Here is a 54,927-nt window from a genome sequence, read left to right on the forward strand (position 1 = left end):
CCTACGAAGAAGAAGAGTACGGCATCTCGATCTCCGGCCCGATCATCGAAGACAAGCTGTTCTTCCTGGTCTCCTACGACGAGTATACCGCAGCGACCCCGACCGACCGCTCTGCCACGTACGAAAACGCCGGCATCGACCCGGCCTTCTGGACGACGCTCGCCAGCATGGTGCAGAACGAGTACGGTTTTGACATCGGCTCGCGTCCGCTCCAGGAATCCTATCCGTCGACCTCCGAGCGTCTGCTCGCCAAGTTCGACTGGAACATCAACGAGAACCACCGCGCCTCGTTCACCTACCAGTCGACCGAAGAACTCGACACCTCGACCTCGGCCTACTCCTACGACACCGCTTTCTACGGCGTGCCGCTGGAAATCGAGGCGATGACCCTGCAGGTTTACTCTGATTGGTCTGATCGCCTGTCCACCACCCTGCGGATTTCGAACACGGAATTCGTGAAGGGCCAGAATTGTGGCGCCGGTTCCGACCAGCCGCAGCTCTCCTTCGATGGCTGGACCGTTGCTGAACTCGCCGGCACCCCGCTGGAAGGCCTGGCCACCCAGAACCTGTCCAACATCGTCGCAGGCTGCGACATCTACCGTCACGGCAACGAGTATAACGACACCCGCTTCGTCGTGTTCGGTTCTGCCGACTACACCTGGAACGACCACATCTTCACGGTTGGCGGCGAGTACGAGCAGTTCGACCTGTTCAACCTCTTCGGTCAGCAGTCGAACGGCGAATTCACCTTCTCCAGCCCGCAGGATCTGATCGACGGCATCGGTCGCATCGAATACCGCAACGTGACGTCCAACAATGCTGTTGACGGTGCTTCCAGCTGGGGCTTCGACCGCTTCGTGGCTTTCGCCGAAGACACTTGGCAGCTGCGTGACGACCTGACGGTCAACTACGGTGTCCGCTACGAGCGTTACAGCCAGGACGACGAGCCGTATGCCGATCCGGTCATCGCCGCCCAGTACGGCCGTGACACCTCGGCCAACCTGGACGGCAAGGACATCCTGATGCCGCGCGCAGGCTTCCGCTGGGAAGCCCTGGACCGCACGACGGTGTCGGGTGGCTTCGGCCTGTTCTCGGGCGGCGCCCCGCAGGTCTGGATCTCCAACGCCTTCCAGACGCCGACGGTCTATGCCCGTCTGAACAACGCCTCTGTCACCGACCTCACCGTCCCGCAAACCCTGCGTGACCAGGTGGCGGCCCAGAACCCGGTCTCGATCGACATGATCGATCCGAACTTCGAGATCCCGGCCGACTGGCGTGCGTCCCTGCGTCTGGACCAGAGCTTCGACCTGCGCTTCGGTGGTCTGGACTTCGGCAGCGACTACGTCTTCACGGCGCAGTACCTGTACTCCAAGTCCGAAAACAGCTTCGCCTGGGACAACCTGGCTCAGCTGGAACTCGGCTACGCCCAGGGTGTGGCTCCGGACGGTCGTACCATCTATGCCGACCTCGACGATCTGGGTGAAGCCAACCTGACCATGCTGACGAATGTCGACAGCGGCGAAAGCCACGTCTTCACCGTCGGCCTGTCCAAGGAGTACGAGAACGGTCTCGGCTTCAACGTCAGCTATGCCTACCAGGACGTCCAGTCGGCCCTGTACGACACGTCTTCGCGCGGCATTTCCTCCTGGCGTTCGCAGACCACGTCGGACCGGAACAACGTTTCCGCCTCGACCTCGCTCTACCAGGTTGAAGACCGTTTTGTGACGGCCTTCTGGTACGAGCGTGAGTTCTTCGGCGATCTGACGACCCGCTTCGACCTGATCGGCGAGTTCACCTCGGGCTCTCCGTACAGCTACACCTTCGACGTGGGTTCCTCGAACCCGCTCTTCGGCCGCGCCGGTCAGGGTGAAAGCCCGTACGATGCGGACCTGCTGTACATCCCGGAAGCCACCGACGCTCGCGTCGTCTACGCCAGCGGCTTCGATCTGGCAGGCTTCAACGACCTGATCGACGGTGAAGGTGTGCCCCGCGGTCAGATCTTCGAAGGCAACTCGCTGACCTCGCCGTGGAACCAGCAATGGGACCTGCGTATCCAGCAGGAACTGCCCTTCTTCTCGGGTGCTGTTGAGCAGTGGGTCGGTGAGAACCGCCTGAACATGGTCATCGACATCTTCAACGTGGCCAACCTGCTGAACGACGAGTGGGGCACGCAAGTGAACGGCCCGTCTTACGGCCAGGCCAACATCGTGTCCGCCGATCTGGTGTCCGCTGCCGACGTCGCCATCAATGGCGTCGACGGTGCGACGGCCCTGACGGGTGATGCGCCGCGCACGGCCTGCCTCTCGGCCGGTGACTGCGTGTACCGCTTCAACTCCTTCAACGGCAGCCGTGCCAATTCCACGGCCAGCCGCGGCAGCTCGCTGTACTCCATCCGCGTCGGTCTGCGCTACGAGTTCTAAGCCAGACTTTCCGGATGACCGGACTTGTGGAAGGGCGGCCCTTGTGGCCGCCCTTCTTCGTTTTGTGTCTCGCGCGCGAGGCCGCGTCATGATAGAGCCGCGGCCCATGACGACCCTGCCTTTCACCCCCGCACTCACCCTGCCGCACGAGACCGCTCCGGTCCGGCGGATCTTCACCTGCTGGCCGTCTGCGGCCGATCTTTGGGAAGAGGACCTCGAACCGGCCCAGGCCGAGTTCGGCGCCTTTCTCAACGCGCTCGCCGAACCGTCCGTCCGCGGCGAAACGCTGGATCTGGTCGTGCTCGCGGCGACGGCCCAGGCCGAGGCTTCGGCCCGCCAGGCGATGGGACGCCGCGCGCGCGTGGTGCGCGAGGCGTTCGGGGATGTCTGGGCACGCGACACCGGTCCCGTCTTCGTCAGGGATCACGGCAAGGACGTTGCCATCCGCTTCCGCTTCAATGGCTGGGGCGGCAAGTACGAACTGCCCGGCGACGACACGGTCGGCGGTGCGATCGCCCGCCTCGCGGATGCGCCCGAGCGTCATGTCGATCTGGTCGCCGAGGGCGGTGCGCTGGAGTTCGACGGCGACGGCACGCTGATCACGACGCGGCAATGCCTGCTCAATCCGAACCGCAATCCCGGCCTGACCGAGGCGCAGGTCGAGGATGTGCTCAAGCAGACTTTCGGCGTGCGCAAGGTGTTGTGGATCGATGAGGGCCTGGTGGCCGATCACACCGACGGACATATCGACAATATCGTCCGATTTGCCCGGCCGGGCGTCGTGATCTGCCAGGCGCCATCGGGCGAGGACGATCCGCAGACGGCGGTGCTGTCGTCGATCGCGCGGCAGCTCTCGCGCATGACCGACGCCAAGGGCCGGCGGCTGAAAGTCTACACCATCCCCTCGCCGGGACGGGTGGATCTGGGCGATGGCGAGATCGTGCCCGCCAGCCACATGAACTGGGTGATCGGACCGCGCAATGTCGTCGTGCCGACCTATGGCACGGCCAGTGCCGCTGCAGCCGTTGCAGCACTGCGTCCGCTGTTTCCGCATCACACCGTTGTCGGATCGTCAGCGCGTGCCATACTTTCGGGCGGAGGGGCTTTCCATTGTGTCACATGCCATCAGCCCGGAGTGTGAGGATTGATGCGAAGCGTACTGACTGCCCTGGGTCTTGTGCTCGCCTCGACGGTGCCGGCCGCCGGCCATGACAGCGCCAGCCCGACCGAGCGGGAAGACTATCCTTATCTTGGCGCCCTGCGCGAAAGGCTGGACGAGGCCGCGGGCGACCAGCGCGTGGTCGGCCTTGTGGCAGCCGTGATCGAGCGCGGCGAGCCGGTCTTCATCTATACCCATGGCGAAACGGCTGCCGGCTCCGGCGAGACGGTGACCGCGGAGACGATGTTCCGCGCGGCTTCGGTCTCGAAGACCTTCACCGGTACCTTGCTGGGTGTGCTCGAGGCGCAGGGCCTGGTCGACATGAGCGCGCCGGTCCCTGTCGATGTCCTGCAGCTGCGCGGTGACCGCCAGCCGACTCTGGAGGAAATCGCCAGCCATCGCACCGGCCTGCCGCCCAATGCCTATGATCTGGACCTGGAAGCCGGGCAGGCGCCGGACCGCATTCGCATGCGCCTTGCCGGGGTCGATCTCCTGTGCCCGGTCGGCGATTGCTACACCTACCAGAACGTCGCCTTCTCCGCGCTGGAAAGCGTCGTGGAGGATGCGACCGGGACCGATTTCAACACGGCTCTGCGCGAATACCTGATCGAGCCACTGGGGCTGCCGGCCGCTTCGGTCGGAACGGCGGCGCTCGAGGCGTCGCCCTCCTGGGCCCGGCCGCACAGCGGGTGGCGGCGTACCGCGAATACGCCGGGAAATCCGAGCACCCCCTATGACACCATCCCGTCGGCTTCCGGTCTCAACCTGTCGCTGAACGATCTGATCGCCTGGGCGCAGGTGCAGCTGGGCACGGCGCCCGGGCTGGACGAGGCCGTGCGTGCGCGTATCCACAGCCCGCTGACCGACACGCTGCGCGAAACGCGCCGGCTGGGCCGGTTGCGCGACCGGGTCGATGCGACGGCTTATGGTCTGGGCTGGCGCATCTATGAATGGGGTGATCGCACGCTGGTGCTGCATTCCGGGTACCTGTCCGGCTATGGCGCCCAGATCGTGCTCGAGCCGGAGACGGGTTTTGCCTTTGTGGCGCTGTGGAATTCGGACAACCGGCCGGCCTGGTGGCTGTGGCCGACCGTGATGGATCTGCGCACCGGCGACGGGCCGGGCGACTGGATCGAAGAGGTTATGGAGGACTGACGGGATGGCCCGTACGATTTCGGTGGCTGCCCTGCAGGCGGCATTCGGCGAGGACATGGACGCCAATATCGCGACCGTGAAAGCGCTCGTGCGCGAGGCTGCCGGCCGTGGCGCCCAGGTCGTGCTGCCTCCGGAACTCTTCCAGGGCCCCTATTTCTGCAAGGTGCAGGACGAGCGCTTCTTTGCGACGGCCTGGCCGGCGATGGAGCATCCCTGCGTGACGGCCCTGGCGCCGCTGGCCGCGGAACTGGGCGTGGTCATTCCGGTCTCGATCTATGAGCGCGACGGGCCGCATTATTATAATTCGCTCGTCATGCTGGATGCTGATGGCAAGGCGCTGGGCATCTATCGCAAGAGCCATATTCCCGACGGCCCCGGCTATATGGAGAAGTTCTACTTCCGCCCGGGCGATACCGGCTTCAAGGTCTGGGACACGAAGGCTGGCAAGATCGGTGTCGGTATCTGCTGGGACCAGTGGTTCCCGGAAGCGGCCCGCTGCATGACCATGCTGGGCGCTGAAGTGCTGCTCTATCCGACCGCGATCGGGTCGGAGCCGCACGACGACAGCCTCGACACCGCTATCCGCTGGCAGCGCGCGATGCAGGGGCATGCGGTCTCGAACGTCATTCCCGTGATCGCCGCCAATCGTATCGGCAATGAGGACGGCCAGGTCTTCTATGGCTCGTCCTTTGTCACCGATCACACCGGCGAGAAGCTGGAAGAGCTGGGCCGGAACGAGAGCGGCGTGGTTGCTGCGACCTATGATCTGGACTTCCTGCAGCGTCACCGCGCGGCCTGGGGCTTCTTCCGGGACCGGCGGCCGGACCTCTACGCGCCGTTCTTTTCGCCGAAGATCTAGCTTTTTTATGGACGCATTTTCGGACCGCAAAACCGGTCCCCACTTTTGCTGAAAGTGCTTTAGCCGGCCGAACCGGGGCGCTTGCCCATGGGAACGAGGATGGCGACGGTGATGGCGACCGCAATCGCCGGCCAGCCGAACGCGATCGCCTGGTCGGTCTGACCGCGGGTGAGGCTCCAGGCGGCAGCGGTAAAGCCGGCCGATGACAGGGTGGCTGCCGTGAGCAGCACGATCAGGCGGAATGCCATCTACTCCTCCAGTCCCCCGCTAAAGACCGGGTAGCGGTCCTTCAGGGCCTTATCATGGCAGGTTTTGGCTAACGATCGGTTTCCGCCGCCGGCGCCGCGAGGGTGCCGGCGGCAGTCGGTTACCGGTTGTCGGGTTGAGACCGGACGCGCTTCAGGCCCAGCCGGGTGATCCGGTAGGGGCCGCTGCCGTGCGACGCGATATAGCGCCGGCGCCGCAGCTTGGCGAAGAGGGCGAGGGAACAACCGTTCCAGGCCCATCCGTCGCGCGTGACGGTGGTGATGTCGATGATGCGGCCGCGTTCGTCCTTCTCGAAATCGATACGGCCGCCCTGGGCGAGCAGGTGCAGGACCCGCTGCTCGGGTTTGGATATGTCCATGGTGATGTCAGCTTGAAAAAGGCGCACGAGAACGCCGGCCGCAGCTCACGCATGCGGCAGCGTTGATCGATCAGGCCCGGTCGGTCTTGACCGGGCCCTACCGGGCCTCTTGGCTGATGGACATAAAGTCTCCGAAAGTCAGGCTTCCGGAGATAGTCGCTTCGGCCTTGCGGTGCAAGCGGGGACGCGGGACGAGGGCGGTCAGCCGCCCATCAGGGCGCCCTTGATACCGTCGAAGATGAATTGCGCGGCCAGTGCGGCGAGGATGACGCCGAGGATCCGGGTGATCATGGCGGCCATCGAGTCGCCGATCAGCTTCATCACCGGGCCGATCATCAGGAAGACGACGAGGCAGAAAACCAGGATGATCGCCACGGCCGCCAGCACGATGCCCTGCTCGGTCAGGCTGGTGGCGTCGGACATGAAGAGCATCATCGTGGCGATGGCGCCGGGGCCGGCCAGCATCGGGATGGCCATCGGGAAGACCGAGATGTCGTCCCATTTTTCCGGGTGGGTGTCGTGTTCGCCGATGATCTCCTCGGCGCGCTCCTCGCGGCGCTCGGTGCGCTTTTCGAAGATCATTTCCAGCGCCATCAGGAACAGCAGGACACCGCCGGCTGCGCGGAAAGCGTCCAGCGAGATGTGCATGGCGTTCAAGAGCCAGGCACCGCCCAGGGCAAAGCCCAGCAACACGCCCGACGCTATCACCACCGAGCGGATCGCCATCGAACGGCGGTGCGATTTCGGCGCGCCATCGGTCAGCGCCGCGAAGATCGGCGCCACGCCGGGCGGGTCGATGGCCACGAAGAAGGTGACCAGGGCGGAGGTGAAGAGTTCGAGCATGCCGGTTTCCTGTCTGTGGCCGCCCGCATAACCGGAGCGCGCGGAAAGGTCACGGAATTTCTCGTGCATGGCTTTGCAGGATAGTCATGCAAATTGGCTGTAGGCTGCTGAGGAAAGGAGTGTCCAGCATGCAGCGGGCGGATATTCTGCAGGTCGCAGACGGGGGAGGGATCATGCCGGACTGGTTGCCACCGATACTCGGGACGCTGGACATCGCAGCATTTGCCGCGCTGATCATCGGTGTGATGTGGAATGCGCGGGAAACCCGGCGTTCCACCTATATCAATCTGGAGACCGAGGCGCTCAACATCTTCCGCTTCGAAGCGGAGCATCGCGCCGTTCTGGCCCGGATCTTCAACGAGCCCGAGGACAGGCCGGTCGATCTGGACGACGAGGAGACCGTTGTCGCCAACAATTATTTCCTCCAGATCCTGAACCTGTTCGAGATTGCCGTGCGGCTGCGCAGCCGGGGCAATCTCGATCCCATGATTTTCGGGACCTGGGTGTCCTGGTTTCTCGAAGTGTCCGAGATGGGCTGGTTCCGGCGCAACTGGCCTGACTACCGGCTGCACTATTCACCGGACATGCGGGGTATATTCGACACCTATTTCCGCACCGTACCGGACCTCTCCATTCCCTTTGAAGAGCGCCGGAAACACTTCTTCGAGGCTGCGGCGAAGCAGATGAGATGCCGAACGGTCAGAAAGTGGCTCGACAATGCCTGATGTCGATATCCGCCCGCTCGAGCCCGCCGGAATTGCCAAGGCTGCCGCGTGGGCGGCCGCACAGCTGCGGCCGATGCCGGCCTATATCTCGCACGGGGAAATCCTGTCCGGCCGCAGTCCGGACGGAAAGCGCTGGGCGGATGATCTGGACGTCAGGCTGGCCAGGGACTTCTCGGCGTGCCTGGAGGGCGGTGGCTTCGTGCTCGTCGCAAGCCGCAACGGTGCGATCGCGGGATTGTGCGCGGTTGCGTTCGAAAGCGCTGCCGGCACCTGCATCGCGACGATCGAGGATCTGCTGGTCGGCGAAGACGGGCGGGGCCATGGGCTGGGATCCCGGCTGCTCGAGGCTGCCGAGACGCTCTGCCGCGAAAAAAATGCCGACCAGATCATGCTGGAAAGCGGCATTGCCAATGATAGCGCCCACAGCTTCTTCGAGGGGCGGGGCTATCGTGCCGTCTCGAAAGTCTTCCTGCGCGAGCAGTAGCGGGATCTGACCTAGGCTGCCCGGATGCTTTCCAGGAACTGGGTGACCTGGACGTGCAGCTCGCCGGAGGCCGAGGTGAGGTCGCTCGAAGCGCGCTGCATCCCGGCGGTCGCATTCCGGCTCGATGTCATGGCCGTGTCCAGCCGCGCGACATTCTCCGCGACGCGCTCCGAACTGGTATTGGCGATCCGGGCACTGTCATCGATCTGATGGGTGGCGCTGGACTGGTCCTCGACCGCCTGGCGGATCGTTCCTGACAGGGCACTGATGCGGTCGATCGTTGCGGCGATATTGCGGATCGCGGTTTCCGACTGACGGGCGACGTCCTGCACCGAGGCCACCTGGGCCGTGATGTCTTCCGTGGCCTTCGTGGTCTGTTCGGCCAGGGCCTTCACTTCGCTGGCCACGACGGCGAAGCCCTTGCCGGCCTCGCCGGCACGGGCGGCCTCGATGGTGGCATTGAGAGCGAGAAGGTTGGTCTGGCTCGCGATCTGGCTGATCAGTTCGACAATCTCGCCGATCGTGCGGCCCGTCTCGGACAGGCGGCCGACGATCTCGTCGGTCTTGCGGGCCTCGGCGACGGCTGTCGCGGCGATCTCGGCGGCCTGGCCGGCATTGGTGTTGATGTCGGCCACCGACATGGACAGCGCATCCGCCGAGCGGGAGACCGTTTCCACCTGGGTGCGCGACTCGCCGGACGCCGTGCGCACTTCCTGCAGGGAGGCCAGGGACTGTTCCACCGCCGCCTGCAGGTCGCCGGAATGGCGCCCGACCGTGCCGGCGGCATCGGTCAGCGTGTTGACGACGGTGAGGACCGAGCGTTCGAAATCCTCGGCGACCTGGCGCATCAGGGCTTCGCGTTCACGCGCGATCTCCGTCTGCTGGGCGTATTGCCGTTCGGCCTCTTCACGGGCACGGTCGGCCAGATTGGTGCGGAATTCGATCACCGAACGGGCAATGGCGCCGATCTCGTCACCGCGGTCGGCCCCGTCGATCTCGATGTCGAGATCGCCGCTGCGCAGCCGGTCCAGCCCGGTCTGTAAGCGCCCCAGCGGGTGCGCAACGCCCAGGGCCAGCCACACGGCCAGGCCGAGGAAGGCCAGGCCGACAGGCGCACAGGTCAGGCCGATCACCAGCATCTGGTCGGCAATCAGCCCGTCGATATGGGCGGCGATATCACTGGAGACGAAGGCCTGGGCAGCTTCGGGCGAGCCGAGCTGGCCGAGCATGGCCTGGCGGAAGGCGTAGAAGGCGAAGGCGGTCCCGCCCATCATGATGGCACCGGCGGTGACCACCATCACGACGAAACGGCCTTTGATCGAAAGGGTCACGGTTAAGACGCCCCTGGCTGCTGTGCGGACTTCCGGATATCCCGGTCTGGGTCCGATCTTGTGCGCCGTGAGCGTAAAAATGAGGTAACCGCGATCAGCCCTGCGTCAAAGAGTCCGGCCGGCCCCAGGCGACAAATGCGCCATTGAGATAATCGGTGTCCGACTTGCCGTAGAGGAAGGGGTCGCCTTCCGGCGTCAGGACATCGCCGCCGGCCGCTTTCAGCACGGCATGGCCCGCGCCGGTATCCCATTCGCAGGTGGGGCCGAAGCGCGGATAGACATCGGCCAAACCTTCCGCCACGAGGCAGAATTTCAGCGAGCTTCCTGCCGAAACCTTTTCGGTGACGCCGACACTGTCGGCAAAGGCGACGGTCTTCTCGTCGGCGTGCGAACGGCTCATCACGGCCGTCCGGCCGCCTTCGGGTGCCTGGCGCGTGGTGATCGGCTCGAGCGCGTCGCGGCTGACCGGCTGACCGGGCTTCAGCGCGCCGGCCCAGGCGGTCTCGCCGCCGACAAAGATGCGCTCGCGCGCCGGCGCATAGACGCAGCCTGCAGTCGGGGTGCGGTCCTCGATCAGCGCGATATTGATGGTGAACTCACCGTTCTTGTTGATGAATTCCTTGGTGCCGTCGACCGGGTCGACCAGGATGAAAGCGCGGCCCGTATCCGGACGCAGGCCGGCGCTGAAGCTTTCCTCGGCGAGCACCGGCACGTCCGGTACGCACTTTGCCAGCTCTTCCAGGATAATGGCTTCGGCCAGCTCGTCCGCATCGGTGACCGGCGAGCGGTCTGCCTTGCCGCGCGTATCGAAATCGCTGTTATAGACCTCCATCACCTTCACCGCCGCAAGGCTGCAGATACGGGCGAATTCGAAGGCAAGCGCATTGCGGTCGGCGGGCAGGGACATCGTCGGCATAACCTGATGAGAAACGGCGTAAAGAAGTGATCCCCCGGGGCATAGGGGAATTGCCCTGCCGCGCCAAGCCTGTATGCAGGGGTGCCGGCGCGGGCCGGATCAGGACTGGAGCAGGATGTGGCGCAGGCGCCGGACATTTCCGTACACATTGTCGCCTATCGCAGCCGTGACACGATCGGGCGCTGCCTTGCCGCGCTCGAGGCCCAGACCGTACGGCCGGGTGAAGTCCTGGTGCTGGAAAACGGGTCTCCGGAAGGCGAGCGTGTGACGGCCTCAGACCTGCCAGACTGGGTGACCTTTATCGAGTCCGGCGCCAATCTGGGCTTTGCTGCCGGCAATAACCGGCTGGTCGAGAAAAGCTCGGGGCGCTGGGTGGTCTTTCTCAATCCCGATGCCTTTGCGCGGTCCGACTGGATCGAGCAGCTGACAGCCGCGATCGAACGCTATCCGGATATCGCCCTGTTCGGCTCGACCCAGTACAGCGCCGAACGGCCGGACCTGCTCGACGGGGCAGGCGATGTCTATCACGCGGCCGGGCTGGCTTATCGGGCGGCCTATATGCGCCCCGTTTCTTTCCTGCCCGAGGAGGGCGAAGTGTTCGGGCCCTGCGGTGCCGCGGCCATGGTCCGGCGCGACGTTTTCGAGACACTGAACGGCTTCGACGAGAGCTTCTTCTGCTACAATGAGGACGTCGATCTGGCGTTCCGCGCCCGCCTGCTGGGACACCGGGCGATCCAGCTGCGTGACGCGGCCGTCGATCATATGGGCTATGCCTCGTCCGGGCGGCGGTCGGAGTTTGCCACCTATCACGGCGTGCGCAACCGGGTCTGGGTGTTTGCCCGCGATATGCCGGGCTGGCTGTTTCCGGTGCTGGCACCATTCCACATCGTCGCCAACCTCGCCCTTTGGGGGGCGTCGGCGCGGCAGGGCCAGTTCGGGCTCTACGGCCGGGCTATCCGGGATGCCCTGGCCGACTGGCCACGGATCATGCGGGAGCGTCGCGACCTTCAGGCTGCGCGTGCGGTAAAGCCGTCAGTCTTTGCGCGGATGATGTGCTGGAATTCCCGGGCGCTTCTGACCCGCGAGCCGGATATCCGGCCGGTTCAGCGCTGAACCGGGCTTCAGCATTCTATTTCCTCGAGCGCGATCAGCTCCGCGCGCTGCAGATCGATCGTGTTGCGCTCGAAATCCCAATCCGGCCAGATGCCGATATAGCCGTGATCCCAGACGCAGGTGGGAGGGGATACGTCAAAGGTGATGTCCTGATAGTCGTCACCGACAGCGTAGCGTTCCCATCCGTCCTGGCCGATCCCCGGCAGGAAGACGTTGAAGCGCACGCCTTCCGCCGGCTGGTCGCTGGCGGCGCGGACCCGGAAGGTCAGGCGGAGGCGCCGGCCCTGCAAGGCCTCCAGCTCATTGGGCGCCAGTGCGAAAAAGGCCCCCGCCGACTGCATGCCATCCAGCGGTCCGCGCGATGCCGCGACGCGCACGAAGGCGGTCTGCCCCTCGGTCAGGAAGGTCGCTTCCAGCCCGTTGCCCGTGCCGATCGCGTTCAGCGTATCGCCTTCATAGACCAGGCCCTCCGCCTGGATCTGTTCCGGTGTCCGCTTGGCGGAATCGCCGAAAGCGAGGGCGCCGGCGACCATGCCGCCCGTGACGAGGGCGGCGATCGGGTAGAAGGCCCAGTCAGGCAAGGAAAACATCGCGCATCCCGTGATCGCGTTACCGGAGCGACTGTTTGGCCCTTGATGCGCAGAAGGTCAATCGCGCCGTCTCGCCCGTGCATGGTCTGCAACGGACTCAAATTGGCCGCGTTTTGCTGATGACATCTGCCACGAACGCCAGTGTGTCCGGCGGAAAACTTGAGAGGTCACTTGAACTTTTCACCGACGCAGCCGATTCTGGACGTATGAACGTGCGTCCGGAATTGCCCGCAGATCCGCTCAAGGAGGCCGTAGCCCGGCTCGACGGCGCGATGACGCGTGTCGAACGCGTGGCCGGCCGTATGCGGTCCCGCGTCGAACGGGCCGAGACGGCGGCCGACCAGGCCCGCAACGCCGATGACGACCGGGCGCGGCTGGCCGAAGCCCTGGACGAGGCGCGCGGCCGTGAGGCAGCGCTGCATCAGGCTGCCCAGGAAGCCTCCGATGCGCTCGACCGGGCGATCGAGGATTTGCGTGGTCTGGCGGGTGAGGAGTAGGCGGCATGTCCAAGGTCACCGTGACGCTCAATGGCCGCGAATTCACCATCGGCTGCGAAGACGGCCAGGAAGCCTATCTGCGCGAGCTGGCCGGACAGCTTGATGCGCGCGTCGGCGGGATTGTCGAGCAGGTCGGCCAGATCGGCGACGTCCGGCTCCTGCTGATGGCGGCCCTGATGCTTATTGACGAGCACAAGGAAACCGAGCGGCGGATCGAGGCGCTGGAAAACCATATCGAGCGGCTGCGCCACGAACGTCATGGGGCGGCGAGCCTGCAGGCCGAAGAACGCCAGCGCATGGTGAGCTGCCTGATCGATGTGGCCGAACGTCTGGAGGCCTTTGCCGCCGATCTGGAGGGCGAGCCGCCGGCCGGGCCGGGTGAGGAAGACGGGACCCCCGCTGCGCACCTCGCGGATGCCCGCGCTTGAGACTGGCGCCGGAAAACGCCACATAGACACCGTGACGGTTATCTGCTGCGTGCGACAGGAGCGTTTATCCCGCTGACCGTACATCTCCACGAGGGAGCTGCCTCTGTTCGGGACCGTGGTCCCTTGCAAGCGGCGCCCACCTGAATTGTCGGGTCCGTGGGGATACACACGCACCACCGGCGCAAGTGGAGCCGTCACACCCGCTGTCCGCCAGGATCATGACTGAAACGACTGACGCAAAATCCGTCCTGAGGCGCCGTCTGATCGCCGACCGCATTGCCGCATCGGCCGCCCGGCCGGAGGCCGGCGAACGGCTGGTTGATCATTTTGCGCCCAACTGGCGGCCGCGCGCCGGCATGGTCGTGGCGGGCTATCATCCGCTGCCGCACGAGATCGATCCCGGGCCGCTGATGGCGTCATTCGCCGCGGCGGGCGCCCAGCTCTGCCTGCCTGTCGTCCAGGGGCGGGACCGGCCACTGGTCTTCCGGTGCTGGCGCGCCGGCGACACGCTGGAAGCCCGGGCCTTCGGGGTGAAGGAACCGACCGACCGGGCACCCGAAACCGTGCCCGATCTGGTTCTTGTGCCGCTGGTCGGCGTGGATCGCCAGGGTGTGCGCCTGGGCTTCGGGGCGGGGTATTACGACCGCACGCTGGCCAGGCTGCGCAAAGCCGGCGAGGTGCGGGTCGTCGGGCTGGCCTATCCTGAACAATGCGTCGACCGCCTGCCTTGCGAGGATCATGACCAGCGTCTCGATGCGCTGGTCACCGACGAAGGCTGGCAGGCTTTCGCCTGAGCACAAAAGGAAACGCCCCGCCGGATGGCAGGGCGCTCCGCATTCTTCAAAGCCCGGACGTGGCCTAGTAGCGATAGTGTTCCGCCTTGAAGGGGCCGGCCTGCGGCACGCCGATATAATCGGCCTGGTCGCTGGACAGTTCGGTCAGCTTGGCGCCCAGCTTGTCGAGGTGCAGGCGGGCGACCTTCTCGTCCAGGTGCTTGGGCAGGATGTAGACCTCGTTCTTGTATTCGTCGCCCTTCGTCCAGAGCTCGATCTGGGCGAGCGTCTGGTTGGTGAAGGAGGACGACATCACGAAGGAGGGGTGGCCGGTTGCATTGCCCAGATTCACCAGACGGCCTTCCGACAGCAGGATGATGCGGTTGCCATCCGGGAACTGCACGAGATCGACCTGCGGCTTCACATTGGTCCACTGGAAGTTCTTCAGGCTCTCGACCTGAATCTCGTTGTCGAAGTGGCCGATATTGCAGACGATCGCCATATCCTTCATGGCGCGCATGTGATCGACAGTGATGATGTCCTTGTTGCCGGTCGCGGTGACGAAGATGTCCATCTCGGCGGTGACATCGTCCAGGCGCACGACCTCGAAACCGTCCATGCAGGCCTGCAGGGCGCAGATCGGGTCGATCTCGGTGACATAGACGCGGGCGCCGGCGCCGCGCAGCGACTCAGCCGAGCCCTTGCCGACATCGCCATAGCCGCAGACGACGGCCTTCTTGCCGGCCATCATCACGTCCGTGCCGCGGCGGATGGCGTCCACGAGGCTTTCGCGGCAGCCATAACGGTTGTCGAATTTCGACTTGGTCACGCTGTCATTGACGTTGATGGCCGGGAAGGGCAGCTCGCCGCGCTTGGCCATCTGGTAGAGGCGCATCACGCCGGTCGTGGTCTCTTCGGAGACGCCCTGGATGGCGCTCTTGGCCTTGGTGAACCAGCCCGGCGTGGCTTCGAAGCGCTTGCGGATCTGGGCGAAGAGTGCGGTCTCTTCCTCGGACTTCGGGTGATCCAGCAGGGAATGATCGGCTTCGGCCTTCTCGCCCAGGATCAGGTACATGGTGGCATCGCCGCCATCGTCCAGGATCATGTTGGCGGTTTCGCCGTTCGGCCAGTGGAAGATGGCGTCGGCATAGTCCCAGTACTCTTCCAGCGTCTCGCCCTTGTAGGCGAAGACCGGGATTTTCTGCTCGGCGATGGCCGCCGCCGCATGGTCCTGGGTAGAGAAGATATTGCACGAGGCCCAGCGGACCTCGGCGCCCAGCGCGACCAAGGTCTCGATGAGAACCGCGGTCTGGATCGTCATGTGCAGGGAGCCGGCGATACGCGCGCCCTTCAGGGGCTGGGCCTTGCCGAATTCCTCACGCAGGGCCATCAGGCCCGGCATCTCGATCTCGGCCATCTCGATCTCGGTCCGGCCCCATTTGGCCAGCGAGATGTCCTTGATGACGTGGGGGTGGTCGGCGGCGAACTGGGTTTTATCCGCAACAGCAGTCATGACCTTCAGGTCCTCTTCGTGTTTCGGGTTTCTGACGGGGCGCTGGATGAGCGCCGGAAATACCGGGGCCGGCGCATGGGTGCGGCCGGCCCCGTCTTATCGGTTTGGCGTGGTCTAGGCGAGCCCGCGCAGTGCATCCACCAGGTCGGTCTTCTCCCAGGAGAAGCCGCCATCCTCGGCCGGCTTGCGGCCGAAATGGCCGTAGGCCGCGGTGCGGGCATAGATCGGCCGGTTGAGCTTCAGATGGGTGCGGATGCCGCGGGGCGACAGGTCGACCAGCTGGCGCAGCGTGTCTTCCAGCTTCACCTCATCGACCTGGCCGGTGCCATGGCAGTCGACATAGAGCGAGAGCGGCTTGGACACGCCGATCGCATAGGACACCTGGATCGTGCAGCGCTTGGCCAGGCCGGCGGCCACGACATTCTTGGCCAGATAGCGGCAGGCATAGGCGGCCGAGCGGTCGACCTTCGTCGGGTCCTTGCCCGAGAAGGCGCCGCCGCCGTGCGGTGCGGCGCCGCCATAGGTGTCGACGATGATCTTGCGGCCGGTGAGGCCGGCATCGCCGTCCGGGCCGCCGATCACGAAAGTGCCGGTCGGGTTGACGTAGAACTCGTCCTCCGGCGGCAGCCAGCCATCGGGCAGCACCTCCTCGACGACCGGACGGACCAGCTCGCGCACCTGGGCCTGGTCGAGATTGGCCTTGTGCTGGGTCGAGACGACGACGGACGTGATCCCGGCGGGAATGCCGTTCTCATAGCGCATTGTCACCTGGGACTTGGCGTCCGGCTCGAACTCCGGCCGTTCGCCGCTCTTGCGCAGCTCGGCCATCCGCTTGAGGATCTTGTGGGAATACAGGATCGGTGCGGGCATCAGCTCCGGCGTCTCGTCCGAGGCATAGCCGAACATGATGCCCTGGTCGCCAGCGCCTTCATCCTTGTCCTCGCCCGCATCCACGCCCTGTGCAATGTGCGCGGACTGTTCGTGCAGGAAATTCTGGAAGTTGGCGTGCTTCCAGTGGAAGCCTTCCTGCTCATAGCCGATATCGCGGACCGCCTCGCGGGCGGCCTGCTCGATCTCGTCATTGTCGATCTCTGCCGCACAGCGGATCTCGCCTGCCAGGATGATCTGGTTGGTCGTGGTCAGGGTCTCGCAGGCAACGCGCGCTTCGGGGTCCTTGGACAGGAAAAGGTCGACGATCGTGTCGGAGACACGGTCGCAAACCTTGTCCGGATGGCCTTCGGAAACGCTCTCGGAGGTAAAGATGTATGACGGTCTGCTCACTGCGCATATCCTCATATAAAGATCGCTTTATATCGCTTGGGGTAGAACAGATACGCGCACCGGATGCAAGCCTCTTGGTGCAAACACGCCCGGCGGTCCGGCTGCAGCCACCCCCTTCCAATCCGTCTCACATAAAGATATCTTTATGTCGTCATGTTATTGCGCTATATGTCGGTGCAAGCGAATTCGACATGCCCTGAAACACCGGCCGCGCGCCGGCAGGGCCAGCTGAAGGTGACCCATGAGTGCGGACGGCAGTACGATACAGGCCCGGAACGGACTGAACGTGTCCTTCGAATTCTTCCCGCCCAAGACCGAGGCGATGGAAGAGACGCTCTGGGAGTCGATTTCCCGGCTGGAGCCCCTGTCGCCGAACTTCGTGTCGGTGACCTATGGCGCCGGCGGCTCGACCCGCGACCGGACCCACCGGACCGTGCGGCGTATCGTGCGCGAGACCGGTATCCGGCCCGCCGCGCACCTGACCTGCGTGTCGGCCACGCGGGACGAGATCGATGATGTGATCCGCGACTACTGGTCTGCCGGTATCCGGCACATTGTCGCCCTGCGCGGCGATCCGCCGGACGGTATCGGCGAGGCCTACACGCCGCATCCGGGCGGCTATGCCAACGCCGCGGAACTCGCGGCCGGAATCCGCAAGATCGGCGATTTCGAGATTTCCGTCGGCTGCTATCCGGAGAAGCATCCGGAGAGCCGCGATTTCGACTATGATATCGACCTGCTCAAGCAGAAGATCGACAATGGCGCCACGCGCGCCATCACCCAGTTCTTCTTCGAGCCGGACGTGTATTTCCGCTTCCGCGAACGGGCGGAGCGCGCCGGCATCACCATCCCGATCGTGCCGGGCATCATGCTGCAGGCCAATTTCAACGGTCTCAAGCGGATGGCGGGGCTGTGCGGGGCCAGCCTGCCGGCCTGGCTGCACGAGGCCTATGACGGGCTCGACGAGGATGCAGGCACCCGCAAGCTGGTCACCGCCCACGTCGCCGCCAAGCTGTGCAGCAAGCTGCAGGCCGGCGGTGTCGACAATTTCCACTTCTACACGCTCAACCGGGCGGAGCTGGCGCTTTCCACCTGCCAGCTGCTCGGTGTGAAGGCCGAGCAGCGCGAAGCGGTGGGGGTGGCGTGATGACATCAGGCGAACGAGTTGAAGCGCTTGCAGCGCTTGGCCGCGAGCGTGTCCTGATCCTGGACGGTGCGATGGGCACCCAGATCCAGGACCTCAAACTGGATGAAGAGGGTTATCGCGGCGAGCGTTTCGCCGACTGGCCGTCGGCGATCAAGGGCAATAACGACATCCTCAATCTCACCACGCCCGACGCCGTGAAGGCGATCCACAAGGCCTATTTCGAGGCTGGTTCCGACATCGTCGAGACCAATACCTTCTCGGCCACCTCGATCGCCCAGGCCGATTACGGCATGCAGGAGCTCGCGCCCGAGATTGCGCGCGAAGGTGCGCGCCTGGCCCGCGAGGCCGCCGATGCGATCGAGGCGGAAACCGGCACGCCGCGCGGCGTGGCCGGGGCTATCGGGCCGACCAACAAGACGCTGTCCATTTCGCCGGATGTGAACGATCCCGGATTCCGTGACATCGACTTCGAAACCATCCGCAAGGCCTATCACGAACAGGCCGCGGCCATGGCCGAGCATGTCGACTTCTTCCTGATCGAGACCGTGTTCGACACGCTCAATGCCAAGGCTGCCATCAAGGCACTGCTCGATCTGAAGGCTGAAACCGGCATCGACCGGCCGATCATGATTTCCGGTACGATCACCGACCGCTCCGGCCGCACCCTGTCCGGCCAGACGGCCGAGGCTTTCTGGTATTCCGTGCGCCATGCGCGTCCCTGGGCCGTCGGGCTGAACTGTGCGCTGGGGGCCGAGGAGATGCGGCCCTATATCGCCGAGATCGCCCGGGTCGCGGATACCCGCATCATCACCTATCCCAATGCCGGCCTGCCCAATGACATGGGCGAGTATGACGAGACCCCGGAAGAGACGTCCGGCTTCGTCGGCGAATGGGCGCGGTCGGGCCTGGTCAATATCCTGGGCGGGTGCTGCGGCACCACGCCGGAGCATATCCGGGCCATCGCTGAGTCCGTGAAGGGCGCCAAGCCGCGCCGTCCGGCCAGACGCGAGCGGGCGATGCGCCTGTCCGGCCTCGAACCCTTCGAACTTTCCGCCTGAAGGCAATTATTCCATGGCTGTTGCTGTACCCACCTTCGTCAATGTCGGCGAGAGGACGAATGTCACTGGCTCCGCCCGCTTCCGCAAGCTGATCACGGAGGGCGACTATGCGGAGGCCGTCTCGGTCGCCCGTCAGCAGGTCGAGAACGGTGCGCAGGTGATCGACGTCAATATGGACGAGGGCCTGCTCGACAGCGTCGAGGCGATGACGGTCTTCCTGCGCATGATCGCCGGCGAGCCCGATGTGGCCCGCGTGCCGGTGATGATCGACAGTTCGAAATGGGAGGTGATCGAGGCCGGTCTGCAGAATGTGCAGGGCAAGGCGATCGTCAACTCGATCAGCCTGAAAGAGGGCGAGGAGCAGTTCCGCGAACATGCCGAAAAATGCCTGGCCTACGGCGCCGCCGTGGTGGTCATGGCTTTCGACGAGACCGGTCAGGCCGATACCGCCGACCGCAAGTTCGAGATCTGCGAACGGGCCTACAGGATCCTCGTCGACGAGATCGGCTTTCCGCCCGAGGACATTATCTTCGATCCCAACATCTTTGCGGTGGCGACGGGCATCGAGGAGCACAACAACTACGCGGTCGACTTCATCGAGGCGACGAAGCGGATCCGCGAGAACCTGCCTGGCTGTCACGTCTCCGGCGGCCTGTCGAACATCTCATTCTCTTTCCGCGGCAATGAACCGGTCCGCCGGGCCATGCACTCGGTCTTCCTCTATCATGCCATCAAGGCGGGGATGGATATGGGGATCGTCAATGCCGGCCAGCTCGATATCTACGACGATATCGACGAAGAACTGCGCGAACTGGTCGAGGATGTTATCCTCAACCGGCGGGATGATGCGACGGACCGGCTGCTGGAAACCGCCGAACGCTATCGCGGCCAGGGCGGCGGCACTGCAAAGGAGCGCGACCTTTCCTGGCGCGAGGCTGCGGTCGGCGACCGTATCCGGCACGCCCTCGTGCACGGGATCAACGAGTTCATTGTCGAGGACACCGAAGAGGCGCGCCAGCAGTTCGATCGTCCCCTGCATGTGATCGAAGGACCGCTGATGGACGGGATGAATGTCGTTGGCGACCTGTTCGGTGACGGCAAGATGTTCCTGCCCCAGGTGGTGAAGTCGGCGCGCGTGATGAAGCAGGCGGTGGCCCACCTCATTCCCTTCATGGAGGAGGAGAAGGAGGCCGCGGGCGAGGAGCAGTCGTCCAATGGCCGTATCGTGCTCGCGACCGTGAAGGGCGATGTCCACGATATCGGCAAGAATATCGTCGGCGTTGTGCTGCAGTGTAACGGCTATGACGTGATCGATCTGGGCGTCATGGTGCCCTGCGAGAAAATCCTGGAGACCGCCCGCAAGGAGAAGGCCGACGTGATCGGCCTGTCCGGACTGATCACACCCTCGCTCGACGAGATGGTGTTCGTGGCCTCCGAGATGGAGCGCAAGCAGATCGAGATCCCCCTGCTGATAGGTGGTGCGACGACCTCACCGGCGCACACGGCCGTGAAGATCGACCCGGCGATCTCGGTCGCGCCCGTCATCCACGTCCTCGATGCCAGCCGTGCGGTCGGCGTGGTGTCCAAACTCCTCTCCGACAGCCGCGACGATTACGCCCGCGATGTGCGCGCCGATCTCGCCAGGATCCGCGAGCGCCGCCTGGCCGCCCGCTCGTCAAAGAAGCGCGTGCCGCTCGCCGAGGCGCGCCGCAAGGGCTGGGATTGCGACTGGTCGCAATACACCCCGCCCCGTCCGAACTGGACCGGGGTGAAGACCTTCGAGCCGGACGTGGCGACACTGGTCGACTATATCGACTGGACGCCCTTCTTCTTCACCTGGGAGATGAAGGGCAGCTATCCGGCGATCTTCGACGACCCCAATCGCGGCGAAGCGGCCCGGTCTCTGTTCGACGACGCCCAGGCGATGCTGAAGCAGATCGTGGATGAGGGCCTGCTCAAGCCGCGCGCAGTCTGCGGCTTCTGGCCGGCCAATCGCAATGGCGATGATGTGGTGCTCTACACGGACGACAGCCGCACGACTGTGCTCGATCGCTTCTACGGGCTGCGTCAGCAGGCTGCGAAGTCGAATGACCGGCCGCATCTCAGCCAGTTCGATTTCCTCGCGCCCGAGGGCAATGAGGACTGGATCGGCGGCTTTGCCGTCACCGCCGGCGACAATCCCGACGTGCTTGCGGCCTTCGAGAAGGCCAAGGACGACTACAGCGCCATCATGTTCAAGGCGCTGTCGGATCGCCTGGCCGAAGCTGCGGCGGAATGGCTGCACGAGCAGGTGCGCAAGCACCATTGGGGCTATGCGCCGGACGAGGCCCACTCCAAAAGCGAACTGATCGAGGAAGCCTATGCCGGCATCCGCCCCGCGCCGGGCTATCCCTCACAGCCCGACCACACCGAAAAGGTCACGCTCTTCAAACTCCTCGACGCTCCGGAGAATGCAGGCATCAGCCTGACCAACTCCTTCGCAATGATGCCGGCCTCATCGGTGTCGGGCGTCTACCTCTCTCATCCGGACAGCCATTATTTTGCCGTCGGCCGGATCGAACGCGACCAGGTCGAGGACTATGCCGCGCGGAAGGGCTGGACGGTCGAGGAATGCGAGCGGATGCTGGCCCCCATCCTGGACTATGCGCCGGGCGATGTCCGGCAAAGCGCCTGAGTGCGGCGCCTGTCTTAGTGGTTGTTGCTACCTTGGGGAAACGATACACCATCGTTCATCCAGGGGAGTTCAATGAACGATATGTCTGCGCCCAAGATCCCGTTCAACAAGCCGGTTCTGGCCGGCCGGGAGCTGGACTATATCAAGGAAGCGATCGATTCCGGCCAGCTGGCCGGCGACGGGCCTTTCACCGAGCGGTGCGAGCAGGCCTTGTTGCAGCGCATCGGCGGTGCCTCGGCGCATCTGACGCACTCCTGTACGGCCGGGCTGGAAATGGCCGCGATCCTTTGCGGCCTCGGTCCGGGCGATGAAGTGATCCTGCCCTCATACACCTTCGTCTCGACAGCCAACGCAGTTGTGCTGCGCGGGGCGACGCCCGTGTTTGTCGATATCGAGCCGGAGACACTGAACATAGATCCTGTACAGGTGCGGGCTGCTGTTACTGACCGGACGCGCGCGATTTTCCCGGTCCACTATGCCGGCGTGGTCGCGGATATGGATCCGATCTGCGCGATCGCTGCCGGACACGGCCTGATGGTCGTGGAAGATGCTGCCCAAGCACTCGGTGCGACCCGCAATGGCCGTGCTGCGGGTTCGTTCGGCGACATGGCGGCATTCAGCTTCCACGAGACGAAGAACATCATAAGCGGTGAAGGCGGGGCGTTGATCGTGAACCGGTCCGGGCTTTCGCTGCGCGCCGAGATCATTCGCGAAAAAGGCACCAACCGCGCCCAGTTCTTCCGCGGCATGACCGACAAGTACAGCTGGGTGGATATGGGCTCCTCATTCCTGCCCGGCGAGCTCGTTGCAGCCTTCCTCTTCGGGCAGCTTGAGAAGCTGGACACGCTGAATAACGAACGTATCGCTGTCTGGAACCGCTATCACGCGGCGTTCGAACCGCTCGAGCGAACGGCAGGCGTCCGGCGGCCCGTCATCCCGGCTGAGTGCGAACACAACGCGCATATGTACTACCTGCTCATGCCGGACCTGGATGCGCGCACGGCCTTCATCTCGAGTATGAAGGCAGCCGGTATCACCACGCCTTTCCACTATGTCCCGCTTCACTCATCGCCTTTCGGCCGCACCTGTTCGCGGGTGCACGGCGACATGTCGGTGACGGACGAGCTTTCCGATCGGCTGGTGCGCCTTCCGCTCTATCCGGGGGTCGGCCAGAACCTGGACCGGATCATCGAAACCGCGCTGCGGTCCGCCGGACATGGCTGATGCCGGTCAAGATAACCGACCGGCAGGTTCGCCGGCGAAAAGTCATTTCAGTGCCGGGCCGGACGGGCTTGTGTACTTCACCTGCGCAGCGGTCTTTGCCCTGCTGTGGGTGGTCTATCTGTTCCGGTTCAAGAACGGCATTCCCCATGCCGATGACCTGAACTTCTTCATCCCGGCGATAATGGGCGCCGAAGGCATGCTGGACCCCGACTATCTGCTGCAGAGTCAGGGGCCTCATTTCCACTTTTCCTACAAGATCATGTCGTATCTGCTCCTGGAGCAGTTCGGCTACAACACGCTTGTCTTCTCGGCAACCGGCCCGCTCGCCCTGATCGGGCTGGTGATGCTCATCCGCTGGTATATCGCCGAGTTCGAACCTGACGCGGAGATCGGGAATCCGCAGTACCGGGCCGTGTGGATGGCCATCGGTGCGGTGATGGTCGCCTTTTTTGTTTTCACGCCGCTGCGTTCGGTCGATTTCAGCTATGACATGCTCGCCCTGAACGGCAATCTTGCCTATGTCGCATTCACGGCGACATTGGTGTGTACAGCGCTTTATGTGCGCCGGCGGATCGGACACCTGACCTTCCTCGTCGCGGCAATTGTGCCTGTCTTCGTCGTGGGCGTGGCGACTTTCAAGACCTTCTATGCTGCCGGCCTCGCGGCGATGGTGCTCGTGTCATTGCCGGATCTTTTTGCCCGGCTCCGGGCCGGAGACCTGGCTTCCTTGCCCAAGGCCCATCTGCGCCATGGCGTGGTGATAGCCGGCTTTGCCGCGAGCTGGCTGCTGTATGACGTGCTTCTGGCGAAAGCCGGCTATCGGGCGCCCGATCCTGGCAGTGTCGGGCTCGCCGATCTCGTCGACTGGGTTCGCTCCGGCGTCTATCAGAGTCTCGGAGGGGCGACCCTGACGGACTATTTCGAGCTCACTGACAAGGCCGAGGCGATCAAGACAGGGTTGCTGGTGCTGTGCGCAATCTGCAGCGCGGCCGTGGCGCCATTCCTGATCGCCCGCGGACATATCGTTGTGCTGGCACTCATGGGGCATGCCGTGCTCGCCGCCATTGGTGCGGGACTGGTGCGAGGCGTGGTTGAAGCGCCCCGTTATCAGGGGGTGCTGAGCTTCTTCTGGCTCGGCGTGCTGCTGGCTTTCCTGTTCGCTGTGCGAGCACTCGTCGTTGAACGCAGTGCCCCCCGCCAGCGCTTTGCGCAGTGGTCGAGCATCGCTGCCGTTGCCGGAGCCGGTGCGATGTTGCTGGTCAGCCTGGCTTCGATGTGGGGGTATGCGGCATATCTTCAGGAACAGGTCGGCTACACACGCCGCTACATGTCGCGGCAGGCCGAGATATTCTACGGTCACCCCGTTCTGACCGAACAGGACGCGCAGGCGCTGCGGTGCCGCCGCCCGCTGGAGATGTGTCAGGCAGCAGTCGATCTTGTGCGCGAAAAACGCGCCGTGCGCATCTCCGAGTGAGGGCCGCTTCAGTCTTGCGGCGTTTGCTCTGCAAAGACCCAGAACTGCAGTGACAAAAAAATCGTCACAGCCGCCAGGCCCATCGCGAAAAGCTGGGCAAGCGGGTGCGGTATGTCGAGCAGCCGGTAGAGCCCCGCCAGCGCGCTGATCTGCACGACGTATCCCATCAGATAGGCAGCGACATAGCGCGGCGCTGTTCGTTGCCAGGCGTGGGTGCTGCGGAACGTCCAGCCGCGATTGAGCAGGTAGGTGATCGCTATGCCGGCCGCGAAGGCCCCGGTTGTCGCAATTTCCGGCGACACGCCGAGAAAGGTGATGCCGAGATAAGCCAGATAAAGCAGCAGATTGGTTCCGCCACCCACGACCAGATAACGCAACAGCCGGAACAGGGCCGGATGGGTGTCGGGCCGGGGCAATGAAGCCGGGTCGGGGAACATGTCAGGGTGCCGGCGCCGACGGGCGGTAGAATTCCGGTACGTCGTGAGGGACGAATTTGATCAGCGGAACATTTTTCCGGAGGAAGGCGGTCTCTGCCTCGGAACGGCGGCGGGTGTAGGTCCGGTCCGACAGGTTGAAATAGGTTATCTGCGGGTCGGAGGTTTCCGGGAGGCTGTCGACGGCGACGAGTTGTCCGGCAAATCGCGGGTTCTCGGCTTCAAATGCGTCGATGAACTCCTGCAGCTTGGCGATTTTCTCGTCGACCGTGCGGTCCAGGAACTGGAAGCCGATCTTGTCCGAAAGGTCCCTGGCGGGTGCGCCGCCATAGATCCGGTTCTCCAGCATGTCGCCGGTAACGACCGAACCCAGCATGGCCATGCTCTTCGGTTCGATGCGAACGGGCGAGACCAGGCAGTGTCCCACCAGCCAGGCGTCTTTTCCGATGTGCATGTATTTGTGGGAGTAAAAGCGCGATCCCTCGACCACATCGCCGAATTGTGCATGGGTCCAGATCTGGCTGCCTGCGCCGATCCCGACATTGTCGTCGATGTCCAGCCCGCCCATCGTGTCGAGGATGACATTGCCGCCGAACCAGCAATTCCGGCCGATGCGCAGGGGGTGAACGCCGTGGCAGAAGGCGCGCTCGTGCAGCTTGGTGTAGTCGCCGATGACGAATTCGGGACACAGGATCTTGGCGCCGGCGCCGACATAGGCAAAGTCACCGATAACCACGCGCTTCGCCGGGCCGGACTTGCCACGGATTATGGCCCCTTCCTCGACGACGGCGCCTTCGCCGACAATGACTTCGTCCGCCTCGATCGTACCGTCGATGCGGGAGGGATAGCGCGTCTCGCTCATGGCGTGTCCTTAGGGCGTGGGGGCGTGTCGGAAGCGCCCGCCGCTGCGAGTGTGTCGACGATGAAGACCGGCCGCCGTTTCGCCTCCGCGAGCGCCCGTCCGACATAAAGGCCGACGAGGCTGATCAGGAAGACTTGCAGGCCCCCCAGGAAGGATATCAGGCTCGCCAGGGAGGCGTAACCGGGAACGGATATGCCGTTGACCAGCGCGTTGACCGTAATGGTCAGGCCGAAGAGCACGCTGGCGATACACACTGCAACACCGACCCCGGTCATCAGCCAGAGGGGCTTTTCGGAATAGGCGATGATGGTTTCCAGGCCGAGCTTGGCCAGTTTGAACAGATTGTAGGAAGACTTGCCCTCGGCCCGCTCGTTGCGCGGCAGACGCAGGCGGCGCGTTTCGAAGCCGAGCTGCGTCATGATTGCGGGAAAGAGGCGCAGCTGTTCGGGATAGGCCCGGAAAGCTGCGGCGACCTTGTCGGAGAATATCCTGAAATTTCCGAACTTGCTGGAAACTTCGAGACCGGACGACCATCGCAATGCGGTGTTGAACAGGCTGGAGCCCAGATTGCGCCCGGCGCCCAATCCGGAGGTCTCGCGCTCGGCGATCACGACGTCGGCACCGGTTTCGATCGCATGGCGGTACAAATCCGCAATCGCTTCGGGCGGATCCTGCAGGTCGCAGTCCATCACCACATACCAGCGGGCCCGGGCGTGTGCCATGCCCGCGGAGATGGCGGCGTGCTGGCCGAAATTACGGCTCAGTCTTACTCCCAGCACCCCGGGGTCTGCAGCGCTCTCCGCGAGAATTCCGGCCCAGCTGTCGTCCGGGCTGCGGTCGTCCACCAGCACAATCTGGTAGCGGGCATCGATCCCGCGCAGCGTTTCGCGCAAGCGGCGCACAAGTTCTCCCAGCATCGCGGCGCCCTTGTAGACGGGGACAATGACGGCGACTTCCGGCAGGTCCGCATCGTCCGGCGTTGCACCGACATGGGGCGCTGAAATCTGCGGGACGGGCTGATGAACGCTCAAGGATTGTTACCCACTCTTTTCTTTGCCCTCCTAATGAACCAGAACAACACCGGTTGCAATGTCGCCTTCGGCTGGCGGCACAAGAGCGCAATCGAGCACGAAAAAAGGATGGAATATGCGCCTCGCCTTCTTTGGAGATATTGTCGGAAAGACCGGTCGTCGCGCTGTCGAGGACCACTTGCCCGACCTCCGGGAACGCCTGGCGCTCGATTTCGTGGTCATCAATGCCGAGAACGCCGCGGCCGGCTTCGGGATTACCGAGCGAATCTGCAATCAGCTGTTCGATCTGGGCGCCGATGTCATCACGCTGGGTAATCACGCCTGGGATCAGCGCGAGGCGCTGAGCTATATCGAGCGGGAGCCGCGTCTCCTGCGCCCGGCCAATTATCCGGTGGGGTCGACGCCCGGCGCCGGCGCCAATCTCTACGATCTGCCTGACGGTCGCCGCATCCTGGTGATCAACGCCATGGGCAATCTTTTCATGGAAACGCTCGACGACCCGTTCGCGGCGGTTGAACGGGAACTGGCTGCTGCGCCGATGGGCGTGGTCGCGGACGCGGTGCTGCTGGATTTCCACGGCGAGGCGACGAGCGAGAAAATGGCGATGGGCGTGTTCTGCGACGGCCGGGCGAGCCTCGTGGTCGGCACCCACACGCATGTGCCGACTTCGGACACGCGCATCCTGCCGGGCGGTACCGCCTACCAGACCGATGCCGGCATGTGCGGCGACTATGACAGTGTCATCGGCATGGACAAGGAAGAGCCCTTGCGCCGTTTCACCACCCGCATGCGCTCCGGCCGCTTCGAGCCGGCGACCGGAGAGGCGACCCTGTGCGGCGTCTTCGTCGAGACGGACGATGCGACCGGGCTGGCCGTGAGGTGCGAGCCTGTGCGGATTGGCGGTCAGCTTTCGAAATATATTCCCGATTGATGTGACAAAAATGATGCGTAGTGGCGGTTTCTTCCATTTCCAGCCGCTCGCCTCGCTTGATCGTCTCCCCGCCTTCGCTAGCGTGACGAGACCGGATTGTCGCGGCCTGCCTGCGATGATGTCCGGTGCCGGCCAGGCATGCGCCGCTCAGGCGGACCGCACTGCGTACAAGGTGGATCGCTTTGGGCCGGCATGCGTTCGCAATCGGGGAATGAATCTTGCGTGTGGTTCCGGTCAGGTCAGTGAGTGCAGGGGAATTCATGTTCAAGCAGACGATCCGCTTCGAACGCGCACAGGATGCCTATGTGTTCGACCGGCACATGACGGATTTCCTCCGGCTGTGCGACAAGGAGACTGCACAGGGCGACGATGAAGCGTGTGTCTTCACGACCCGGCTTGAGGACGATCATGTCCATATCCGGGTGGTCCAGACCGACAGTGCCGATCTGCTCGGCCGCTTCCTGGCCTATCTGTCGGTGCACGACTTCCCGCCGGCGACGGAAACCGGATTCCGCAAGGAACGCTATTATCTCTAGTGTGCCGGGCGGCAAGACGCCGTCTTTCCGCTTTTCCTGAGATAAGGTCTTGATCTGAAGCGACCGCGCGGGATGATGCGCCTGCAGGAAACTCCCGGGGGAGCGCGTGACCCGTATCGTACCAGTGATCATGTCCGGCGGCTCCGGTACGCGGCTCTGGCCGCTCTCGCGCACCGCGCATCCCAAACAGCTCCACGCACTGGTTTCCGACCGGACGATGCTGCAGGAAACCGTCCGCCGGGTCAGTGGCGCGAATGAGCACTATCGTTTCGAGCCGCCCATCGTCGTGCTCAACGAGCGGCAGTGCGATCTGGCCCGATCGCAGCTCGAGGCGATGGACGCCGGCGCCGTCCGCCTCGTGGTGGAGCCTGTGGGGCGGAATACGGCCCCGGTCGCGGCAGTGGCCGCCGAGCTGGTTCGACGCGAGCATGGCGAGGACACGCTGATCCTCTTGCTTCCGGCCGATCATCACATTCGCGATGCGGCCGGCTTCAGGGCTGCGGTCGCAACCGGCGCCGGACTTGCCGAGAACGGACACATCATCACATTCGGTATCCAGCCCGAGCGCCCGGAAACCGGCTATGGCTATATCCGCCGGGGTGAGCCACTGGACGGCGGCTATCGCGTCCGGGCTTTCACCGAGAAGCCCGACCTCGAGCGCGCCAGGGGCTTCCTGGCCGACGGAGGCTATTACTGGAATGCCGGCATCTTCCTGTTCGGGGCCGGTCATCTTGCCGCCGAGATGTCGAAGCATTGCCCGGATGTACTGACGGCCAGCCGGGCCGCCGTCGAGGCGGCCGCCGGCGATCGGTCGACATTGCGGCTCGACGCTGCGGCGTTTTCCGCCTGCCCGTCCATCTCCTTTGACTATGCCGTCATGGAGCGCACGGAGAATGCGGCAGTCGTGCCGGCCGATATCGGCTGGTCGGATGTCGGGGCCTGGGGGGCGCTGTGGGATATCGCCGAGCGCGACGCGGCGGGGAATGTGACGCGCGGCGATGTCGATCTGGTCGATACGCGCGGCAGCTACGTTCTGTCGACGGGCCGGAAGGTCGGTGTGATCGGTGTCGACGATCTTGTCGTGGTGGAAACCGCCGATGCTGTCCTGGTGACGCGCCGGGAGGCCAGTCAGTCGGTCAAGTCGATCGTCGAAGCGCTGCAGGCCGGGGGGCGGGCAGACCTGCTCTGACGGGCAATCCGGCCCTGTGCGGGCGCGCGCTTCGTGTGTCGTGAGCAGTGGCCATCGCCGTTCAATCTGAGTATGCAGTGACCCTCGAATCCGCAGGAAGAGGGATTGTCACCATGGCCGGACACTCCAAATGGGCCAATATCCAGCACCGCAAGGGGCGCCAGGACAAGCTGCGCTCCAAGCTGTTCTCGCGTCTGTCGAAGGAAATCTCGATTGCCGCGAAAATGGGCGGCCCGGACCCCGACGCAAATCCCCGTCTGCGCCTGGCGATCGCCAATGCCAAGGGCCAGTCGATGCCCAAGGACAATATCCAGCGTGCTATCGACAAGGCCTCCGGCGGCGACAGCGAAGCCTACGAGGACATCCGCTATGAAGGCTTCGGTCCGGCCGGGATCGGCGTGATCGTGGAAGTGTCCACCGACAACCGCAACCGGGCGGCCGCCGAGGTGCGCACGGCCTTCGCCAAGAATGGCGGCAATATGGGCGAGACCGGTTCGGTCGCCTTCATGTTCGATAATGTCGGCGAGATCCGCTACCCGCTCTCCAAGGCGGACGAGGACACGATGATGGAAGCCGCCATCGAGGCCGGCGCCGAGGATGTCACTTCCGAAGCCGGTACTGAGGACGAGGAAGGCGAACACATCATCTACACGGCCCGCGAGGATCTGATGGACGTCGTGACAGCCCTGTCGGGTACGTTCGACGACCCGTCCTCGGCCAAGCTGATCTGGAAGCCGCAGAACCTCATTGAAGTCACGGGTGACAAGGTCGCGACGTTGATGAAGATGATGGAAGCGCTGGAAGATTGCGACGACGTCCAGAACGTCTACGCCAATTTCGACGTTTCCGACGAGGACATGGCCGCCCTGGGCTGATAGGACCTCCTTTGGGGGGGCAGTTTGCCGGGGACATCCATGGAGCATGCACGCCGTTTTGCCGACTGGGGCCGCAGCCAGGCTCTGCCATTCTGGGCAGGGCGGGGCTGGGACCGGCATAATGGCGGCTTCTTCGAAACGCTGGACATGGACGGCGCCGGCATAACCGGCGATATCCGGCGTGTGCGGGCCCAGGCCCGTCAGGCCTATGTCTTTGCGCGCGCAGCCTGCGAGGGCTGGCTCGATCGTACCGATCTGGCCGAAGCCGGCCTGGACCGGCTGGCACGGATTGCCCGGTCGCCCGACGGCCAGCCGGGCTGGGTGCATCTGGTTCATGACGATGGCCGTGTCGCCGACAGCCGGCGCGACTTCTACGATCATGCCTTCATCATCCTGGCGGCAGCCTGGGTCTGGAAGGCAACCGGCGCCGTGCGCTTCCTCGACATGGCACACGAGACGCTGGCCTTTCTCGACACGCACATGCCGGCCGGTCATGGCGGTTACCGCGAGGCGATCGGGGCGCCGCTTCTGCCTCGCCGGCAAAATCCGCACATGCACCTCTTCGAGGCCTTGCTGTCGCTTTACGAGCTGACCGGCGAGACCGGTCTGGTGCCGCGTATCGACGCGATCAAGGGGCTTTTCGACCGGCACTTCTTTGTGGCCGAGACCGGGCTGTTGCGTGAGTTCTTTGAACGCGACTGGCAGCCGCATGGCGAAAAGGGTGCCCATGTCGAGCCGGGGCACTGGTGTGAATGGACCTGGCTGCTGGCCGAGCACGCCCGCCTACTCGAGCGGGCCGCGGATCCGGCCGGACCGGTGCTTTACCGGCGGGCCATGGAGCAGGGGCGCAGTGTGCAGACCGGCCTTCTGGTGGCCGGCATGACAGCGCAAGGCGATGTCGTCGACGCCCGGTCGCGTACCTGGATGCAGACCGAATGGGTCCGCGCGGCTGCTGTCGCGGGCAGCCGCGGCGAACTCGACCAGGCCTGCGGCGCGCTGGTTCGCTGGCATCTCGAAGGTGTCATTCCGGGCGGCTGGATCGACAAGCGGGGTGCAGGCGGCGAGAATCTGGCATCGGGCATGCCCGCCTCGACACTCTATCACCTCGTCGGCGCTCTGGCGGAAGTCGAACGCCATCTCTGAGCGCAGTTCATATTGTCATATGGGAGCGCTAACTCTACGGTCTCGACCTGACCGAATGACGGGATATTCATGGTGTTGACGTCTGACCTTGCCGCCCATGCCGAACGCCTCGGCAAAGTCTCGCTCCGCACGCTCGCCGACAGCGGCGAGACGCGTTCGAACCGCCTGCTTGCCAGGGCTGCCGGCATAGAGTTCGACGCGTCAAAGCAGCGTCTCGACGAGGCGGCGCTCAATGCGCTGTTCAAGGCGGCCCGCGAAGCCGGGCTGGAAGAACAGCGCGACAAGCTCCTGTCGGGCGGTGTCGTGAACCCGACCGAGGATCGTCCCGCCCTGCACATGGCCTACCGGCACGGCGCCAGGATATCCGGCACCCCGGAGGCCGAGCTCGTCGACAGGACCCAGGCGCAGACGCGTGCTTTTGCGGAGACTGTCCGGTCCGGAGACTATGCGCCTTCAGCCCTGCCGATCGCCCGCGTCATCAATATCGGTATCGGTGGATCTGACCTGGGTCCGCGGCTGGTGGCAGATGCCCTGTCGGATCTGGCCGGTGACGGGCCCGAGCTGCGCTTTGTGGCCTCGCTCGATCCGAGCGACCTGAAGCAGGCCGTATCGGGCGCCGAGCCGGAAGCCATCCTGTTCGTGGTCGCGTCGAAATCATTCTCGACCCAGGAAACGCTGATGTCGGCCGAGGCCGCGCGCGACTGGCTGGAAGGGCATGTCGGGCCCGAACGCGCCGGAGCCCATTTCGTTGCCGCCTCCGCAGCACCGGACAAGGCGCGGGCGTTCGGCATCGCACCGGAGCATGTGTTCGATTTCCCGGACTGGGTGGGCGGACGCTATTCGGTCTGGAGCGCTGTCGGACTGGCGCTCGAGATCGGACTGGGCCCCGACCTGTTCGAGGATTTCCGCGCCGGCGCCCGCGACATGGATGCGCATTTTGCCGTCGCGCCGCTGGAAGAGAACATCCCGGTCCTCAAGGGGCTGATCGATGTGTGGAACCGGGTGGCACTGGGCTATCCCAGCCGTTGCGTCGCCGCCTATTCGGCGCGCCTGGGCAAGCTGGCCGACTATTTCCAGCAGCTGGAGATGGAATCGCTCGGCAAGTCCGTGACGCTGGACAATCGCCCGGGACCGACGCCCGGCGGGGCGCTTGTCTGGGGCGGCAACGGCACCGAGATCCAGCACTCCTTCTTCCAGTGGCTGCATCAGGGCAGGGATGTCGTGCCGGTCGACTTCATCGGCATCGCCCGGCATTTCGCCAGTTCCGATCCGCGCGAACGGGCGCTGGCGGCCAATATGGCGGCCCAGGGCGCGGCCTTGCTGGACGGCCGGCAGGTCGATCCCGAGGCCGAGCCGCTGCTGGCCGCGCACAAGTCCATGCCGGGCGGGCGTCCGTCAAATACGCTCTTGCTCGACGATCTGTCAGCCCGCACGCTCGGCGCGCTTATCGCCTTGCATGAGCACAAGGTTTTCGTCGAGAGCGTGATGTACGAGATCAATCCTTTCGATCAATGGGGCGTCGAGCTGGGAAAAGTTCTGACCAAGGGGATTTTGGACGGCGAGATATCCGAGTATGACGCCTCGACTCGTGCCCTTCTTGCCCGTACGGGTCTGATACAGGACTAGTGCCGGCGATCGCGCGCCGGTGTCCGACCGGCCGACCAGTGGAGATCGCCGCATGAAAGCACAGAACGGAACCTCGCTCACGGCGATGGCGAACGCCATCCGTGCCCTGTCCATGGATGCCGTCCAGGCGGCCAATTCGGGCCATCCCGGCATGCCGATGGGCATGGCCGACGTGGCGACCGTTCTCTGGTCGCGTCATATGAAGTTCGATCCGGCGGCACCGGCCTGGGCCGATCGCGACCGTTTCGTGCTGTCCGCGGGCCACGGCTCGATGCTGCTCTACTCGCTCCTCCACCTGACCGGGTTCGAGGACATGACGATGGATCAGATCAAGCAGTTCCGTCAGCTCGACTCGCTGACCGCCGGCCATCCGGAATACGGCCACACGCCGGGCGTCGAGGCAACGACCGGGCCGTTGGGGCAGGGCATCTCCATGTCGGTCGGCATGGCGCTGGCCGAGCGCATGATGAATGCCCGCTATGGCGACGATCTCGTCGATCACCGCACCTGGGTCATCGCGTCGGACGGCGACCTGCAGGAAGGCATCAGCCACGAGGCGATCTCGCTGGCCGGCCATCTCGGGTTGAACCGTCTTTGCGTTCTGTGGGACGACAACGAGATCTCGATCGACGGCCCGACGCAGCTTTCCGAGTCGACCGATGTCCTCAAGCGCTTCGAGGCGGCCAACTGGGCCGTGTCGCGCATTGACGGTCACGACATGGAGGCGATCGACGCGGCGCTCGAGGCGGCGAAGACGAGCGACAAGCCGGTCCTGATCGCCTGCCGCACGACGATCGGCTATGGCGCGCCGACGAAGGCCGGCACCGCCGGCAGCCACGGCTCGCCGCTGGGGCCGGACGAGATCGCAGGCGCGCGCAAGGCGCTGGGCTGGGATCACCCGGCCTTCGAAGTGCCGTCCGACATCCTGGACGCCTGGCGCGCCGCCGGTTCTCCGGACGCGCACGCTGCCTGGCGTGATCGCCTGGCCGACCACGACCTGGCGGACGCTTTTGTTGCCCAGCTGTCCGGTGAACCGGGCGAAGCCGAGCTGGCCGCTTTGGCCGCATGGCGCCGGAAGGTGGCCGAAGACAAGCCGGCCCTGGCAACGCGTGCTTCTTCCGGCCAGGCCCTTGGCGCCATCATCGGCGACTGGCCGGGCCTGGTGGGCGGTTCGGCCGATCTCACCGGATCCAACCTCACCAAGACGCCGGATGTCGGCGTGGTGAAGGCGGGCGATTATGCCGGCCAGTACATCCATTTCGGTGTGCGCGAACACGGCATGGCAGCCTGCGCCAACGGCATGTCGCTGCATGGCGGCTTCCGCCCGCACGTGGCGACCTTCCTGGTGTTCTCCGACTATTGCCGCCCGTCGATCCGCATGTCGGCGCTGATGCAGCAGCCGGTCATCTATGTGATGACCCACGACTCGATCGGTCTGGGCGAGGACGGGCCGACCCACCAGCCGGTGGAAACGCTGGCTGCGCTGCGCGCCATTCCCAATGTCGAGGTCTTCCGCCCCTGCGATGCGCTGGAAACCGCCGAGGCCTGGGAAGCCGCGCTGACACGTCTCGACGGCCCGACCGTGCTGGCCCTGTCGCGCCAGAAACTTCCGCATCTGCGTTCTGACGATGGTGCCGAGAATCTCTCGGCGCGCGGCGCCTATACCCTGGTCGACAGCGATGGCGCGCCCGATGTGCTGCTGATCGCGACGGGATCGGAAGTGTCGCTGGCCGTCGACGCCGCCGCAACGCTGGCCGGCGAGGGCATCGCTGCACGTGTGGTGTCCGCGCCCTGTGTCGAGCGTTTCCTGGCCCAGGATGCCGGCTATCAGGACGCGGTGCTGCCGCAGGGCGTTCCCTGTGTCGCGGCAGAAGCTGCGCTGCGCTATGGCTGGGATGCCGTGATCGGCCGTGGCGGGGCGTTTGTCGGCATGAACGGTTTCGGCGCCAGTGCGCCGGCCGAGACGCTGTACGAGCACTTCGGTATCACGGCCGGCGCGATTGCAGCGGCTGCGCGGGGCCTGGTGCGGGGCTAGCGGCTTTTGCGACTACGCAGCGGTCAGTCGTCGAGCGATACCGGTGCGCCGGTATCGCCGGCGGTGTCCGGCCGGTCCGGAGAGAACCGGACCAGATGTCCGCGATCCGTCGTGCCGATCCATAAGTCTCCATCCGGCGCCTCGACCGTGTTGGACAGATAGCCCAGGCGTCCATCGGGATCGTGCCAGCTGTCCAGCGCCTCTCCGGTTTCGGTGTCGAGCACTAGAATGAAGGCGCGTGCGGGAACGGCGCCGGGGCGCAGCCATTCCGGCACTTTCATCAGCAATTGCGTGATGCGCGGATGGCGATGCAGGAAGCCGAGCAACGGTACGCGCGGCGACGGCATGGTGACGAGCAGCCGGCCCCGGCTGTCCGTCGCCAGCCCGTCGGGCAGACCGGGCAGATTTTCGGCGAAGATGTCCTTGCTGCCCGCTTCCGGTCCGTCGATCCAGATCCGCACGATGCGGTAGCGGAAGGTCTCGGCCACCAGGACCGAGCGGCCGTCCGGCGCCAGTTCGATCCCGTTGGGATAATGCAGACGGCTGCGCACGAGCCGGGTCTGGTGGGTGGCCGGATCCCAGACATAGAGCGCACCGCTGGGACGGTTTTCCAGCATGTCGTGGCGATAGCGGTCCCGATCGCTGTCATGGCCCCACCGCGTGGAGGAGTCGGTGAAGAAAATCCGGCCGTCCGGCGCGGCAGCCAGATCGTTCACATAGCCGAACGGGTGCGCAGGCGCTCCGGAGCTGACAAGCGTGTAGTGCCCGGTCTCCACATCAAGCGCATAAAGGCCCGAAATAGCTGCGACACCCAGAACGTCCGGCGCGATCCAGTCGAGACCGAGGATCAGGGTTTCCGTGACCTGCGCGACCTCCAGTGCCGTCTCCGTCTCGTTGTCGGCGTTCGGCATGAGACGCATGACGCGGCCGTCAGCGGTGCCGTAGTAGATGGTACCGGTGTCGGATACGGCGATACCCTCGCCGCTTCCCGGCAGGCCGACATCGATGGCGACGGCATCGGCCAGCGCGCCATCGGGCTCCAGAGCGCCGGTCATCTCCGGCGCAGCCGGTTCGTCCCAGTAGGCCGGGCTGATGGGCGAGGGCCACATCGACCATAACAGGGTGAACGCGGCCAGGCAGCCGATCAGGATGAGGGTCAGTCTCAGACGCATGCGCTCGCCGGTTCGCCACAGGAATCGCACGCCCCGACAGTCGCGGGCCGTGCGCAGGGGCCGCATGTAGAGTCAGAGCTGTATCCCCTGCAAGGCGAACTCCGGTACTGAATTATGACCTGAGGTATCAGGCCTCGCCGGGGACGATCAGACCGAAGGCGTGCAATTTGCCCAGCGTGTCGCGCGCGGCGTCCGGATCCAGATCGGCGAACGTTTCCAGCGAAATCGTTCCGCCATCGAGCAGGGTATGCAGGCCCGGCTCGGCGGCTGCCGGGAAGCGGACTTCTCCGCCCGCCGTCACGATCACCACATCGTCGCCATCGCCAGCCAGGCGCCAGGGCACGAAGGGGCGAAGCCGGAAGGTCTGTCCCGGCTCCGAGGGAGCAGCAAATCCTGAAATCGTGCCGCGGACATCCGGCATGCGGGAACGGATGAAGCTGTCGGCGAACAGATCCATCGCCTCGTCCAGCCTGGCTTCGCGCGAAAGGGTTTCTGCCAGGCTCGCAAAATGCGACTGGGCTTCGCTCCGGTCGAAGTCCGGACGGGCATAGCCGACGGGCAGGGAGCGGCGGAAAGCCGGATGGCGCAACGCCACTTCGGACACCGCTTCCAGCATCAGATCGGCCCAGGTCTTCACGATCAGTCCGAGTGTGATGTGCAGGGAGGGTTCGTCGCCGTGGGTCGAGGCGTCATGCATCAGACCGCGCGGGACATAGGCGCATTCGCCGGCCTTCAGGACAAACTCCTCCACCGGTTCCCCGACCTTGTGGTCGTCCGGGCGGAAGCCTTCGCCGCGATAGGGATTCTCGACGGGGGTGTCGTACAGGCGCCAGTACTTCTCGCCGGACACCTGCAGCACGAAGACGTCGTGATCGTCGTAATGGGTACGGAAGCCCTGATTGTGCGGCGGCGTGAGATAGATATTGGTCTGCACATGGCAGGAGAGCAGCGCCTCCATGGCGCGGCAGAACTCGCCGAGCACCGGATCGGCGAGGTGCAGCTGTGGCAGGATGATGGTCGCGCCGCGGCGGTACTGGTCGGCCACGCCGCCGGGATCGATATAGCCGGTCTCGAAGGTGAAGTCGTCCGGCCGCACCGGCGGCTCCGAGCGTGCCATGTCCAGTGATCCGGCGCGCAGATCGCGCGAGGATACAATCGCGTCGATGCGGTCGATCGAGAGCAGGCCTTCATAGCGCGCCGGATCGTCCCGGTGGACGATCAGCGCCTTGTGCTCGTGATATTCGCGAAAAAAGGTCTCCGCGTCGAACGGAGCAATGAGGCTGGCGATCGGGTCGGCCAGCCAGGCAGGGCGGGACATGGCGATGGGACTCCGCGTCAGAAGCGAGAACCGGGGAGAGGGGAAGCCGAAACGTCAGGGATCAGCAATAGCGGCCATTGCCGACCGGGTCGGCATGGCTGCCCGTATCGCTGTCGGTGCAACCGGAATTATAGCCGCCGCTACCGCCCCGGCCGTTGCCGGGCGGGTCGGCATAACGCCCTGAATCGCTGTCCGTGATGCCGGAACCGTAACCGCCGCGCCCGCGGCCGGCCGGGTCGGCATAGGGACCGCTGTCATTGTCGGTGATCCCCGTGCTGCCGCGTCCGGCGCCGGGCGGGTCGGCATAGCTGCCCGTATCGCTGTCGGTGATCCCGGAGCCGCGGCCCTGTCCGACCGGATCGGCATAGCGGCCGGTATCCCGGTCGGTAATGCCGCCGCCGCGGCCCTGGCCGGGCGGGTCTGCATAGCGGCCGGTATCGCTGTCAGTGATGCCGCCGCCGCGATAGCCGCGTCCGCCGCCAACGGGATCATAGGGATCGCTGTCGGAATAGCCGGTCGTGGCGCAGCCCGTGACCGTTCCGACGGCGCCGACGGAGACCGCCGCGCCGGCAACCCGGGTCAGGAAGGAGCGCCGGCTGAGTTTACCGCGCCTGGCCATGGTCTGCCGCCTCCCGGTCAGTAGCCGGGACGGCCGCGGCCCGCGGCATCGGCGCAGGAGCCGGTGTCGCTGTCGGTCGTGCCGTTGCGCACCGGACCGCGTCCGCGTCCACCCGGGTCGGCGCAGGACCCGCTGTCGGCATCGGTCCAGCTGTTGCCGGAGCTGCCGCGGCCATTACCCGCCTGGTCGGCATAGGCGCCGGTATCGCTGTCGGTGATGCCCGTGGTGCGCGACCCGCCGCGGCCATAGCCTGCGCGGTCGGCATTCGGACCGGTATCGCTGTCGGTCAGGCCGGTACGGCCATAGCCGGCCCGGTCGGCATAGCTGCCCGTATCGCTGTCGGTCCGTCCCGTATAGTTCTGGGCCTGTGCGCCACCCGTCACGATCGAGGCGGCGCCTGTCATCGCGGCAGCACCTGCAACGCGCGCCAGGAATGAACGGCGGCTCAGCTTTCCTTTTTTGGCCATGTCGGCTCCCCTGCCTTTTGCGAACCCTCCCCAGGGGCCGCCCTGTCCCTCTGTCCGCTCGCGCGGATCCGATGCGCGCCTGCCGGATACAAGCGTCCGCCAAATATAAGGGCGGCGTTCCGGCTGTCTGCTCATCACCAGCGCAATTGCCATGCAGACTGCCCTGCACACGCAACGTGCCTCGATAATCTTCCTCTGCCAGGCTGATCCGGTCAAACGAAATGCGTCAATTAATTTGCACTGCAAAACAATGGCTTGGAAGTTTTTGTGAGAGTGTTTCGCAAAGTAATTGCTATTAATTTTCACTCGCGATTATTTGTGCGTCTCATTCGCATATCGAGAGGCTTGCGTTCACGGCTTGTTCCGGTTTGCAGGATGGTGCTAAGTCTGGTGCAAACAGGGGGCGGAATGTCAGCAGCGGTCACTATTCTCGGTATCGATCCCGGATTGCGCCGGATGGGATGGGGCATCATCCGTGCGGACGGCACGCGGCTGAGCGCGGTCGCGCACGGCGTCGTGACCCCGCCGACCGAGGCGGCGCTCTCCGTGCGGCTCGATCACATTTTCCAGGCCGTGACAGATCTTGTGGCCGAGTACCGGCCGGATGAATCGGCGATCGAGGAAGCCTTCATGGCGGCGAACGCTGCATCTGCGCTGAAGCTGGGTCATGCCCGGGCAGCGGCGCTGCTCGCACCGGCTCGCGCGGGGCTACCGGTCAGCGAGTATGCGGCGCGGCTTGTGAAGAAGAGCGTCGTGGGAACCGGCGGGGCCGGCAAGGATCAGGTGGCGGCGATGGTCGGTGTGCTCCTGCCGGGCACGAAAGCAAAGGCCGATGCGGCCGACGCGCTGGCGGTCGCCATCTGTCACGCCCATCATCGCAAGGCCGCCAGCATCGGGAGCGCAGCATGATCGGCATGCTCAAGGGTATCGTCGAGGCCGTCGGCGCCGACGAAGCGGTGATCGACGTCAACGGCGTCGGCTATCTCGTCGGTTGCGCCTCGCGCACGCTCTCCCGGCTCGAGCCGGGCCAGCCTGTCACGCTGCATATCGAAACCCATGTCCGCGAAGACGCCTTTCGCCTGTTCGGCTTTCTCGAGGACATCGAGCGGGCCTGGTTCGTGCACCTGCAGAACATCCAGGGCGTCGGTGCCAAGGCGGCCTTCGCGATCCTCGACACCGTTCCGGTTTCCGAGATCGCCAATGCGGCCGCGCTGGGGGACAAGTCGACCTTTGCCCGCGCCAAGGGTGTCGGGCCGAAGCTCGCCACGCGTATCGCGACCGAGCTGAAGGACAAGGCGCCGCCGCAGGGGCGCAGCTTCTCGATCGGGCTGGCCCCGCACGCACCGGAAACGGCGTCAGGCGGGACGGCGCCGCGCAAACCGGAGACGCCGGCGGGTGGCGCTTCGCGCGAAGACGCGGTCTCGGCCCTGACCAATCTGGGCTATCATGAAAGCCTCGCCCGGCAGGCGGTTGCCACCGTGCTGCGGGACAAGGGTGAGGATACGCCGCTCAATGATGTTATCCGCCTCTCGCTGAAAGAGCTGGCGCCATGATGCGGGCGGCTTTCTCCGTCGCGCGGATCGGTCTAGACCCGGTGTCATGAGCGAGATGCCCGACAGCGATGATGACGAGCGCCTGGTCGGCCGGGAACAGCAGACCGGCGACGGGCGGGACCGCGCGCTGCGGCCGCTCAGCTTTTCCGACTTCGTGGGCCAGAAGGCGGCCATCGCCAATCTCAAGGTCTTCGTCGAAGCGGCCCGCCGCCGCGAAGAGGCACTGGACCACGTCCTGCTGTCCGGACCGCCCGGTCTCGGCAAGACGACGCTGGCCCAGATCGTCGCGCGGGAAATGGGGGTCGGCTTCCGGGCAACCTCGGGGCCCGTCATCGCGAAGGCCGGTGACCTCGCCGCCATCCTGACCAATCTGGAGCCGCGCGACGTTCTCTTTATCGACGAAATCCACCGGCTTGCTCCCGCGGTCGAGGAAATCCTCTACCCTGCCATGGAGGACTTCTGCCTCGATCTCGTGATCGGCGAGGGGCCTTCCGCCCGCACGGTCCGGATCGAGCTGCCGCCATTCACACTGGTCGGCGCCACTACTCGGGCTGGCCTGCTGGCAACGCCGCTGCGTGACCGGTTCGGTGTGCCTGTCCGGCTGGAATTCTACGACGAGGCCGAGCTCGGCTTTATCGTCTCGCGGGCGGCCAGCAAGTTCGGCATCGACGCCACCCCGGACGGGGCTCGCGAGATCGCGCGCCGGGCCCGCGGCACGCCGCGTGTGGCCGGCCGTCTGTTGCGCCGGGTTCGCGACTTTGCCGAGGCTGAAGGGGCAACCGAGATATCCGCACCTGTCGCGGATCGCGCCCTGGGGCGTCTGGAAGTCGATGCGCTGGGACTGGACAGCCTGGACCGCCGCTATCTCAGGGCGCTCACCGAGAGCTTCGGCGGAGGGCCCGTCGGGGTCGAGACGCTTGCTGCGGCACTCGCCGAGGCGCGCGACGCGCTGGAGGACGTGGTCGAACCCTTCCTGATCCAGCAGGGCTTCATCCAGCGCACACCGCGCGGCCGACTGGCCGCGGCGAGGGCATGGGAACATCTCGGGCTGGCGCCGCCGCAAAGCGGCAACACGGGTCAGACCGGCCTGTTCGGCAAGTAGACCGCAGCCCGTCAGGCGCTGCGTCTGGCCACGGCCGGCATTGCGGCGCCATGTGTATGCTGCCCGAGGACTTCCAGCAGGGCTTCCCGCGAAATCGGCTTTGCGATCACGCCGGTCATTCCTGCGGATAGATACTCGTTGACATGGGCCGGCATCACATTGGCTGTCACGGCATAGACCGGTACCGGTGCGCGTCCCGCGGCTGCTTCCCGCTCGCGCAGCTGCCGGGTCGCGGCGATCCCGTCGAGTACGGGCATCCGGGAATCCATCAGGACAAGATCGAAATCGCCGCTTGCGAGTGCGTCGAGGGCCTGCTGTCCGTCCTCGACCATCACGAGCGTCTCCGTCACATCGGCCAGCAAGGCTTTCAACACCATGCGATTGGTCAGATTGTCGTCCGCCGCAAGCACGCGCAGCCGCAGGCCGCGCAGGGCGCTATCGCACAGGGCCGACGGGCAGCCGCAATCCAGCGCGGGCGCCGCAACGCCAGCCTGATTCACACGCAGCCGGACACGGAAAGTCGAACCGGAGCCCGGCGTGCTGTCGACACCGATCTCGCCAGCCATCAGCTCGCACAGGCGCCGGCAGATCGCCAGTCCCAGCCCCGTGCCGCCGAACGTGCGGGCAGTTCCGGCTCCGGCCTGGGTGAAGGGCTGGAAGAGGCGTTCGACGTCCGGCGCGGCAATCCCGATCCCGGTATCGCGCACGGTGATCAGGATGTCCCGTCCCGGCAAGCCTGTGGCGCGCTCGCAGTCGATTTCGACGCGAACGTCGCCTTCGGCCGTGAACTTGATGGCGTTGGAGACCAGGTTGTTGAGAATCTGGCTGATCCGAACCGGGTCGCCGATCAGGTCCTCCTGCGCCCCCTCGCTCAGCGCGATGGAGAAACCGATCCCCTTTTCCCGGGCCGCCGGGCCGTAGAGCGCTTCCACGGTTCCCGCGACATCGGCGAGATTGAAACGGGTGGCCTCGATCTCCAGCTTGCCGGCCTCGATCTTGGACAGGTCCAGCACATCATTGACCAGACGCAGCAACAGGCGGCCGGACCGGGCCAGCGTTTCGGCCTGCCGCTTGTGCGCGTCGGGAATGTCGGCCTTCTCCAGCGCCTGTGCCATGCCCAGCACGGCATTCATCGGAGTGCGGATTTCGTGGCTCATGCCGGCGAGAAAATCCGACTTGGCGCGATTGGCGGCATTGGCGCTCTGGCGTGCCCGCTCGAGCGCCCGTCCGGCTCCCTCCAGCTCGTGCTGGAACACCGATGTGGCGATGCCGACCCCCAGGGTCAGGATGAAAAGGACGTTGGTGTTCCAGCCGACCTGGTAGTCGGAAATATCGGCGGTATAAGGGTTCTCGATCGAGCCGCGGAACGCGTAGAGGACAAGCATGGTCATGCAGCACAGCACGGCGACGGCCAGGCCCGAGCGATAGCCGATCAGAAAGGCTGCGGGGATCGGCATGGCGACGAAGTAGAACGCTGCGGGGTGGTACATGCCGCCGATTGTGCCGATCATGCCCGTGACCATGCAGTAGAGCGCGACGCACAGTGCGACGCCGGCGGGTTTGACCAGTCTGGCATTGCGCGTGATGAAAGGGATCAGGAGTGCGCTGGCGGGGATGATAACGCCGGACAGTGCCTGCACGGGGTATACATCGAACGTCTGGAGAAGGTTCAGCGTGCCCGAGAAACCGCCGAGCACGGCCACCGTGATCGCCATGACATTGAGCATGCGCTCACGCGCGGCGCGCAGGATGTCACCGTCCCGGACCGGCGGCCATGCCAGTTCCCACAGCTTTCTCATGCCATCCGGCCCCCTTGCCGACTTTCCCTGTCTCGTCCCGTTGCGCATTCTGGCGGCAGGACGCTGAAAATGGATTAACGATGACAGACTTGATGCCCGCATCCGGCAGTTTCGGGCCGGACCGCATTCACCGGCTGCCGGTGCGCGTGTATTACGAGGACACCGACTTCTCCGGCATCGTCTACCATGCGCGGTATCTGCACTTCTTCGAGCGCGGGCGGACGGAAAGCCTGCGCGCCATCGGCATTCACCACTCCGAACTGGCCGCCGCCGACGAGCCGCTCGCCTTCGCGGTCCGGCGGATGAATGTCGAATTCGAAAAGGCGGCACGGGTGGATGACGTTCTTGTTGTCGAAACCCTCTACCGGCCGCAGAAGGGCGCGCGCCTGATGATCGACCAGAGGATCCGCCGCGGCCCCGAAACGATCGCCGGTGCACAGGTGCAGGCGGTCTGTATTGACGGCACCGGCCGGGCCAAGCGGCCGCCGCGATCCATGGCGGAGCGTTGGGCGTCGTTTGTGCTTCCGGCAGATGCCGACTGGCCGTCGGTTTGAATTCCTTCATTTCCGCAGGGGCTTGCGACATCGCAGCGTAGAGGGTTACGTTGAGAAAAAGGGGGCCTCGGTTGGACGAAGGACAGGACAAGCAGGCGGGCATGTCTGGCCGCCCGCCCAATTTCGGCTTTTCCGTCACCCGTGTTCTGCAGGACGGGCCCGATACTTTCGTGAAAGCCGTGCATGAGCCGGAAGGCGGTGCCGAGGCCTGGCTGACGATGAGCCTGATCCGGACCGACGACAGCGGTCTGATGTCGGTGCGCCGGCAGATTTCCGTAAGTCCGGTCTGCGAAGAGCGGATCGTGTCGTCGATGGCGGCCTATGCCATTCCGAACGGGCCGCAGGAGAACACCGAGACCAGCCGGGCCCAGGTGCGCGGGTTCATCGCCGCCGTGATGGCCGGTGCCGACCGGGCAACGCTCGAACCCTTCATCGATCGCGTCGCCTTCGATCTTCTGCGGGCCGGACCGAGCGGCGAGCGGGAACGTCTCGATCAACTCATTGCCCGGCGCGGGCCGCGCGACGGTGTTCGCTATCACGGGATCGACGATCTGGTCGCCGAGGGCGATTTCGTTGCGGTTTTCTCCTGTTTCGACGATGCAGGCCAGAATTTCAGGGCCTGCGACCTGTTCCGCCTGGCCGACGGGATGATCGTGGAACACTGGGACGCGATCCAGCCGGTCGCCTCGCATACAGTGGCCCATAACGACGAGTCCTGATCGTCGCACGGATATGCTATCCCTCCCGAAATTCGCCTTATTCGCTGTGCATAGCGGGCCGGACCGCAGGACCGGGTAGCCGTCAGGCACTCAATATGCATGGTGTCATACCGGTTTAGTCTCGCCGCGTCGGAACGGAGCGGCCGATCCAGAGGGTAGGTTCATGGAATCGAGTGTCGTCGAGGTTGCGCAGGCCGTCGAAGGGTTCAGCTTCTATGCGCTCTTCATGCGCGCCGACTGGGTGGTGAAAAGCGTGATGGGCATTCTGGCCTTCATGTCCGTCTGGTCCTGGGCCATTGCCATCGACAAGGCATTTCACCTGCGCGGTCTGCATGCCAAGGCGCGCCATTTCGAGCGCGAATTCTGGGCCGGCCGGTCGCTCGACGCCCTGACCGACCAGTTCGCCAAGAACCCCAGGGAGCCGTTTTCGCGGGTCTTCGCGGCGGGGCTGCGCGAATGGAATGGCGACAATGCCGGCGGCCGCGTGTCCAAGGCAGCCGGTGCCGAAGCGGGCCGGCAGATGACCAATACCGAAGGCGGGCTCGGCATCCTGGCGACGATCGCCTCGGCGGCACCCTTTATCGGCCTGTTCGGTACGGTCTGGGGCATCATGAATGCCTTCCGCTCGATCGCCGCATCGCAGGATACCAATCTCGCCGTCGTTGCGCCCGGCATCGCCGAGGCGCTGTTCGCCACCGCGCTGGGCCTTCTGGCGGCTGTGCCTGCAGTGATCTTCTTCAACGCCCTGTCCGCCAATCTCGCCAAATACGGCGCCCGGCTGGACGGTTTCGTCGACGAGCTGTCGGCGCTGGCCGAGCGGGACGGGAACTAGATCATGGCCGTTTCCCTGGACAGCGGCGGATCCGGTCGCGGCCGCGCCCGCTGGAAGCCCAAGGCGGAGATCAATGTCACGCCCTTCGTCGACGTGATGCTGGTGCTGCTGATCGTTTTCATGATCACGGCGCCGCTGCTGACCGTCGGCGTGCCGGTCGATCTGCCCGAAACCGAAGCGCGCAACCTGCCGTCGGGCGAGGAGCCGCTGACCATCACCATCACGGCCGAGGGCGGGATTTTCCTGCAGGAAACCGAAGTCGAACTCGCCGAACTGGCGCCGCGCCTGCGGGCCATTGCGGGCACCGGCTATGAGAGCCGCATCTACATCCGTGCCGACGATGGCGCGGCATACGGTGAAGTCGCGCGCGTGATGGCCAATATCAATGCGGCCGGCTTCACCAATCTGGGCCTGGTGACGGACCCGATCGAGCGGTAGCGGAGCCATCCGTGCGAGGTCTTGTTCTCTCTCTCCTTGTACATGCCGGCATTCTGGCGGCGGGGCTGGTCTATCTGCCCCGCGCGGCACAGGTGTTCGAGAACACGCCGATCGTGCCGGTCGAACTGGTCACGGTATCCGATGTGACCAATGTGCGCGCAGCCGCTCCGGAGCCGGAACCGGTGGAAGAGGAGCCCGCCGAGGAAGAGACCGTCGAGGACGCGATCGAGACCCCGCCGCCCGCTCCGGAGCCTGAACCGGAGCCAGAGCCTGAACCGGAACCCGTCGCTCCGGAACCTGACGCCGAACCCGAGCCGGAACCCGAACCGGTTGAGGAAGCGCCGGTCGAGGAGGAAGAGCCCGAACCGGAGCCCGAGCCGCAACCGGAACCCGTGCGCCGCGAGCCGCAGCGTCCGGCCGAGCCGTCTCTGGAAGACATGCTGGGCAATATCGAGCGTCAGGTCGCCCAGAGCCGCGACCAGGGTACGCCCGACACCGGCGAACGCCGCCGTTCGGCCGGCGATGGCGAGCAGATGACGGCGACGCTGCAGGACATGCTGCAAAGCCATCTGGCGCGCTGCTGGCGCAATTCCCTCGACGCACCGGATCCGGACGAACTGGCTGTGCGGATCGTGTTCAGCCTCGACCGCAATGGCGAACTGACGAGTCCGCCACGCCTGGTCGACCAGGCGCGCGTGCTCAATTCGCCCAACCCCTATCTCCGCGTCGCAGGCGAACGGGCCTTGCGGGCCGCGAACCAATGTGCGCCCTATCCGTTGCCTCCGGAGCATTATTCGCAATGGCGTCAAATTGAGGTCAATTTCGCGCCGTCCTTATACAGCCGCTGATCGATCAGACTGGAGTTTCGCCGCATGAGCCGACTTATCGCCGTCTTCACCGCCGTTCTCGCCAGCCTGGCATTCGCGGGACTGGCCGTGGCCCAGGAGCCGCTGCGCGTCGATGTGACCCGCGGCAATCTCGACCCCCTGCCGATCGCCCTGCCGGACTTTGTCGGCTCGAGCGACGAGGCCGCCGCGCGCGGTGCGGATATCACGCGCGTCGTGACGAATGACCTGGCCTCGTCAGGCCTGTTCGCGCCGGTCGATCAGGCCGCCTATATCGAGGATATCGAGAATATCGATCTGCGCCCGCGCTTTTCCGACTGGCGCGTGATCGACGCCTCGGCGCTTCTGGTCGGCAGTGTGACGATCCAGGATGATGGCCGGCTGGTTGTCGCTTTCCGTCTGTGGGACACGCGTCTGGAAGAACAGCTTCTGGGCCTGCAATACCGCACGGCACCGGAGAACTGGCGCCGCGTGGCGCACCGCGTCGCCGATGAGGTCTATGAGCGCCTGACCGGCGAAGAGGGCTATTTCAACACGCGCATCGTCTATGTCTCCGAAGGCCGTGGCTCCGACGGCGAGCCGCTGCGCCAGCTGGCCTGGATGGATCAGGACGGTGCCAACCCGTCCTTCCTGACCGACCGCTCCTACATGGCGCTCTTGCCGAACTATTCGCCGAACTCGCAGGAAATCACCTACGTCTCTTTCCTGGACGGGCAGGCGACGACCTATCTCTACGACCTCGAGACCGGCCGCCAGGAGGCGCTGTTCTCCTCGGCCATGCGCCAGGCGGGCCTCAATCCGGACGGTCAGAGCCTGTCGGCGCGTTTCTCGCCCGACGGCGAACGGCTCGCCGTGTCGATCCAGGGCCGGTCGGGCCATGATGTCCACCTGTTCGACCTGCGCACGCGAAACCTCACCCAGCTGACCCAGCATCCGGCCGACGATGTGGAACCGTCCTTTGCGCCGGATGGCCAGCGGATCGTGTTCTCCTCGTCGCGCGGTGGCGGGTCGCAGCTCTACACGATGAATACCAACGGCACGGATGTGCAGCGCATTACCTTCGGCGACGGCATCTACACGACGCCCGTCTGGTCGCCGCGGGGCGATCTGATCGCCTTTACCAAGCAGAATGGCGGGACCTTCTCGCTCGGTGTTGTGCGCGCCGACGGGTCGGGCATCGAGCGTATCCTGTTCGAGGGTTACTTTGTCGACACGCCGGCCTGGTCGCCGAACGGGCGTGTCCTGCTGTTCACGCGCGGGGAACCACGCTCGGACGGTACGCGTTACGAAATCTGGAGTATCGATCTGGCGGGATTCAATCTGCGGCGGCTGGCAACGGGCGGAATGGCCTCCGACCCGGCGTGGTCGCCCTTGATCGAGTAATCGGTTTCCGCTTAACGTCTCCGCCGAGCGGCGCCAGTTGGGGGAGCCGCAGGCGCAAACCGTGTCACGCGTGTCGTGGAGAGAGTAGGCCAGGGCCCATTTCGGGACTGGCCGGATGAGGGTGTAACATCATGAAAATCAAACTGCTTGCCATTGCAGCGCTCGGCGCTTTCGCGACCGCTTGCGCATCGACCCCGCCGGCGGAAGATACCACGCCGGTCGAGCCGCCGCGCTCGGTCGAGCCGGCTGATACCGGCTCCAACCAGCCTGCCGGCCCGGTTCCGGGCACGACCGAGCATTTCGTTCAGACGGCGGGCGACCGCGTCTTCTTCGACCTGGACCGCAATGATCTTTCGGCTGAAGGCCGCGAGACCCTGCGCCGCCAGGCCGCCTGGCTTGCCAGCTATCCGGATGCCCGCATCCTGATCGCCGGCAATTGCGACGAGCGCGGTACGCGCGAGTACAACCTGGCTCTCGGCGCCCGCCGCGCCAATGCAGCCCGGGCCTATCTGGTCAGCCAGGGCGTCGATCCGTCGCGTATTTCCACGACCTCCTACGGCAAGGAACGTCCGAGCTGCACGCAGTCGGGCGAACGTTGCTGGGCGATCAACCGCAATGCGACCACCTCGATCGTCGGCAGCAGCTACACCAACTAGGTGACGCGCTGACCGCAAGCATTCCGGCGCCCGCGGCAGATCATGTCGCGGGCGTCTGCTTGTCCGGGGGCGGCAGACCGCTCCGGACGCCGTAATTTTGCCGCGCTCGTCATTATGGTGCCTTCCATGATCAAGACACTCTGCCTGTCCGCCCTGTCTGCCGCTCTTCTGGTTGCGGCGCCCGCTCATTCCCAGTCGCGCCGCGAACTGGCCGAACGGCTCGACGCCGTCGAAGCCCGGATCGCCGAGGTCGAGACCTCGTCGATGGCCGGGGACCCGGTCGCCGAAACATTGCTGCGGCGGCTCGACGAACTGGACTACCAGATGCGCGAGCTGACCGGCGAAACCGAACGCCTCACCTTCGAGAACCGGCAGCTGCGCAGCCAGGTCGAAGCGCTGCAGGCCCAGCTCGACCGCCGCGGCCGCGCGCCCGGCGGGTATGACGGCATGGATGGCGGTCCTGACGCTGCGGGCGCCGAGGGTGTCGATCGCGGCGATCGCGGCGATCTCGACGAAGACGCTGTCGCCTGGATGAGCGAAGGCCTGGACGAGGCGGGGCAGAGCGGCCGCGACATTGCCGTGGTCGATCCCGACGACCCCTATGCCGAGGCCCGTGCCGAAGCGACGGGTGTGCTGGGGGCGCCGCCGCGCCGTCCGGCCGGTGAGCCGTCCGGCGATGCGCGCGCACCTGCCGCGCCGGACCCGGAAACGCTCTATGGCGGTGCCCGAGACAAGCTTCTGGAAGGCGATTTCGGCGGTGCCCAGGTGGATTTCGAGCAGTTCGTGAACGCCTATCCCGATCACGCCCGCACCGGCGAGGCCTGGTACTGGCTGGGCGAGACCTTCTTCGTGCGTTCCGACTTCACCGGCGCGGCCGATGCCTATATCGCCGCGCTGCGGGCCGAGCCGGATGGCGAGAAGGCACCGGATGCCCTGGTGCGTCTGGCCGCCTCGCTGAACGGCATGGGCCGGCAGGCGGATGCCTGCGGAACGCTGGAGCGGTTCGACAGCCAGTTCCCCGACGCATCTGCGGCCTCGCGCGCCCGGGCCTCCCGCGAGGCGGTTCGCGCCGGCTGCTGATACAGCGTGGCGCGCGATCCGGCGGCCGCGGCCGGCGACTGGCTCGACCGGCATGCCCCGCCCGGGCCGCTCGCGATTGCCTGTTCCGGCGGCAGTGACTCGCTGGCCCTCCTGCTGGCAGTGAGCCGCTGGGCAGGGCGTACCGGACGCACGCTTCACGTCCTGACGGTCGATCATGGCCTGCGCCGCGAAAGCGCCGGTGAAGCGGCTTTCGTGATGCGCCGCGCCGAAGCGCTGGGGCATGAAGCGCATTGTCTCGTCTGGACCGGCTCCAAACCGGCCAGCGGCCTCCAGGAAGCCGCGCGTCAGGCCCGCCATCATCTGCTGGCCCGGGCCTGCAAGGATGTCGGGGCCAGGGGGCTCCTTCTCGCCCATACGCTCGACGACCAGATCGAGACCCTCGCCATGCGGCTTGCGGCCGGTGGCGGCTGGCGCGGCGCGGCGGCCATGCGTCCGGTGGCACTTTCGCCGGTCTGGCCGGACGGGCGGGATGTCGTTCTGTGCCGTCCACTGCTCGCAATGCGCCGGCAGGCGCTGAGGGACTGGCTGACCGGGCAGGGCGAGCGCTGGGTCGAGGACCCATCCAACACGGATGCCCGCTATACCCGCGTGCGCATCCGCCAGCACCTCACGGCTCTGGAAACTTCCGGCTTCGATGTCGCCCGGCTGGCGCAGCTGGCCGGCGATCTGTCTGCCCTGCGCGATGCCGAACAGCGAACGGCGGCCCGTCTCGCTGCGCAAGCCTGCGAAATCCTGCCCTGGGGCGGAATGAGGATCGATGCCTGCGCTCTCAACGCGGCGGTACCGGTGATCTGCCATGCTGTACTGGAAGCCGCCGCGCTGGCCGTCTCCGGGCGGGAAAGCCTGCCGGGCCGGCGCGCGATTGTCCGGCTTTCCACGGCGCTGGCCGCGGGAAAGCGGGCGACAGCGGGCGGGGTCATGCTGGCGCCCTGGCAGGGACGCACCTGGCTGGTGCGCGATCCGGGTGCCGTCACCGGCCGGGTCGACCGGCCGGGCACTGGCAGCCCCGATACCGACGGTGTCTGGGACGGCCGTTTTGTCATCACAGGCCTGGGCGCCGGCCTTACGGCCGGACCTCTGGGCCGGACATATGATGGCCTTGATCGGCGTGATATACTCGACGCTGTTCCCGGCTTTGCCCGGCCGGGGCTTCTGGCCGTGCGCGAAGGCGGGCGTGAAGACGGCACTGTCATCGCCCTGGCGGGGATGCCGGGTCGTGAGGATAGCCGTGTGCAGATCGAACCGCTCCAGGCGCACAGATTTTGCACCCGGCTTCTATCGGCCGCTCCGGCGGTATGGTTTGATACAGATTGACGCAGCGGCGGGTTACCCGGCCTTCAGGCTCCGGACCGATCGCGCTTTTCCACCGCGGCACCGGCTGGCAAGATGGCTCCGCAATGCCCATATATCGGTCGTACACGGCTGAAACTTGAACGGAACTGACGCATGCAAATGAGAAATCTCGCGATCTGGGCCCTGGTCTTCGTGCTGCTGCTGGCGCTGTTCCAGCTGCTGCAGAATTCCTCCGACCCCGCGACGCCTTCCAGCGAGGTCACCTATTCGCAATTCCTCAACCGTGTGGAACGCGACGAGATTTCCCAGGCGACCATCCAGGGCGACACGATCCGGGCGCAGACCGCGACCGGCCAGACGATCATCGCCACCCTGCCGCCGCAGGACAATGACACCGTCCGCATCCTGCGCGAGAACGATGTCGATATCCGCGTTCAGGAAGAGAACCAGGACGGCAATTTCCTGGTGACGATGCTGATCAACTGGTTCCCCTTCCTGTTGCTGATCGGCGTGTGGATCTTCTTCATGCGCCAGATGCAGGGCGGCGGACGCGGCGGTGCCATGGGCTTCGGAAAGTCCAAGGCGCGCCTTCTGACCGAGCATCACGGCCGCAAGACCTTTGACGATGTCGCCGGTGTCGACGAGGCGAAGGACGAGCTGCAGGAAGTCGTCGAATACCTGAAGGATCCGTCGAAATTCCAGCGTCTGGGCGGCAAGATCCCGAAAGGCGCGCTGCTGGTCGGCCCTCCGGGGACCGGTAAGACGCTGCTCGCCCGCGCTGTTGCCGGCGAAGCCAATGTGCCCTTCTTCACCATTTCCGGTTCGGACTTCGTGGAAATGTTCGTCGGTGTCGGTGCGTCCCGCGTGCGCGACATGTTCGAGCAGGCCAAGAAGAACGCCCCCTGCATCATCTTCATCGACGAGATCGACGCCGTGGGCCGTTCGCGCGGCGCCGGCCTGGGCGGCGGCAATGACGAGCGCGAGCAGACGCTGAACCAGCTCCTCGTCGAGATGGACGGGTTCGAGTCGAATGAGGGCATCATCCTCATCGCGGCGACCAACCGTCCCGACGTGCTGGACCCGGCGCTGCTGCGTCCGGGCCGTTTCGACCGCCAGGTCGTGGTGCCCAATCCGGACATCACCGGCCGCGAGAAGATCGTGAAAGTCCACATGCGCGACGTGCCGCTGGCCTCCGATGTGGATCCCAAGGTTATCGCGCGCGGTACGCCGGGCTTCTCCGGTGCCGACCTCGCCAATCTGGTGAACGAGGCCGCGCTGCTGGCGGCGCGCCGCAACAAGCGCCTTGTCTCCATGCAGGAATTCGAGGACGCCAAGGACAAGGTCATGATGGGGCCGGAACGCCGCTCCATGGTCATGTCCGAGAAGGAAAAACAGCTCACCGCCTATCACGAGTCCGGTCACGCCATCGTGGCGCTGAACGTGCCGGCGGCCGACCCGGTCCACAAGGCGACGATCATCCCGCGCGGCCGAGCGCTGGGCATGGTCATGCAGCTGCCGGAAGGCGACAAGATGTCGATGACGCACGAGGAAATGACCTCGCGCCTCGCCATCATGATGGGTGGCCGCGTTGCCGAGGAAATGAAGTTCGGCAAGGAGAAGGTGACGTCCGGTGCGGCGTCCGACATCCAGCAGGCGACCCGTCTGGCCAAGGCCATGGTGACCCAGTGGGGTTTCTCCGACGAGCTGGGCCCGATTGACTATGCCGACAATCAGGGCGAGGTCTTCCTGGGCCAGCAGCTGGTGCAGAGCAAGTCTGTCTCCGGCACCACGGCCCGCAAGATCGAGGAAGAGGTTCGCGGTCTGGTCCAGGCCGGCATGGATGAGGCACGCCGCATCCTGACCGAGAAGCGCAAGGACTGGGAGACCCTGTCCGAAGGGCTGCTGGAATACGAGACGCTTTCCGGTGCCGAGATCATCGACCTGCTGAACGGCAAGCCGCCGAGCCGTCCGGAAGACGATCCCACACCGCCGCCGAGCGCGCCGACCAGCGCGGTGCCGACGACGGATGCCGATGAAGGTCCGGAAACCGGACCGGAACCGCAGGGCGCCTGATCGCTGCCACTGTAAGAACGAAAACGGAAAGCCCGGACCCGCAAGGTTCCGGGCTTTTTCCTGGCTGCCCCGTCCGGGAGATGGCGCGCAAGCCGCCAGCTCCGCACGCGCCGGGCGCCGGAGGTTCGGGCATTGCAGACGACCCGCCGGGGGTATCTGGTACTTAATATGGGCACGCGAAGTCCCGGAGGATCGTCTGCAACCCGGTGAAGCGGATTAAGCCGCGGGACGATCGCTTCCCGCGTCAGCGCCACCCGGTCCTGCGCGCCTGTGCACCGGCATCGCCGGACCGTGGAGGCAGTATAGGCGAGGCTGAGGGGGCGGGGATAAGTCGCCGGTTATCCCCGGGGTGCCGGGTTCCGGATTCTTGGCGGTCGCATTTTCGAACCGCAAAACCGGTTCCCACTTTTGCTGAAAATGCTTCAGCTGAGCCGGTCGAGGATCGGACAGTCCGGCCGGTCGTCGCCGCGGCAGGCCGTCACCAGATGGGCCAGCTCGTTACGCAGGGCGGCCAGCTGGCGCTGCTTCTCCTCGATCTCCTCGAGATGTGCCGCCGCTATGGCACGGACATCGGCACTTGAGCGGCTCTTGTCCTCGTACAGGCTCAGGAGTTCGCGGCATTCCTCGATGGAGAAGCCGAAATCGCGGGCGCGGCGCACGAAGGCGAGCTTGCGGACGGCCGCCTCGTCATAACGCCGATAGCCGGTCTGCGTCCGGTCCGGCGCTTCGACCAGGCCGATATCAGCGTAATAGCGCACGGTTTTCACGGGCAGTCCGGCGGCCCTGGCAGCGCTTCCGATATTCATGCGGCGATATCCTTGACTCTCCAGCTACAGGAAAGATTAGGTAATCGGTCAGTTGATGTAAACCGGAGACCATCATCATGACTGCGACCTCCCTTGCCCGGCCGGGCTTCTGGCAACGCACGCCCCTGTGGGGCCGGGCGTCGAAGAACACCGCCTGGTGCCTGCTGGGCTGTTCCATCGGCGATTTCGGCACGATCGCCTTCTTCCAGGCCACGGGTATTCCCTGGCCGACGCTCGCCATCATGAGCCTGGCCATCGTCAACGGCCTGCTCACCTCCATCGCGCTGGAGACTTTCATCCTGTCCCGTCAGATGGTCCTGAAGACCGCGTTCCGCACCGCCATCGGCATGTCCTTCATCTCCATGATCGCCATGGAGGTGGTGATGAATTCGGTGGATGTGCTGCTGACCGGTGGCGCCAAGCTGACCTGGTGGGTGCTGCCCATCATGCTGCTGGCCGGCTTCCTGGCGCCCCTGCCCTATAATTACTGGCGCCTCGCCGCGCTGGGAAAGAGCTGCCACTAGGGCAGGGACTAAAGCAGGAACTAAAGCGGCTCCTTGGCCAGACCGTGCCCGCCCGCGGGCGCGGTCTCGGCGATCCGCTCCATGCCTGCAATCAGCGGCCGGCCGCGGGCGATCGCCTGTTGCACCGAGGGCAGCTCCAGCGAGGCGCGGTGGCTTTCCGCATTGTCCCAGACCTCGGTGATCCAGATCGCACTGGCATCCTGCGGGTCGCGCGCGACGACATAGCTGAAACAGCCGGGCAAGCTGGCCATGCCCTCCAGCAGGATATCGATCAGCGCATCGCGCTGTCCCTCTGCCGCGATGAACTTGCCGATCAGACCGTACATGCCAATCCCCTGTGCGTGTCCCGTGACTCGCGAGGCTAGCAAGGCTCCGGCAGGAATTCCATGCACAAGCGACGGGAAAGCCCGAGTCATCTTTTTACGTAAAACATAATATTTTTCTTGAAAAACATAATCTGAAATGCGATCCGGGCGGCGAAGGAGTTGCCCATGACCGCCCGGATTCTCGACTGGCTGCTGACGGCCGTCCTCATGCTTGCCGTGGCGGCGAGTGTGATCGCCCTCGCATTCGTCATCATTGCGCCGCTTGCGGGCCAACCGCTGGACGCGGGCTACAGTGTCCGTCTGGAGGCGGCAACGGACGCCCGGTCAGACGCCGGCGGCGCCCATGCCGACATCCGCCAGGGCAGCCTGATCGTCACCGGGGCGGGCCTGGTAGCA

55 protein-coding genes and 1 other RNA gene (2 of these 56 running past the window's edge) are annotated in these 54,927 nt (G+C 65.2%); 38 read left to right on the top strand and 18 right to left on the bottom strand.

From position 1 onward, the window contains the following. The 4 genes from PKE71_RS07180 to aguB all read left to right on the top strand — a co-directional run. A protein-coding gene (locus tag PKE71_RS07180; protein WP_271186271.1) for a TonB-dependent receptor crosses the window boundary here: on the top strand, positions 1-2,420 show its 3' portion. It extends 826 nt beyond the left edge of the window; 2,420 of the gene's 3,246 nt are visible here — the last part of the coding sequence; its start codon lies beyond the left edge, outside the window; the stop codon is at positions 2,418-2,420. A 106-nt stretch (positions 2,421-2,526) separates the two neighbouring features. Beyond that, the gene (locus PKE71_RS07185; RefSeq protein ID WP_271186272.1) at positions 2,527-3,561 is read left to right on the top strand and encodes an agmatine deiminase family protein; all 1,035 of its coding nucleotides are present in this window, start codon (positions 2,527-2,529) and stop codon (positions 3,559-3,561) included. A 6-nt stretch (positions 3,562-3,567) separates the two neighbouring features. Then, positions 3,568-4,734, top strand: coding sequence for a serine hydrolase domain-containing protein (locus PKE71_RS07190; protein ID WP_271186510.1), 1,167 nt, complete (start codon positions 3,568-3,570; stop codon positions 4,732-4,734). Between the two features lie 4 nt (positions 4,735-4,738). Then, positions 4,739-5,593: an N-carbamoylputrescine amidase gene (gene aguB / locus PKE71_RS07195; RefSeq protein WP_271186273.1), complete on the top strand. Its 855-nt coding sequence runs from the start codon at positions 4,739-4,741 to the stop codon at positions 5,591-5,593. 59 nt (positions 5,594-5,652) lie between these two features. Here aguB and PKE71_RS07200 read toward each other — a convergent pair whose 3' ends face one another. From PKE71_RS07200 to PKE71_RS07210, 3 genes are all read right to left on the bottom strand, one after another. Next, positions 5,653-5,841: a hypothetical protein gene (locus PKE71_RS07200; protein ID WP_271186274.1), complete on the bottom strand. Its 189-nt coding sequence runs from the start codon at positions 5,839-5,841 to the stop codon at positions 5,653-5,655. A 119-nt stretch (positions 5,842-5,960) separates the two neighbouring features. Continuing rightward, positions 5,961-6,218, bottom strand: coding sequence for a YjhX family toxin (locus PKE71_RS07205; protein ID WP_271186275.1), 258 nt, complete (start codon positions 6,216-6,218; stop codon positions 5,961-5,963). A 201-nt stretch (positions 6,219-6,419) separates the two neighbouring features. Beyond that, the gene (locus tag PKE71_RS07210; protein ID WP_271186276.1) at positions 6,420-7,061 is read right to left on the bottom strand and encodes a MarC family protein; all 642 of its coding nucleotides are present in this window, start codon (positions 7,059-7,061) and stop codon (positions 6,420-6,422) included. 173 nt (positions 7,062-7,234) lie between these two features. Between PKE71_RS07210 and PKE71_RS07215 the strand changes: the two genes are divergently transcribed. Both PKE71_RS07215 and PKE71_RS07220 read left to right on the top strand, forming a co-directional pair. Further along, positions 7,235-7,786 (top strand): hypothetical protein, encoded by a 552-nt coding sequence (locus PKE71_RS07215; RefSeq protein ID WP_271186277.1) that lies wholly within the window; start codon positions 7,235-7,237, stop codon positions 7,784-7,786. Continuing rightward, positions 7,779-8,270 (top strand): GNAT family N-acetyltransferase, encoded by a 492-nt coding sequence (locus PKE71_RS07220; RefSeq protein WP_271186278.1) that lies wholly within the window; start codon positions 7,779-7,781, stop codon positions 8,268-8,270. Before PKE71_RS07215 ends, PKE71_RS07220 begins: the two co-directional genes overlap by 8 nt. Positions 8,271-8,281: 11 nt before the next feature. Here PKE71_RS07220 and PKE71_RS07225 read toward each other — a convergent pair whose 3' ends face one another. Continuing rightward, entirely contained in the window at positions 8,282-9,601 is a 1,320-nt protein-coding gene (locus tag PKE71_RS07225) for a methyl-accepting chemotaxis protein (protein WP_271186279.1), read from the bottom strand. Positions 9,602-9,695: 94 nt separating this feature from the next. Beyond that, the gene (gene cysQ, locus PKE71_RS07230; RefSeq protein WP_271186280.1) at positions 9,696-10,508 is read right to left on the bottom strand and encodes a 3'(2'),5'-bisphosphate nucleotidase CysQ; all 813 of its coding nucleotides are present in this window, start codon (positions 10,506-10,508) and stop codon (positions 9,696-9,698) included. A 126-nt stretch (positions 10,509-10,634) separates the two neighbouring features. On the opposite strand from cysQ, the gene PKE71_RS07235 reads away from it, so the two are divergent. Then, complete coding sequence (locus PKE71_RS07235) at positions 10,635-11,630, top strand: glycosyltransferase family 2 protein (RefSeq protein WP_271186281.1); 996 nt, start codon at positions 10,635-10,637, stop codon at positions 11,628-11,630. A gap of 8 nt (positions 11,631-11,638) precedes the next feature. Here the strand turns inward: PKE71_RS07235 and PKE71_RS07240 are convergent, their stop codons facing one another. Then, positions 11,639-12,220 carry a hypothetical protein gene (locus tag PKE71_RS07240; protein ID WP_271186282.1) on the bottom strand — a complete coding sequence of 194 codons (582 nt, stop codon included), beginning with the start codon at positions 12,218-12,220 and terminating at the stop codon, positions 11,639-11,641. Positions 12,221-12,426: 206 nt separating this feature from the next. Between PKE71_RS07240 and PKE71_RS07245 the strand changes: the two genes are divergently transcribed. The 4 genes from PKE71_RS07245 to PKE71_RS07260 all read left to right on the top strand — a co-directional run bounded on the left by PKE71_RS07245 (position 12,427) and on the right by PKE71_RS07260 (position 13,939). Further along, complete coding sequence (locus tag PKE71_RS07245) at positions 12,427-12,717, top strand: DUF4164 family protein (protein WP_271186283.1); 291 nt, start codon at positions 12,427-12,429, stop codon at positions 12,715-12,717. A gap of 5 nt (positions 12,718-12,722) precedes the next feature. Further along, a complete protein-coding gene (locus PKE71_RS07250) occupies positions 12,723-13,145 on the top strand; it encodes a cell division protein ZapA (RefSeq protein WP_271186284.1) in 423 nt (140 codons plus the stop codon). Between the two features lie 36 nt (positions 13,146-13,181). Next, positions 13,182-13,341: non-coding RNA, 6S RNA (ssrS, locus tag PKE71_RS07255), on the top strand. A gap of 22 nt (positions 13,342-13,363) precedes the next feature. After that, the gene (locus tag PKE71_RS07260; protein WP_271186285.1) at positions 13,364-13,939 is read left to right on the top strand and encodes a 5-formyltetrahydrofolate cyclo-ligase; all 576 of its coding nucleotides are present in this window, start codon (positions 13,364-13,366) and stop codon (positions 13,937-13,939) included. A 64-nt stretch (positions 13,940-14,003) separates the two neighbouring features. Here PKE71_RS07260 and ahcY read toward each other — a convergent pair whose 3' ends face one another. Beyond that, positions 14,004-15,431 (bottom strand): adenosylhomocysteinase, encoded by a 1,428-nt coding sequence (gene ahcY / locus PKE71_RS07265; RefSeq protein ID WP_271186286.1) that lies wholly within the window; start codon positions 15,429-15,431, stop codon positions 14,004-14,006. A 114-nt stretch (positions 15,432-15,545) separates the two neighbouring features. Continuing rightward, positions 15,546-16,712 carry a methionine adenosyltransferase gene (gene metK / locus PKE71_RS07270; RefSeq protein WP_271186287.1) on the bottom strand — a complete coding sequence of 389 codons (1,167 nt, stop codon included), beginning with the start codon at positions 16,710-16,712 and terminating at the stop codon, positions 15,546-15,548. A gap of 241 nt (positions 16,713-16,953) precedes the next feature. On the opposite strand from metK, the gene metF reads away from it, so the two are divergent. From metF to PKE71_RS07295, 5 genes are all read left to right on the top strand, one after another. Beyond that, a complete protein-coding gene (gene metF, locus PKE71_RS07275; protein WP_271186288.1) occupies positions 16,954-17,859 on the top strand; it encodes a methylenetetrahydrofolate reductase [NAD(P)H] in 906 nt (301 codons plus the stop codon). Then, complete coding sequence (locus PKE71_RS07280) at positions 17,859-18,917, top strand: homocysteine S-methyltransferase family protein (protein WP_271186289.1); 1,059 nt, start codon at positions 17,859-17,861, stop codon at positions 18,915-18,917. The genes metF and PKE71_RS07280 overlap by 1 nt, the downstream gene beginning before the upstream one ends. A gap of 13 nt (positions 18,918-18,930) precedes the next feature. Further along, positions 18,931-21,591 carry a methionine synthase gene (gene metH / locus PKE71_RS07285; protein WP_271186290.1) on the top strand — a complete coding sequence of 887 codons (2,661 nt, stop codon included), beginning with the start codon at positions 18,931-18,933 and terminating at the stop codon, positions 21,589-21,591. 81 nt (positions 21,592-21,672) lie between these two features. Continuing rightward, complete coding sequence (gene rffA, locus PKE71_RS07290) at positions 21,673-22,815, top strand: dTDP-4-amino-4,6-dideoxygalactose transaminase (RefSeq protein WP_373878801.1); 1,143 nt, start codon at positions 21,673-21,675, stop codon at positions 22,813-22,815. Continuing rightward, the gene (locus PKE71_RS07295; RefSeq protein ID WP_271186292.1) at positions 22,808-24,289 is read left to right on the top strand and encodes a hypothetical protein; all 1,482 of its coding nucleotides are present in this window, start codon (positions 22,808-22,810) and stop codon (positions 24,287-24,289) included. The genes rffA and PKE71_RS07295 overlap by 8 nt, the downstream gene beginning before the upstream one ends. Positions 24,290-24,297: 8 nt before the next feature. Here PKE71_RS07295 and PKE71_RS07300 read toward each other — a convergent pair whose 3' ends face one another. Genes PKE71_RS07300 through PKE71_RS07310 form a run of 3 tightly spaced genes read right to left on the bottom strand, consistent with a single transcriptional unit; the run spans position 24,298 to position 26,616 of the window. Further along, positions 24,298-24,726 carry a GtrA family protein gene (locus PKE71_RS07300; RefSeq protein WP_271186293.1) on the bottom strand — a complete coding sequence of 143 codons (429 nt, stop codon included), beginning with the start codon at positions 24,724-24,726 and terminating at the stop codon, positions 24,298-24,300. 1 nt (position 24,727) lies between these two features. Beyond that, the gene (locus PKE71_RS07305; protein WP_271186294.1) at positions 24,728-25,585 is read right to left on the bottom strand and encodes an LbetaH domain-containing protein; all 858 of its coding nucleotides are present in this window, start codon (positions 25,583-25,585) and stop codon (positions 24,728-24,730) included. Then, complete coding sequence (locus PKE71_RS07310; protein ID WP_271186295.1) at positions 25,582-26,616, bottom strand: glycosyltransferase family 2 protein; 1,035 nt, start codon at positions 26,614-26,616, stop codon at positions 25,582-25,584. Before PKE71_RS07310 ends, PKE71_RS07305 begins: the two co-directional genes overlap by 4 nt. 115 nt (positions 26,617-26,731) lie before the next feature. On the opposite strand from PKE71_RS07310, the gene PKE71_RS07315 reads away from it, so the two are divergent. The 7 genes from PKE71_RS07315 (at position 26,732) to tkt (ending at position 34,951) form a co-directional block, all read left to right on the top strand. After that, on the top strand, positions 26,732-27,547 hold the full coding sequence (locus tag PKE71_RS07315) for a TIGR00282 family metallophosphoesterase (protein WP_271186296.1): 816 nt from the start codon (positions 26,732-26,734) through the stop codon (positions 27,545-27,547). Positions 27,548-27,807: 260 nt separating this feature from the next. Continuing rightward, a complete protein-coding gene (locus PKE71_RS07320; RefSeq protein WP_271186297.1) occupies positions 27,808-28,083 on the top strand; it encodes a hypothetical protein in 276 nt (91 codons plus the stop codon). A 106-nt stretch (positions 28,084-28,189) separates the two neighbouring features. Continuing rightward, positions 28,190-29,272, top strand: coding sequence for a mannose-1-phosphate guanylyltransferase/mannose-6-phosphate isomerase (locus tag PKE71_RS07325; RefSeq protein WP_271186298.1), 1,083 nt, complete (start codon positions 28,190-28,192; stop codon positions 29,270-29,272). A gap of 113 nt (positions 29,273-29,385) precedes the next feature. Further along, entirely contained in the window at positions 29,386-30,147 is a 762-nt protein-coding gene (locus PKE71_RS07330) for a YebC/PmpR family DNA-binding transcriptional regulator (RefSeq protein WP_271186299.1), read from the top strand. Between the two features lie 39 nt (positions 30,148-30,186). After that, positions 30,187-31,290: an AGE family epimerase/isomerase gene (locus PKE71_RS07335; protein WP_271186300.1), complete on the top strand. Its 1,104-nt coding sequence runs from the start codon at positions 30,187-30,189 to the stop codon at positions 31,288-31,290. Positions 31,291-31,359: 69 nt separating this feature from the next. After that, positions 31,360-32,916, top strand: coding sequence for a glucose-6-phosphate isomerase (pgi, locus tag PKE71_RS07340; protein ID WP_271186301.1), 1,557 nt, complete (start codon positions 31,360-31,362; stop codon positions 32,914-32,916). 52 nt (positions 32,917-32,968) lie between these two features. Then, entirely contained in the window at positions 32,969-34,951 is a 1,983-nt protein-coding gene (gene tkt, locus PKE71_RS07345; RefSeq protein ID WP_271186302.1) for a transketolase, read from the top strand. A 23-nt stretch (positions 34,952-34,974) separates the two neighbouring features. Here the strand turns inward: tkt and PKE71_RS07350 are convergent, their stop codons facing one another. The 4 genes from PKE71_RS07350 to PKE71_RS07365 all read right to left on the bottom strand — a co-directional run bounded on the left by PKE71_RS07350 (position 34,975) and on the right by PKE71_RS07365 (position 38,527). After that, positions 34,975-36,123 (bottom strand): SMP-30/gluconolactonase/LRE family protein, encoded by a 1,149-nt coding sequence (locus PKE71_RS07350; protein ID WP_271186303.1) that lies wholly within the window; start codon positions 36,121-36,123, stop codon positions 34,975-34,977. 127 nt (positions 36,124-36,250) lie between these two features. Continuing rightward, complete coding sequence (locus tag PKE71_RS07355) at positions 36,251-37,441, bottom strand: cupin domain-containing protein (protein WP_271186304.1); 1,191 nt, start codon at positions 37,439-37,441, stop codon at positions 36,251-36,253. 61 nt (positions 37,442-37,502) lie between these two features. Continuing rightward, the gene (locus PKE71_RS07360) at positions 37,503-38,060 is read right to left on the bottom strand and encodes a hypothetical protein (protein WP_271186305.1); all 558 of its coding nucleotides are present in this window, start codon (positions 38,058-38,060) and stop codon (positions 37,503-37,505) included. A gap of 17 nt (positions 38,061-38,077) precedes the next feature. Continuing rightward, positions 38,078-38,527 (bottom strand): hypothetical protein, encoded by a 450-nt coding sequence (locus tag PKE71_RS07365; RefSeq protein WP_271186306.1) that lies wholly within the window; start codon positions 38,525-38,527, stop codon positions 38,078-38,080. Between the two features lie 408 nt (positions 38,528-38,935). On the opposite strand from PKE71_RS07365, the gene ruvC reads away from it, so the two are divergent. From ruvC to ruvB, 3 genes are read left to right on the top strand one after another with little or no spacing between them, the layout of a single operon-like run. Next, entirely contained in the window at positions 38,936-39,436 is a 501-nt protein-coding gene (ruvC, locus tag PKE71_RS07370) for a crossover junction endodeoxyribonuclease RuvC (protein ID WP_271186307.1), read from the top strand. Then, positions 39,433-40,080, top strand: coding sequence for a Holliday junction branch migration protein RuvA (gene ruvA / locus PKE71_RS07375; protein WP_271186308.1), 648 nt, complete (start codon positions 39,433-39,435; stop codon positions 40,078-40,080). Before ruvC ends, ruvA begins: the two co-directional genes overlap by 4 nt. A gap of 46 nt (positions 40,081-40,126) precedes the next feature. Then, positions 40,127-41,182, top strand: a complete 1,056-nt coding sequence (gene ruvB / locus PKE71_RS07380) for a Holliday junction branch migration DNA helicase RuvB (protein ID WP_271186309.1) — start codon at positions 40,127-40,129, stop codon at positions 41,180-41,182. 11 nt (positions 41,183-41,193) lie between these two features. On the opposite strand, the gene PKE71_RS07385 is transcribed toward ruvB, so the two are convergent. Beyond that, entirely contained in the window at positions 41,194-42,981 is a 1,788-nt protein-coding gene (locus PKE71_RS07385) for an ATP-binding protein (protein ID WP_271186310.1), read from the bottom strand. 80 nt (positions 42,982-43,061) lie between these two features. Between PKE71_RS07385 and ybgC the strand changes: the two genes are divergently transcribed. The 10 genes from ybgC to ftsH all read left to right on the top strand — a co-directional run bounded on the left by ybgC (position 43,062) and on the right by ftsH (position 52,875). Further along, positions 43,062-43,535 carry a tol-pal system-associated acyl-CoA thioesterase gene (ybgC, locus tag PKE71_RS07390; RefSeq protein WP_271186311.1) on the top strand — a complete coding sequence of 158 codons (474 nt, stop codon included), beginning with the start codon at positions 43,062-43,064 and terminating at the stop codon, positions 43,533-43,535. Between the two features lie 101 nt (positions 43,536-43,636). After that, complete coding sequence (locus tag PKE71_RS07395; protein WP_271186312.1) at positions 43,637-44,254, top strand: nuclear transport factor 2 family protein; 618 nt, start codon at positions 43,637-43,639, stop codon at positions 44,252-44,254. Between the two features lie 163 nt (positions 44,255-44,417). Continuing rightward, positions 44,418-45,086: a protein TolQ gene (tolQ, locus tag PKE71_RS07400; protein WP_271186313.1), complete on the top strand. Its 669-nt coding sequence runs from the start codon at positions 44,418-44,420 to the stop codon at positions 45,084-45,086. A 3-nt stretch (positions 45,087-45,089) separates the two neighbouring features. After that, the gene (locus PKE71_RS07405; RefSeq protein WP_271186314.1) at positions 45,090-45,524 is read left to right on the top strand and encodes an ExbD/TolR family protein; all 435 of its coding nucleotides are present in this window, start codon (positions 45,090-45,092) and stop codon (positions 45,522-45,524) included. 11 nt (positions 45,525-45,535) lie between these two features. Further along, complete coding sequence (locus tag PKE71_RS07410; RefSeq protein ID WP_271186315.1) at positions 45,536-46,372, top strand: hypothetical protein; 837 nt, start codon at positions 45,536-45,538, stop codon at positions 46,370-46,372. 24 nt (positions 46,373-46,396) lie between these two features. Continuing rightward, the gene (gene tolB, locus PKE71_RS07415; protein WP_271186316.1) at positions 46,397-47,752 is read left to right on the top strand and encodes a Tol-Pal system beta propeller repeat protein TolB; all 1,356 of its coding nucleotides are present in this window, start codon (positions 46,397-46,399) and stop codon (positions 47,750-47,752) included. Positions 47,753-47,883: 131 nt separating this feature from the next. Beyond that, positions 47,884-48,408: a peptidoglycan-associated lipoprotein Pal gene (gene pal, locus PKE71_RS07420; protein ID WP_271186317.1), complete on the top strand. Its 525-nt coding sequence runs from the start codon at positions 47,884-47,886 to the stop codon at positions 48,406-48,408. Positions 48,409-48,534: 126 nt separating this feature from the next. Continuing rightward, positions 48,535-49,488, top strand: a complete 954-nt coding sequence (gene ybgF / locus PKE71_RS07425) for a tol-pal system protein YbgF (RefSeq protein ID WP_271186318.1) — start codon at positions 48,535-48,537, stop codon at positions 49,486-49,488. Between the two features lie 6 nt (positions 49,489-49,494). Beyond that, positions 49,495-50,823 (top strand): tRNA lysidine(34) synthetase TilS, encoded by a 1,329-nt coding sequence (tilS, locus tag PKE71_RS07430; protein WP_271186319.1) that lies wholly within the window; start codon positions 49,495-49,497, stop codon positions 50,821-50,823. Positions 50,824-50,955: 132 nt separating this feature from the next. Further along, positions 50,956-52,875 (top strand): ATP-dependent zinc metalloprotease FtsH, encoded by a 1,920-nt coding sequence (ftsH, locus tag PKE71_RS07435; protein ID WP_271186320.1) that lies wholly within the window; start codon positions 50,956-50,958, stop codon positions 52,873-52,875. Between the two features lie 422 nt (positions 52,876-53,297). Here the strand turns inward: ftsH and cueR are convergent, their stop codons facing one another. Further along, complete coding sequence (gene cueR / locus PKE71_RS07440; protein ID WP_271186321.1) at positions 53,298-53,681, bottom strand: Cu(I)-responsive transcriptional regulator; 384 nt, start codon at positions 53,679-53,681, stop codon at positions 53,298-53,300. A 77-nt stretch (positions 53,682-53,758) separates the two neighbouring features. On the opposite strand from cueR, the gene PKE71_RS07445 reads away from it, so the two are divergent. Then, a complete protein-coding gene (locus tag PKE71_RS07445; RefSeq protein WP_271186322.1) occupies positions 53,759-54,205 on the top strand; it encodes a DUF4396 domain-containing protein in 447 nt (148 codons plus the stop codon). 20 nt (positions 54,206-54,225) lie between these two features. On the opposite strand, the gene PKE71_RS07450 is transcribed toward PKE71_RS07445, so the two are convergent. After that, a complete protein-coding gene (locus PKE71_RS07450) occupies positions 54,226-54,531 on the bottom strand; it encodes a putative quinol monooxygenase (protein WP_271186323.1) in 306 nt (101 codons plus the stop codon). 165 nt (positions 54,532-54,696) lie between these two features. Here PKE71_RS07450 and PKE71_RS07455 point away from each other — a divergent pair, with 165 nt between their 5' ends. Further along, positions 54,697-54,927, top strand: partial view of a DUF2975 domain-containing protein gene (locus PKE71_RS07455; RefSeq protein WP_271186324.1) — the beginning only. It continues 390 nt past the right edge of the window; 231 of the gene's 621 nt are visible here — the first part of the coding sequence; the start codon lies at positions 54,697-54,699; its stop codon lies beyond the right edge, outside the window.

The organism is Maricaulis virginensis (genome assembly GCF_027922185.1).
GTDB classification, from domain to species: domain Bacteria; phylum Pseudomonadota; class Alphaproteobacteria; order Caulobacterales; family Maricaulaceae; genus Maricaulis; species Maricaulis virginensis.

What these genes read in the sequence shown, in the direction of transcription:
- PKE71_RS07240 (WP_271186282.1), bottom strand. Translation starts at nt 12,220, where the DNA reads ATGTTTTCCTTGCCTGACTGGGCCTTCTACCCGATCGCCGCCCTCGTC.
- metF (WP_271186288.1), top strand. Translation starts at nt 16,954, where the DNA reads ATGAGTGCGGACGGCAGTACGATACAGGCCCGGAACGGACTGAACGTG.
- PKE71_RS07220 (WP_271186278.1), top strand. Translation starts at nt 7,779, where the DNA reads ATGCCTGATGTCGATATCCGCCCGCTCGAGCCCGCCGGAATTGCCAAG.
- PKE71_RS07215 (WP_271186277.1), top strand. Translation starts at nt 7,235, where the DNA reads ATGCCGGACTGGTTGCCACCGATACTCGGGACGCTGGACATCGCAGCA.
- cysQ (WP_271186280.1), bottom strand. Translation starts at nt 10,508, where the DNA reads ATGTCCCTGCCCGCCGACCGCAATGCGCTTGCCTTCGAATTCGCCCGT.
- pal (WP_271186317.1), top strand. Translation starts at nt 47,884, where the DNA reads ATGAAAATCAAACTGCTTGCCATTGCAGCGCTCGGCGCTTTCGCGACC.
- PKE71_RS07190 (WP_271186510.1), top strand. Translation starts at nt 3,568, where the DNA reads ATGCGAAGCGTACTGACTGCCCTGGGTCTTGTGCTCGCCTCGACGGTG.
- PKE71_RS07365 (WP_271186306.1), bottom strand. Translation starts at nt 38,527, where the DNA reads ATGGCCAAAAAAGGAAAGCTGAGCCGCCGTTCATTCCTGGCGCGCGTT.
- metH (WP_271186290.1), top strand. Translation starts at nt 18,931, where the DNA reads ATGGCTGTTGCTGTACCCACCTTCGTCAATGTCGGCGAGAGGACGAAT.
- PKE71_RS07405 (WP_271186314.1), top strand. Translation starts at nt 45,090, where the DNA reads ATGGCCGTTTCCCTGGACAGCGGCGGATCCGGTCGCGGCCGCGCCCGC.
- ruvB (WP_271186309.1), top strand. Translation starts at nt 40,127, where the DNA reads ATGAGCGAGATGCCCGACAGCGATGATGACGAGCGCCTGGTCGGCCGG.
- PKE71_RS07305 (WP_271186294.1), bottom strand. Translation starts at nt 25,585, where the DNA reads ATGAGCGAGACGCGCTATCCCTCCCGCATCGACGGTACGATCGAGGCG.
- PKE71_RS07260 (WP_271186285.1), top strand. Translation starts at nt 13,364, where the DNA reads ATGACTGAAACGACTGACGCAAAATCCGTCCTGAGGCGCCGTCTGATC.
- tkt (WP_271186302.1), top strand. Translation starts at nt 32,969, where the DNA reads ATGAAAGCACAGAACGGAACCTCGCTCACGGCGATGGCGAACGCCATC.
- tolB (WP_271186316.1), top strand. Translation starts at nt 46,397, where the DNA reads ATGAGCCGACTTATCGCCGTCTTCACCGCCGTTCTCGCCAGCCTGGCA.
- PKE71_RS07320 (WP_271186297.1), top strand. Translation starts at nt 27,808, where the DNA reads ATGTTCAAGCAGACGATCCGCTTCGAACGCGCACAGGATGCCTATGTG.
- PKE71_RS07395 (WP_271186312.1), top strand. Translation starts at nt 43,637, where the DNA reads ATGTCTGGCCGCCCGCCCAATTTCGGCTTTTCCGTCACCCGTGTTCTG.
- PKE71_RS07445 (WP_271186322.1), top strand. Translation starts at nt 53,759, where the DNA reads ATGACTGCGACCTCCCTTGCCCGGCCGGGCTTCTGGCAACGCACGCCC.
- PKE71_RS07335 (WP_271186300.1), top strand. Translation starts at nt 30,187, where the DNA reads ATGGAGCATGCACGCCGTTTTGCCGACTGGGGCCGCAGCCAGGCTCTG.
- PKE71_RS07205 (WP_271186275.1), bottom strand. Translation starts at nt 6,218, where the DNA reads ATGGACATATCCAAACCCGAGCAGCGGGTCCTGCACCTGCTCGCCCAG.
- ftsH (WP_271186320.1), top strand. Translation starts at nt 50,956, where the DNA reads ATGCAAATGAGAAATCTCGCGATCTGGGCCCTGGTCTTCGTGCTGCTG.
- PKE71_RS07210 (WP_271186276.1), bottom strand. Translation starts at nt 7,061, where the DNA reads ATGCTCGAACTCTTCACCTCCGCCCTGGTCACCTTCTTCGTGGCCATC.
- PKE71_RS07360 (WP_271186305.1), bottom strand. Translation starts at nt 38,060, where the DNA reads ATGGCCAGGCGCGGTAAACTCAGCCGGCGCTCCTTCCTGACCCGGGTT.
- ruvC (WP_271186307.1), top strand. Translation starts at nt 38,936, where the DNA reads ATGTCAGCAGCGGTCACTATTCTCGGTATCGATCCCGGATTGCGCCGG.
- PKE71_RS07295 (WP_271186292.1), top strand. Translation starts at nt 22,808, where the DNA reads ATGGCTGATGCCGGTCAAGATAACCGACCGGCAGGTTCGCCGGCGAAA.
- PKE71_RS07245 (WP_271186283.1), top strand. Translation starts at nt 12,427, where the DNA reads ATGAACGTGCGTCCGGAATTGCCCGCAGATCCGCTCAAGGAGGCCGTA.
- ybgC (WP_271186311.1), top strand. Translation starts at nt 43,062, where the DNA reads ATGACAGACTTGATGCCCGCATCCGGCAGTTTCGGGCCGGACCGCATT.
- PKE71_RS07355 (WP_271186304.1), bottom strand. Translation starts at nt 37,441, where the DNA reads ATGTCCCGCCCTGCCTGGCTGGCCGACCCGATCGCCAGCCTCATTGCT.
- aguB (WP_271186273.1), top strand. Translation starts at nt 4,739, where the DNA reads ATGGCCCGTACGATTTCGGTGGCTGCCCTGCAGGCGGCATTCGGCGAG.
- tolQ (WP_271186313.1), top strand. Translation starts at nt 44,418, where the DNA reads ATGGAATCGAGTGTCGTCGAGGTTGCGCAGGCCGTCGAAGGGTTCAGC.
- pgi (WP_271186301.1), top strand. Translation starts at nt 31,360, where the DNA reads ATGGTGTTGACGTCTGACCTTGCCGCCCATGCCGAACGCCTCGGCAAA.
- ahcY (WP_271186286.1), bottom strand. Translation starts at nt 15,431, where the DNA reads ATGACTGCTGTTGCGGATAAAACCCAGTTCGCCGCCGACCACCCCCAC.
- PKE71_RS07300 (WP_271186293.1), bottom strand. Translation starts at nt 24,726, where the DNA reads ATGTTCCCCGACCCGGCTTCATTGCCCCGGCCCGACACCCATCCGGCC.
- PKE71_RS07200 (WP_271186274.1), bottom strand. Translation starts at nt 5,841, where the DNA reads ATGGCATTCCGCCTGATCGTGCTGCTCACGGCAGCCACCCTGTCATCG.
- PKE71_RS07315 (WP_271186296.1), top strand. Translation starts at nt 26,732, where the DNA reads ATGCGCCTCGCCTTCTTTGGAGATATTGTCGGAAAGACCGGTCGTCGC.
- rffA (WP_373878801.1), top strand. Translation starts at nt 21,673, where the DNA reads ATGTCTGCGCCCAAGATCCCGTTCAACAAGCCGGTTCTGGCCGGCCGG.
- ybgF (WP_271186318.1), top strand. Translation starts at nt 48,535, where the DNA reads ATGATCAAGACACTCTGCCTGTCCGCCCTGTCTGCCGCTCTTCTGGTT.
- cueR (WP_271186321.1), bottom strand. Translation starts at nt 53,681, where the DNA reads ATGAATATCGGAAGCGCTGCCAGGGCCGCCGGACTGCCCGTGAAAACC.
- PKE71_RS07330 (WP_271186299.1), top strand. Translation starts at nt 29,386, where the DNA reads ATGGCCGGACACTCCAAATGGGCCAATATCCAGCACCGCAAGGGGCGC.
- PKE71_RS07385 (WP_271186310.1), bottom strand. Translation starts at nt 42,981, where the DNA reads ATGAGAAAGCTGTGGGAACTGGCATGGCCGCCGGTCCGGGACGGTGAC.
- ruvA (WP_271186308.1), top strand. Translation starts at nt 39,433, where the DNA reads ATGATCGGCATGCTCAAGGGTATCGTCGAGGCCGTCGGCGCCGACGAA.
- PKE71_RS07450 (WP_271186323.1), bottom strand. Translation starts at nt 54,531, where the DNA reads ATGTACGGTCTGATCGGCAAGTTCATCGCGGCAGAGGGACAGCGCGAT.
- PKE71_RS07350 (WP_271186303.1), bottom strand. Translation starts at nt 36,123, where the DNA reads ATGCGTCTGAGACTGACCCTCATCCTGATCGGCTGCCTGGCCGCGTTC.
- PKE71_RS07250 (WP_271186284.1), top strand. Translation starts at nt 12,723, where the DNA reads ATGTCCAAGGTCACCGTGACGCTCAATGGCCGCGAATTCACCATCGGC.
- PKE71_RS07280 (WP_271186289.1), top strand. Translation starts at nt 17,859, where the DNA reads ATGACATCAGGCGAACGAGTTGAAGCGCTTGCAGCGCTTGGCCGCGAG.
- PKE71_RS07185 (WP_271186272.1), top strand. Translation starts at nt 2,527, where the DNA reads ATGACGACCCTGCCTTTCACCCCCGCACTCACCCTGCCGCACGAGACC.